We start from the raw sequence: 55,138 nt of genomic DNA, 5'->3' as shown, positions 1-55,138 counted from the left end.
CTGCGCGACCAGGGCGAATACACGCCCAGCCCGGGCATCTTCAACAAGTGGGTGAGCGATCCCTTCAAGCGTTACATCACCCAGCCCCTGCGCGAGTACGTCATCAACCCGTTGCGCGATGGCCTGGGGCTGGAGGTCGATCCGGTGCGCGACACCGTGCTCGATACGCTGACCGACGAGGCCATCGAAAACCTGAAGATCGAGACCCTGCCCGGCTCCAACGTCATCTCCATCGTCTACAGTTTCGGCGACCCGGCCCAGGGCACCCGGTTCGTGGCGCAACTGCTGCAGAACTACCTCAGCAGCCGCCAGGACCTGCAATCGATCGAGCTGCCACAGACGTTCTATGAGCAGAAGAAAGCCCAATACCAGACCCGTCTCGACGGCCTGGAAGGCAACCGGCTGGGGCTGCTTGAAAACATCGGCTCGTCCGATCCCAAGGAAGAAGTCACCTTCCGCCTGAACGCCATCAATACCGAAGAGCAGGCCCTGAACCTGTACCAGGATCGCCTGCTGCAAAGCCAACGCTGGCTCGATTACCTCAAGACCAGTCTCGCGGCGGCGAACAGCTCGCGGTTCAACGACTACACCTTCCCGTTCACCTTCACCACCACCGTGGACAACATTGCCTTCGAAGACCGGGAAATCAGACAGCTGGGCGAGCAACTGACCAGCCAGGTCAGCCGCTACATGAATGACCTGGCGATCTTCCAGCCCGGCAGCGAACCGATGCTGCTGGCCCGGGAACAGATCGTCCGCACGCGCCAGCAGTTCCTGAAGGTGGTGAACAACCGGATCCAGGAACGCACCACCGACCTGGCCGTCGTCAGCTCGGTGATCAACCAGAAGATCGAACGCATCGCCGCCTTCAAGCAGCGTATCCATCAATTGCAGGAAACCCAGAGCAAGCTGCGGCAGATGGACACCGAGATCAACGCCCTGCATGCGGCGTTCTCCACCTATGCCCAGCGGTTCGCCGAAGCCAGCACCGCGCGTTCGCTGGACAACGACCTGTCCAACGCCCGGGTCCTGAGCCCGCCGTTCGAACCAACCGCCCCGGCCTTTCCCAAGCCGATGCTGATCATTGCCTTCGGCATGTTCAGCGGCCTGCTGCTGGCGATTGCCCTGGTCTATGTGCGTGAGTTCTTCGACCATCGCTTCAAGCATCCAGCGCAAATCACCCAGCAACTGGATGTGCCGGTGCTGTTGGTGATCAACGAGCAGTCCCCCGACAAGGTCAACCCGCACCGCAACTGGAGCCTGCCCAGCCTTGTCCATTGGGTGCGAAATTGAACGCGCCGTTCGGCCCGCCCCGCCACAGCAGCCCCCTGTCGATCATTCATCTGCTCGACAGCGGCGGCTTCTATGGGGCCGAGCGGATGCTGCTCGATCATTGCCTGGCGACACCCGGGCAGCACCAGGTGCTGTTCCTGGCGGCGCCACCGACCTTGATCACGCGTTTTCGCCAGGCCGGGGTCGATTGCCGTCATTGCGTCAGTTGGGCCGAGTTGTTGCAGCACCTGCGCCAGCGCCGGGACGACCGGCCGCTGATCAACACCCACAACTTCAAGGGGCTGTTGTTCGGCTGGTCCGCCGCCACGTTGCTGGGCCTGCCGCTGGTGATTACCCAGCATGGCTTCACCCCAAGGAGCCCCAAGCAGCGTTTCTATACCTGGCTGAGCCTGCAACTGTGCCGCACCGCCTCGGTCAAGCGGGTCGTCTGCGTGGCCGAGAGCATTGCCACGCTGCATCGCCGGGCCAGCGTGCGGGCGGAAAAACTCGACGTCATCCCCAATGGCCTGCCAGCGGCCAGCACGCCACTGGCCCACCGCTCTGACAAGCAACGCTGGCGGGTCGGCTACGTCGGCCGCTTGAGCAGCGAGAAAGGTCCTGACCTGTTCCTCGACGCCATGATCCCGCTGTGCCAGAAGCATGCATCGCTGCACGCGGTGATGCTCGGCGACGGCCCGGAACGCCAGGCACTGCTCAAGCGCATCACCGACGCCGGACTGCCCACGCGCATCGAATTGCCGGGCTACCAGACCGACATGAACGCCTGGTGGAGTCGCCTCGACGCCTTGGTGATCAGCTCGCGCACCGAAGGCACTCCGATGATTCTGCTCGAAGCCATGCAAGCTGGCGTGCCGGTGGTGGCGTTCGGCGTCGGCGGCATTCCCGACGTGTTGCAGGACCGTCATAACGGCCTGCTCGCGGCACCGGCCAACAGCGCGGAACTGGCGGCGCAGATCGAAACGCTGTTCAGCGAACCGCCCCTGGCGCGGATCCTGGCCGATAACGCACGCCGCACCCAACGGGACCGCTACGACCTGCGCACGCTGGCCGAACGCTGGTCGCAGCTTTACATCCGCACGGCACGGGAGGCTCGCTCATGATTGTCCCACTCTCGATCGTCAGCCTGCTGGGCCTTGTATGCCTGGCGCTGCTGGCCAGCCCTTATCCGTTCCTGGCACCGGGCGCTGTGCTCGGCCTGGTCGGCGTCGCCGTGCTGTACCGCAAGCCCGGTTGGGGTTTGCTGGGCATTGCCGCACTGGTGCCGTTCGAAGGCCTGTTCAAGGACAACGCCTTTTCCGGCAGCAAATTCCTTGGCCTGGCGTTGATCATGATCCTGATGTTGCAACTGGCGGTGCACCAGATTCCCGGGACACGCCTGCGCAGCAATATCTGGCGGCCGCTGATCGGTTTCATGGTGCTCTATGGCCTGAGCCTGATGTTGTCGGAAAACATGGGCCTGTCCATGACCCATTTTCGCGAACTGGGGGTGGGGTTGATTCTGTTTGTAATCACCCTGCTGATCGGTCGTGAATTGAACCTGGACCTGTTCTGTCGCCTGGTGACCTTGAGCGTCACCACCACCTGCGTATTGGCGATGTTCTCGGCCAAGTACCAGGACCAGGGCCGCGCGTCCGGCCTGCTGGAAGACCCGAACACTTTCGCCCTGCTGATTGCCTTTACCGTGCCGCTGGCGTTGCTGCTGGTGGTGCGCGGCCCGAGCTTGCTGCACCGGTTGTTCTGGGGCGGCTGTTTCATCCTGCTGCTGGGCGGCATGACCAAGACCGAATCGCGCTCGGGGCTGGTGGTGTTGATGCTCAGCCTGATGATCGGGCTGTATCACTACCGCGCGCAGCTGCCGCGCATCCGCCCACGGCACCTGGGCTTCGCCATGCTCGGGCTGGCGCTCATCATCCCCCTGGCGATCGCCGTGATGCCGGCCGGCTATGTCGCGCGCATCCAGTCGTTGAGCATCCTCAGCGCCGGCGCCAGCGCCCACCAGGATGAATCCCTCGGCCGCCGCGCCTCGTACATCGTCGTCGGCAGCCAGATGATCCGCGAAAACCCGATACTCGGCTCAGGCCCCGGGACCTTTCCGCTGCACTACGCACCCACCGGCTATGCCAAGGCGTTCTCGGCCAACCGCAAGCTGGGGGACCTGTATCGCCGGGCCCATAACACCTACCTGGAAATCTTCAGCGAAATCGGCGTCCCGGGCGGGCTGATGTTCGTCGGCATGATCGGCCTTGGCCTGTACAACCTGCTGCACGCCCGTCGGCTCTGGCTGCAACGCCGGGACTGGGCGCAAGCGGACCTGCTGACGCACCTGGGCATGAGTTTCCTCTCGCTGGCGTTGTTCCTGATGTTCCTCAGTGCGCCGAACCACAAGTTGCTGTGGATCATGCTCGCCCTCACCAGTGTGTTGCGCTACGACGCCGAGCAGGCCGCGCCGCAGGAGGCTCGTCCATGAGCTGCGTCAGTATTGTGATCCCGATGTACAACGAGGCCCGACACATCGGCCGTACGCTGCACGCAGCGCAGGAAGCCGCCCGCCAGGCAGGCCTGGCATGTGAGTTGATCGTGGTGGACAACGGCTCCGACGACCATGGCCCGCGCATTGCCAACGAGTTGGGGGCACGGGTGTTGATCGTGCCAGGCGTGCACATCGGCGCCCTGCGCAACCGCGGTGCTGCCGTCGCCCAGGGTGACTGGCTGGCGTTCATCGATGCCGACATCGAGATGCCGGCCGACTGGCTCAAGCTGTTGCTGGAACTCGAAGGCCACCAGGGCGACGTACTCGGCCTGGACCTCGACACGCCCCGGCAGGCGCCGTGGTTCGCCGAAGCCTGGCAGCGCCGCAGCCAACGTCCGGGGTCACGCCTCCTGCATCGGGTGCAGTGGCTGCCCAGTGCCAACCTGTTGATGCGTCGCAGCTGGTTCGAACGGGTCGCAGGCTTCGACGAAACCCTGCGCACCGGCGAAGACAAGGACTTCTCCTTGCGCCTGCGCCAGGCCGACGCGCAATTGCTGCTGGTCAACGAAAGCGTCGCCCTGCACTGGGGCTACGAAGGCAGTTGGCGCGAGTGGATGAGCAAGGAACTGTGGCGCCAGGGCAGCCATCTGCAATTGCTCCGCAGCCATGGCCCGAGCCTGCGCCTGCTGCGCTTCCCGGCGCTGTCCATTGGCGCCTGGGGCTTGGACCTGCTGGCGGTGCTCGCGTTGCTCCAGGGGCAATTGCACCTGGCGCTGACGTTGTTGCTGGTCACCACCCTGCCACCCTTGTTCCTGAGCCTGCGCCAGAGCCGGCGTGATCCGCGCCTGACCTTGCAATTGTGGGCCTTGCATGGGGTGCGCCTGCACCTGACCGGCGCCGCACTGCTGCTCAATCTGTGTCATTGGAATGCCAGGAGACCTGCCCGTGGCTGAGTTCATTTACTGGTCGTGCCTGTTGCTGCCGGTGTACGCCTACCTCGGTTATCCCTTGATGTTGAGCCTGCTGGCGCCGCTGTTTCCGATGCGGCGCTACGGCAAGGCGTTTCCGATGGACGTGAGCATCGTCATTGCCGCCCACAACGAGGCGCGGCACATCGAGGAAAAGTTGCGCACCTTGCTGGCCCAGGATTATCGGGCCCATTCATTGCGAATCATCCTCGCCAGCGACGGCTCCACCGACGACACGGTGGCCTGCGCACGCAAGGTGATCGACCCGCGCATCACCGTGCTCGACCTGCCGCGCCAGGGCAAGGCCGCCGCCCTCAATACCGGTGTCGCCCACAGCAGCGGCGAAATCCTGGTGTTCACCGACGCCGATAACCAATGGGCCAGCGACACCCTCAGCCATCTGTTGGCACCCTTGGGCGATCCGGAAGTCGGTGCCTGTGCCGGGCACATGGAAATCCCGGTGCCGGGCAAGGGCCTGAGCCTGGGCGACAGCCTGTATCGCCATTACGAAGGCTGGTTGCGTCGGGTGGAGAGTCGCACCGGTTGCATGGTCTCGGCCGACGGTGCGCTGTTGGCCCTGCGCCGGGTGCTGTTCCAACCGATACCGGCCCAGGTCAACGATGACTTTTTCCTCAGCACCTGCGCGCCAGCCGCCGGCAAGTCCATCGTCTATGCCCCCATGGCCCGGGTGACCGACCAGGGTGTGGACGAAGCCGACAAGCAGTTTCGCCGTCGCCAGCGGGTCACCGTCGGCGGGTTGCAGAGCCTGGCTCAGCGCCGGGAACTGCTCAACCCGCTGCGCCATGGGCTCTACGCCATTGGGTTGATCAGCCACAAGTTGATCCGCCGCCTGGCGCCGGTGTTGCTGCTGCCGCTCTTGCTGAGCAATGCCTGGCTGTGGAACGACCATCCGTTCTATCGCCTGAGCCTGGTGGCGCAATTGCTCGGTTACACCATGGCGCTGATCGGTTTGATGGACGCGCGCCACCGCCTGCCCCGGCCCTTTCGCCTGGCCGCATTCGTGCTGGTGACGCTGGCGGGCATGAGCATCGGGCTCTGGCAGTTCCTGCGGGGCCAGCGCTATAGCCAGTGGAACCCCGAGCAGAATCGCTAAGGAGTACGGCCGATGTCGATCAAACAAGTCTTCAAGCGCACCGGCGGCTGGCTGTACCTGAACACGTCCCTGGGTCGCCATCCATTGCGTGGCGCCGGCGTGATCCTGATGCTCCATCGCGTGCTGAACAACGACCGTGCCGCCGAACTGCCCCATCGCAACGAGCTGTGCGTGGGGCCCGAAGCGTTTGAACATCTGCTGATCTGGCTGCTACGGCATTTCGAGTGTGTGCCGCTGATGAGCTTGTTGCTGGCCGACCCTGAGAGCGTTCCGAACCGCCCGCGGGTCGCCCTGACCTTCGACGACGGTTGGCGCGACAACGCCATGAATGCCTTTCCGTTGCTGCGCCAATACCAGGTGCCAGCGAGTATTTTCCTCTCCACCGATTTCATCGGCAGTCGCCAGCACTTCTGGTGGGAAAGCATCGGTGAAACCCTCTGGGGCAGCCATGGCCAGGTGGCACGGCGCTCATTGATCGAGCACTTGCAGCACGTCGGCCGACCGTTGCCGGTGCTGCTCGATGACATCGACGACGAGCGCCGCAGCCTGGCGCTGCTGCATTACCTGCAGAGTCTCAAGAGTCTCGATGCACACACGTTGAGCGACCTCACCGACGCCTGCCCGCAGGGTTCCCAGCCCCAGGCCCTGGACTGGCCCCAGGTACGCATGCTCGAAGATTCCGGGCTGGTCCGCTTCGGCCCCCATGGCGCCAGCCACGCGATCCTGACCGGGCTGGATGACCAGCGCCTGCACGAAGAACTGACGCGCAGCTGGATCGCCCTGGAAAACGGCTGCGCCCATCCTTTGCCGGTGTATTGCTACCCCAACGGCGATCACGATGCCCGGGTACGCCAACAGGTGGCGGCCCACGGTTTTGCCTTCGCCCTCGGCACCGAGGCGGGGCTGTATCGCAACGACGGTGACCCGCTGAACCTGCCGCGTTTCGGCGTCAGCCAGAGCAACGCCCACCACCCTGAATTACTGGCCTGGCGCATTCGCCGAGGAACACGCCCATGAGCCGCGCTCATTACCTCAAGCACCTGGCACTGAGCATGGGCACGCGCCTGGCGATGATCGGCCTGCGCCTGCTGCGCAATGTGCTGCTGGCGCGGATTCTCGGACCCAGTGAACGCGGGCTGTTCGCCTTGCTCAGCACCCTGCCGGACCTGATCAGCGCCGCCACCAGCGGTGGCCTGAATTCCGCCGTGGGTTATCAGGCGGCGCAGCAGCGCTCGATGGGTCTGCTGCTCAGCCAGGTGCTGGTCTTCGGCTGCCTGTTGGCTGGCTTGTTAACCTTGCTGGTGGTGGCGCTGGTGCGCGAGTTCGGCGGCGAACTGGACATCGCCACGCAATTGGGATTGCTCGCCTGGTTGCTGTTGCTGGCCGTGCCGTTGACCGTGCTCAAGAGCGGTCTGCTGACGATGCACAATGCTTGCGGCGGAGTGGGCGCCTTCAATGCCTTGCGCCTGATGGAATCCCTGGCGCCCCTGCTGCTGTTCGTTGCACTGTTCTGGATGTGGAAAGACGCCGCCCTGGAAGCGGCGCTGATCAGTTGGCTGGCCGGCTTGAGCCTGGTGGTGCTGGCCGGTTGGGTGTGGTTGCGCCGCGATCATGTGGTCACCCTGCGCTGGGATCGCACCGGTCAGAACGAATTGTTGCGCTACGGTGCCCGCAGCCACCCGGACCTGCTGTTCCAGCAAGTGCTGCTGCGCTCGGACTTCCTGTTCATCGGTGCCCTGCTGGGCAGCACGGCCCTGGGTCACTACGCCATGGCCAGCGCCGCCGCCGAACTGCTGCTGATCGTGCCCGAAGCTGTCACCACGCCGCTGATGAAACGCCTGTTGCAACAGGACAGCGACATGCAGCGCCTGACGCCCCTGGCCCTGCGCCTGACCGCCACGGTGATGCTCGGCGCCTGCCTGAGTATGGCGCTGATCGGTCAATGGTTGATCGTTACCTTGTTTGGCGCCGCCTACCAGCCGGCTTATCCCGCCTTGCTGGCGCTACTGCCGGGGCTGTTCGGGCTGTGCTACGCGAGCATCCTGCGCCTGGATCTGCTGGGCAAGAACCGCCCCGGCACGGTTTCGCTGTTGATGGGCGTGGGCGCAGTGCTGAACCTGGCGCTGAACCTGATCCTGATTCCCCGCTACGGCATCGTCGGGGCCGCCGCCGCGTCTTCAATCGCCTACCTGGGCGTGACCGTGGCGCTGCTGGCCATGTACTGCCGCCTCAGCGGCGTGGCGCTGTGGCAGACACTGATCATCCTGCCCAGCGACTTGCTGCCGATGCGCCAGATGCTGTTGGGGAAATCGGCATGAGTGTGGTTGCCTGCCAAACCGCCATCGCGAGCAAGCTCGCTCCCACAGGGGTTGCTGATTGCCCTGTGGGAGCGGGCTTGCTCGCGATGGGGCCGATGCAGCGTTGGTGGAAAATGGCTGCTGGCCTGTGCCTCTGGAGCCTGGCCTTCTTGGCCCAGGGCGCGGCGATGCAATGGACCGGCATCCGCGACGGCAGCCTGTACCTGCAGACCGACCGCCCGGATTACGTGACCGTGCGCTGGGTCCCGGCCTGGCAGGCCAACGCCAATTCAGAACACCTGTACCTGCTCAACGGCCAGGGGCGCCTGGTGGGTGAGCGCTTGATCAAGGCGACCCAGGAACGTGGCGAGCAGCAGTGGCCCTTGCTGCCGGGAGCCGCCAGTTATCGACTGGAAATTCCCGGCTACAGTTTCCGCCGCTACACCGTCGAGCACGACGCCCGTACCCAAGCAATGTTCGCCCCGGCCAAGGTGCATTTCAGCGCTGAAGCCCATGACGGCGATGAGTTGTACTTCAAGGTCGCCCCCGGTGAACAAGCCGTGCTGGCAGGCAAGTTCCACGGCGGTGTGCGCAGCCTGCAAGCCCGGCGCGTCGCCGATGGCAAACAGGTGCAGCTGAACCTCAAGCCATACCCGGCCTATTGGCAGTTCGATCAGGTCGCCCTGCCCGTTGCCAACGTCGAGCAAACCTGGCGTTTGCAGTTGCAGGGCAACGGCAAGGCAGCGTTCTGGCTGGACGGCACGGCGAACCTGTTCGCCCAGACCGCTGAGCACCTGCAGCCGCTGCGCCAGGACCCGGGGCAGGCTCACCTGAAACTCTATGGCGACGTCCTGGGAACAACCCCGAAACTGGGCATTTCCCTGCCCTACGCCATGCCCCCGCCCTCTGCCTACCCGGTAATCGATACCCTCAAGCCCCAGGCCGCCACTTATTACAGTTTTGTCGACGTCACCGCTGCCAAGCCGGACCACGAAGATAGGTTCCGGCGCCTGTACCAGGACCGCTTCGGCATTACCCGGGACATCACCCTGCTGGCCGGTAGCGCACGCAAGGCCGACCTGCAGGCCGATCGCGTCAGCACCAGCGGTTTGCAGGCCTGGCTCAAGTCGACTCGCGCCATGGACGGCAAAGGCCTCCACTACCTCAGTTTCGCCGATGAGCCGAACCTCAACTACCCGGACTTCGCCAGCTTCCAGCAGGTGTTCAAGAGCATGGCCAGCCAGGTTCGCGCCGACCCCGCCAACACCCGCGCCGGGGTGCGCATTGCCATACCGGCCAGCTCCCGGTTCACCAATGGTCCCCTGGCGGAAAACGCCGCTGATCGACGCGGGATCGACTGGGCGCGACGCTTGCTGGCCGAGTCCAGTGACCAGATCGACGCCCTGGCCTGGCACGAATGGATGATCCGCGACCTGCTGGCGACCCGGGTCTATCGCAACAGCGTGCGCCGCGCCGCCGACCTGGTGGGCCTGGACAGTAACGGCCGGCCGCGCAAGGCCTTGTTGCTGGATCAGACCAACATGTCCAGCGGCTCGAGCCTGAGCCCCTACGACCAGGAAACCCATTACGCCGCCCTGTGGTGGACGTCCGTGGTGATCAATGCCTCGGCGGACGGTTGGCTGGACATGCTCAACTGGTTCCAGTCCGCCGACGAACCGGAGTACCCAAAAGGCATGGTGCGAGTGCTGGACAACCAGCGCTTGGAACTCAAGCCGGTGGGGCTGGCCCAGCAATTCATCCAACAGCATTGGCTCGAACAGGTGTTGCGCCTGGACAACGACGCCTTTGAAGTCGACGTGCTGGCCATGGCCACCGACGCAAGACGCGGCCTGCTGGGCGTGAACAAAAGCACCCGCCCGCAACAGGTCAGCCTGGACGGCGTGCCCTGCCCCCAGGCGAAAGCCGAGCTGGTGTATTTCGGCCCCGACAACCATAGCCTCAGCGCCCCGTTCAACTGCGAGGCCGGGCAGATCCGCTTTCTCCTGCCAGGAGAAAGCCTGTTTGCCCTGAGCTGGACCGCTCCCGTTTCCCCCCAACCCGCCACCCGTCAGGAGGCACCATGAACGTTCTGCAGAAATTGCGTGACCGCATTCAGAAAAAAGGCCTGCGCGCCGTCTTCAAACAGCTGCTCAGACGCTACGTGTTTCTCCACTCGAAACTGGTGTGGCTGGAACACGATGTGCGCACTCCACTGCCCCCGCATAACCTCAAGGCCTACCCGCCGATGCGCCTGGAGTTCATCACGGTCAGCAATGCCGACGCTTTTGCCCGGTATTTCGGCGACCGCGTCAAAACCATGCGCGAACTGGCCGCCGAAGGCTACACAGGCTTGATGTACCTGGATGATCAAGGCGACACCGTGGGGTTCGCCTGGGGCAGTACGCGAGACTATTTCGACCGCCATTTCTACCAATGCAACTTCCCGATCAAGCCTGGCGAGTACTTTCAGTTCGGTGGCGAGGCGATTCGTAAATACTGGGGCTCCAGTATATCGGCGGACATGCAGCTGGAGATGTGGAAAGTCATGGCGGACAAAGGTTGCAGCACGATGGTCGATGTCTGCGACTTGCAAAACATCCCGGCGATCAAGATGCACCTGCGCATGGGCTTCCAGGAGCGCGGCAAGATCACCCACATGTATCGACTGTTCGGTCGCTGGCGTTTTTTCCACGACACGCTTTACAACGGCTCGGCATTGGACGCCTTTCGTAAACCGGCCCAGCCGGTTGCTTCGACTGCGGCGGCCTGACCCCCATGGCGATCCGGTTCCAATGGTGTCGCTCCCTGGGCGCCGAGGACTTTCCCATGACAGCTTATGAACAGCTGCGAACCCAGGTGCCCGACGCTACGCCCTTCAACACCCTGGCTTGGCTGCAAGCGGCGGAATTCGCCCTGCTGCCGGACCAGCAGCTGCACGTGTTGCTGGGCTGGCAAGACCAGACACTGTGCCTGTGCCTGCCCTTGGTATCGGGGCGTGAGCGTATCGGCGGGCTGCGGTTCCGGGTGTTGCGTCACTTGGGTTATCCATTGGCCGACCGCATCGCCTTGATGGTGCGCCTGGACGCCGAAGGCATGGGGCAGGCGCTGACGCAGATCCGTCAGCACTTGCCCCACGCACTGCTGCAATTGAATGAAGTGATCGAGCCGGTCGGTGAGCAAAGCGTCCTCAGCGCCTGGATGGCGCTGAGTTCCACCGGAGAGCGCCGCCTGAGTTGCCGGGTGCCAGTGCATTTGATCAGCGACAATGACCATCAGGAAATCTCTGGCGACCCACGCTACAAGTTGCGCCGGGCCCGCAAGCGGATCGCTGCCTGCGGTGCCGAGATCCTCCGGGTGAAACCGGACGCCATCAGCATGGGCCAGCTGTTGCGGACCCTCGCCGATGTCGAGGCGGCCAGTTGGAAAGGCGAGGAAGGCGTCGGCATCTTCGCCGACCCCGGGCGCCGGCAATGGATGAACCTCGCCTTCACCGCCCTCGCCGCCCAAGGCCTGGTGCGGGTGGTGATGCTGGAGCTGAACGGCGAATGCATCAGCTATCGCCTCGGCCTGCTGGACCAGGGGCGGCTGTACGACTACAACCTGGCGTTCCTGCCGCAGCATGCCGACCTGGGCAGCGGCCGGGTGTTGCTCGAGGAGTGGATTCGCTGGGGGCTGGACGAAAACTGGCGCTGGATCGACGCATCACGGGTCAGCCTGGAGAACTCCAGCCATCAGTTACACGAACGCATGACCGGCCAACTGGAACACTGGCGCTGGAGTTTCTATTCATGGCAGCCCGGTGGTTTGCTTCTGGGATTTGCCTTGCGACTCTGGAAAAGCTTGAAGCCATGGTTTGGCAAACGCCGAAGCAAACCGACCGCGACGACGGCATCGTCCCCCCCTAAAAACCAGGAGAAGACAGATGCCGCGTCAAGTGATCGTCAACGCTGACGACTTCGGGCTCAGCCTCAGTGAGAACGCGCTGATCCTGCGGGCCTTCGAGACCGGCGTGATCAGTTCGGCCACGGCCATGGCCAACATGCCGGGTTTCGAGCAGGCGTGTGAAATGGCCCGGCAACCGCTGCTCAACGGCCACGTTGGCCTGCATTTCAACCTCAGCTACGGCCCGCCGCTGGGCCAGGCGATCACCTCGCGCCCGGTTTTTTGCGACGCCAATGGCCAGTTCGACCTGAACCTGTCGCGTTATTGCCTGCGCCTGGGTTCAAAGGATCTGGCGGCAGTGGAAGATGAACTGCAGGCGCAATGGCAACACTGCCTGGACCGCGGCCTGCGTCCCAGCCATCTCGACTCCCATCAACATGTGCACAACATCTGGCCCATCGGCGAACTGGTGGCCCGCTTCGCCGCCAGGCAAGGCGTGCCCATGCGCCTGGCGCGCAACCTGGGGGCGAACTTGACCCCGCCCAAGCGTATCTTCAAAACCCTGTTCAACCGGCGCATTCGCAGCCTGTGCGGTGCGACAGCGGACTACGTTTGCACCCCGGCCGACCTGGACTACGCCGCGCCACCGGCATATGGCTCGCTTGAGGTCATCGTGCATCCGATGCAACTGGACGAGGATTTTGGCGATGCCAGCCTGAGGCCAGGCGAGTCGTTGACCCAAGTACTGAACAAGCGCCTGGCGGGCGTGCCCAAGGTCGCGTACGGCCGGACCGCGCAGGTATTGACGCTGGTTGAGTATGGGGATGTGCACTGACAGGGACGCGGTGTATACCTGTGGCGAGGGCGTTTGCTACCTCGCCACGACCGTCCGAAATCCCTGCGCCGCTTTCGGAGAATCTGCTACAAGGCATCTTCAGTTTCGAGTAGCGAATTGCGTCGATGCCTTTACCTTTATTCTCTCGCCTTCGGCGGCGCTGGCTGGCCTTCCTTGTCATGAGCGCAATGGTGGTCGGGCTGCCGGTGGGCTGTGCAGTGCTGCAGCATAAGGAACGCGAGCTGGTCTTTCGCATCGAGCCGGGGACCGCGAGCTGGTTCAGTGGGCTTCCCAGCGGCGTGCAGGAATTCGATCTCAAGCCCAAGAGCTTCAAGGCCGGGGAAAATATCCACGGTTGGTGGTGGCCGGCCGAACGCAAGAATGCGCCGGCCATCCTGTACTTGCACGGTGTGCGTTGGAATTTGACCGGCCAGTTGTTTCGTATCCAGCAACTGAGGGCGCTGGGCTATTCGGTGCTGGCTATCGATTACCGTGGCTTTGGCAAAAGCCATGGGGATCTGCCGTCGGAAGCCAGCGTCTATGAAGATGCGCGCATCGCCTGGGAACGTCTCAAGGTACTGCAACCGGACCCGGCCCTGCGGCTGATCTACGGTCATTCTCTGGGCGGTGCCGTCGCGGTGGATCTCGCTGCGCAGTTGGGCCAGGAGGCCGCGAAGAATGGTGCTGCCCAGGTCCGAGGCCTGGTCATCGAATCCACGTTCACCTCCCTGGGCGATGTCGCCACCGCGATGGCGAATACGTCCCTGCCGGTGCGCTGGTTGTTGTCGCAGAAATTCGACTCCATCGACAAAATCGGCGAGATCAACATGCCGCTGCTGGTGGTGCATGGCTCTGCCGATCGCTACGTACCGCCGCGCTTCAGCGAGCAACTGTTCAACGCCGCCCGGGAGCCCAAGCGCCTGCTGCTGGTGCCGGGGGCCACGCATAACAACAGCATGAGCCTGGCGGGCAAAAACTACCGGCAAGCGCTGGACACGTTGATGAAAAACAAGCCATCGCCCATGGCCGAACGCCCCCAGGTAAGCTCGGCCAAGGCCGGCTAACGCACAGGTCCCCGGCTGACACCCAATACCTTCATTGACTGTCACACCGCTATCGCGAGCAAGCTTTGCTCCCACAGATCGCCCTCCACACAGTTCTTTGGTTGTTTACAGGATCAGTGCTCACTGCCGATCCCTGTGGGAGCCGAGCTTGCTCGCGATAGCGGTGGGTCTGCTTGCATCAATGCTGAATGTGCCACCGCCTTCGCGAGCAAGGGATTTGTGGTGTACGCGAGGTCTGTGAGCGACGCGGAAAAACTGTGCAAGCGCACGCAAAAAAAAACGGCACCTTTCGGTGCCGTTCGTTTTCACGCTTGGGGCTTTACTTGCGTGCTGCCTCCCACGATTTCAACAGCTCGGTGTAGCTCACGGTTTCACCTTTAGGCTTCTCGTTCGCCAGTTTCGGCTTCGGTGCACCCGGTTGGTCGAACCAGTATTGCGCGTCGCGCTCGGGGTTCATTTTCGGGGCGCAGGTGGCTTGGGCCTTGGAGCGTTCCAGGCGCGTCATGATCGCATCCTGGTCCTTGGCCAAGCCATCGAGGGCCTGCTGCGGGGTCTTCTCGCCGCTGGCGGCTTCGGCGATGTGGCTCCACCACAGCTGCGCCAGGCGCGGATAGTCCGGCACGTTGGTCCCGGTCGGGGTCCATTGCACGCGGGCCGGGCTGCGGTAGAACTCCACCAGGCCACCGAGTTTCGGCGCCAGGTCGGTCATCGCCTGGGAGTTGATGTCCGACTCACGAATCGGCGTCAGGCCAACGATGGTCTTCTTCAGCGACACGGTCTTGGACGTCACGAACTGCGCATAGAGCCAGGCCGCGAGTTTCTGTTTCTCAGGCGTGGACTTCATGAATGTCCAGGAACCCACGTCCTGATACCCCAGCTTCATGCCCTGCTCCCAATACGGACCACGTGGCGAAGGTGCCATGCGCCATTTCGGCGTGCCATCGGCGTTCACCACCGGCAGGCCCGGCTTGGTCATGTCGGCGGTAAACGCGGTGTACCAGAAAATCTGCTGGGCGATGTTGCCTTGGGACGGTACCGGGCCGGATTCGGAGAAGGTCATGCCCGCCGCTTCCGGCGGCGCGTACTTCTTCAACCAGTCCACGTACTTGGTGGTGGCGAACACCGCTGCAGGGCCGTTGGTATCGCCGCCACGGGTGACGCTGGAGCCGACCGGATGGCAGTCTTCGACGCGAATACCCCACTCGTCCACCGGCAGACCGTTGGGCAGGCCCTTGTCGCCGCCGCCAGCCATGGAGAACCAGGCATCGGTGAAGCGCCAGCCCAGGGAGGGGTCTTTCTTGCCGTAGTCCATGTGACCGTAGATACGCTTGCCGTCGATTTCCTTGACGTCTTCGGAGAAGAACTTGGCGATGTCTTCATAGGCCGACCAGTTCACTGGTACGCCCAGCTCGTAGCCGTATTTCTCCTTGAACTTGGCCTTCAGCTCCGGACGCTCGAACCAGTCGGCACGGAACCAGTACAAGTTGGCGAATTGCTGGTCGGGCAACTGATAGATCTTGCCGTCCGGCGCAGTGGTGAAGGAAATACCGATGAAGTCCTTGATGTCCAGGGTTGGCGAAGTGTAGGCCTTGCCTTCGTTGGCCATCAGGTCGGTGATCGATTCGGTCTTGCCGTAGCGAAAGTGCGTACCAATCAGGTCCGAATCGTTGACCCAGCCGTCATAGATGTTCTTGTCCGACTGCATCACCGTCTGCATCTTCTCCACCACGTCGCCTTCTTGCAGCAGGTCGTGGGTCAACTGGATCCCGGTGATTTCGGTAAAGGCCTTGGCCAGTACCTTGGACTCGTATTCGTGAGTGGTGAGGGTTTCCGACACCACGTTGATCTTCATGCCGCGAAACGGCTCGGATGCCTTGATGAACCATTTGAGTTCTTCAAGCTGCTGGTCTTGCGTCAAGGTCGACGGTTTGAATTCACTGCCGATCCATTTTTTAGCGGCGTCTTCATAGGCGTCGGCCCAGGCCGCAGCACTCAGCCCGCTGAGTGCCAGCATGGCTGCCAATGAAACGCTATGTCGCAGCTTATTGTTTTTATTGAACATAGAGACCTCCTGTTTGGGTTTAAGAGCCTGATCGGCGAACCTTCGCGACTAGCCCCACCGCATCACTGCCAACAGCCACACCCAAGACAACGCGAACGCTATCCAGATGCTCCAGTCGGTGGCGCCGATTACCAGCAGGTGCAGGTAGGCGCTACCGAGAAGACCGATAAACAACCGATCGCCACGGGTCGTGGTAATCGGCAGGAAACCACGCCGAGGGATGCTCGGCGAACGCAACTCCCAGGTGGTCATGCCTGCCAGAAACAAGGCGATAACCCCGAAAAACACCGCCGTGGGGACGGTCCAATTCATCCATTCCATCATCGACTCCTCAGACTCGGCCCAGGGCGAAGCCCTTGGCCACGTGGTTGCGAACGAACCAGATCACCAGCATGCCCGGCAGGATGGTCAACACCCCCGCCGCCGCCAGCACGCCCCAGTCGATACCGGACGCCGACACCGTACGGGTCATGACCGCCGCGATCGGCTTGGCATTCACCGAGGTCAACGTCCGGGCCAGCAACAGCTCGACCCAGGAAAACATGAAGCAGAAGAATGCCGTGACACCGATGCCGGAGCCGATCAACGGAATGAAGATCTTGGTGAAGAACTTGGGGAAACTGTAGCCGTCAATGTAGGCGGTCTCGTCAATTTCTTTCGGCACCCCGGACATGAACCCTTCGAGGATCCACACCGCCAGCGGCACGTTGAACAGGCAGTGGGCCAGGGCCACGGCGATATGGGTGTCGAACAACCCGATGGACGAATACAGCTGGAAGAACGGCAGCAGGAACACCGCCGGTGGGGCCATGCGGTTGGTCAGCAGCCAGAAGAACAGGTGCTTGTCCCCCAGGAACCGGTAACGGGAAAACGCATAGGCCGCCGGCAACGCGACGCACAGGGAAATCACCGTGTTCAGGCTCACGTAGTACAGCGAGTTGAGGTAACCGGTGTACCAGCTCGGGTCGGTGAAGATCACCTTGTAGTTGTGGAACGTGAAATCCTGCGGCCACAAAGTCAGGCTGCCAAGGATCTCGGTGTTGCTCTTGAACGACATGTTCAGCAGCCAGTAGATGGGCACCAGCAGGAACAGGATGTAGATCAGCAGGGGTATCAGCTTTCTCTTGCTCATCGTGCGGGCCTCAACGGTTGGCGTCGGAGTGCGTCATGGCGGTGTAGAACAGCCAGGACACCAACAGAATGATCAGGAAGTACACCAGGGAAAACGCCGCCGCCGGGCCCAGGTCGAATTGGCCGATAGCCATCTGCGTCAGGGTCTGGCTGAGGAACGTGGTGGCGTTGCCCGGCCCGCCGCCAGTGAGTACGAACGGCTCGGTGTAGATCATGAAACTGTCCATGAAGCGCAGCATCACGGCGATCAGCAGCACGCTCTTCATCTTCGGCAACTGGATGTGCCGGAACACCGCCCAGCTGGAAGCCCGGTCGATCCGCGCGGCCTGGTAGTACACGTCCGGAATCGCCCGCAGCCCCGAGTAGCACAACAGCGCTACCAACGAAGTCCAGTGCCAGACGTCCATCACCAACACGGTGACCCAGGCGTCCATGGTGTTGGCCGCATAGTTGTAGTTGATGCCCAGGCCATTGAGGGTGGAGCCCAGCAAGCCGATGTCGGCGCGGCCGAAAATCTGCCAGATGGTGCCGACCACGTTCCAGGGAATCAGCAGCGGGATCGCCAGGATGATCAACACCAGGGACGACCATTTGCCCTTGGTCGGCATGGTCAGGGCGATGGCGATGCCCAGGGGGATTTCGATCAGCAGCACGCACGCCGAGTAGATGAACTGGCGCAGCAGCGAGTCGTGCAGCCGTGGATCGAGCAGCACCTGCTTGTACCAGTCGGCGCCGACGAAGTAGCGGCTGGACTGGTCGAAGATGTCCTGCACCGAATAGTTGACCACGGTCATCATCGGGATCACGGCACTGAAGGCCACCAGCAGGAACACCGGCAATACCAGCCACCAGGCCTTGTTGTTCTGCACCTTGTTCATGGCTGCACCTCACTCAACGGTTCCAGCAGGTATTCATCGGCATAGACCATCAGCCATTGGCCCGGAAAACTGATGTACGCGGTGCCTTCGGGCACTGGCTTGTCTTCGGCCAGGCGCACTTTCAGCGGTACGCCATCGAGGTTGAGGGTCAGGATCTTGTAGGTGCCCAGGTCTTCGACGTGGACCACGTCAGCGCGCATCGCATCGTCGTAAGGGCCGTCCCAGACATGCACGAACTCGGGACGGATACCGACCTTCAGGCTTTTGCCCTGGGCTTCGGCGACCCGACGTTGCAAGGTTTCGGACAGAGGCAAGTGAGTCGAGCCGAAGCCGACGCCACCGGGCTGCGCCGTGACCTCGATCAGGTTCATCCCCGGGCTGCCAATGAAGTAGCCGACAAAGGTGTGGCTGGGGCGCTCGAACAAATCCCGAGGCGTGCCGAATTGCACGATCTGGCCGCCGTACATCACGGCGATCTTGTCGGCGAACGTCGAGGCTTCCAACTGGTCGTGGGTGACGTAGACCATGGTGATGTTGAACTGCTCGTGGATCTGCTTGAGCTTGCGCCGCAGTTTCCATTTCAGGTGCGGGTCGATCACCGTCAGCGGCTCGTCGAACAGGATCGCCGACACATCGTCGCGCACCAGCCCGCGGCCCATGGAGACTTTCTGTTTTTCGTCGGCGGTGAGGTTGCGGGCCTTTTTGTCCAACAGGTTCTGCAGGTCCAGGACCTCGGCGATTTCCTGCACCTTGGTGTGGATCCTCGCCTCGGCCATGCCCTGGTTGCGCAGCGGGAATGCCAGGTTGTCGAACACGGTCATGGTGTCGTACACCACCGGGAACTGGAACACCTGGGCAATGTTGCGGCGCTCCGGGGTCAGCTCGTTGACGACCTTGCTGTCGAACATCACCTGCCCTTCGGAAGGGCTCAGCAGTCCGGAAATGATGTTGAGCAACGTGGACTTGCCGCAGCCCGAAGGCCCGAGCAGTGCATAGGCGCCGCCCTGCTCCCAGATGTGGTTCATCTCGCGGATCGCATAATCCTCGGGGCCCGCCGGCGTGCTGGTGTAGCTGTGGGCGAGGTTCTGCAAACGAATTTCGGCCATCAGGCAACCCTCGCGATACGCTGCCCTGGGGCTTGGACCAGCTTTCCCTGGGCGTCGAAGACAAACAGTTTATGGGTCGGAATGTAGATGCGAATCGGCGCATCCACGTCGTACTCATGCACCCCTGGCAAGTGCAACACCAGCAGGAAATGCTCGTTGCGCACGTGCAGGAAGGTCTCCGAGCCACTGATCTCGGCCACCTCGACGGTCACGGCCAGTTCGAGGTCGTCGTCGTTGCTCGGCACCAGGGAAATGTGGCTGGGGCGCACGCCAAAACGGAACTCACCCTCGCCCACCGGGCGCAGGTCGACGTTCAGCGGGAAGTGCACGAAATTGGCGAAGCTCACCTCGTTGCCGGCGATGCGTCCCGGCATGAGATTGATCGGTGGTTCGGAGAACAATTCGGCGGCCAGCACGGTTTGCGGCTGGTGATACACAGAGGACGATTTGCCGCTCTGGATCACCCGGCCCTCATGCAGGATCGTGGTGGTGCCACCCAGGGCCAACGCCTCGTTGGGCTCGGTGGTGGCGTAAACGGCAATGGTGTGGCGGGCCTGGAACAATTCGCGCATTTCCTGGCGAAGCTCTTCACGCAGCTTGTAGTCCAGGTTCACCAGCGGCTCGTCGAACAGGATCAGTTCGGCGTCCTTGACCAAGGCCCGGGCCATGGCCGTGCGCTGCTGCTGGCCGCCGGACAATTCCAGCGGGTGACGCTGCAGGAATTTCTCGATGCGCAGCATCCTGGCGGTTTCCAGCACCTTGCTCTGGATCACCTCGTTGGACACACCGGCCTGGCGCAGCGGCGAGGCGATGTTTTCGAAAACGGTCATGGTCGGGTAGTTGATGAACTGCTGATAGACCATCGACACGTTGCGCAGCCGCACCGGGCGCTTGGTGACGTCGACGCCGTTCATCAGGATGCGGCCGCTGTCGGGCTTGTCCAGCCCGGCCATCAGGCGCATGAGGCTGGTCTTGCCGGACAATGTACGGCCCAGCAAAACGTTGAAGGATCCGGGTTCGAAACTCAGATTGGCATCGTCGATCCAGGTCTGGCCTTCGACGGTGCGACAGATGTGCTCAAGCTTTAATGACATGGCTCGGCCTTTTTATTATTGGAGTCAAGCGACCCGAGTTAGAAAGCGAAAGCCGTGCCAGAAACCACAACCTATTGATCTGTTTAAAATTTCTATTTATCCGTAGGAAAAATACGTTCGTTGATGAACACAAGTGAACAATCAGGAATGAACAACTGAACAACGAGCGGGTTGACAATGAACAATTTTGAACAACACTGAACCAGTGGGAGCGAGCCAATTTAAGTAGTGTTTGGATCTGCCCCAGCACAAGGAGTCTGTGCGAGACTTGCCACAACAATAAAAACAGCTCCTGCGAGAGTGCCCCATGGCCGCACCTGCTCCAGCCTTGTCTCACGAGGCAATCATCCAGGCCTCCTGGTCCCGTTGCCGTGCCTTCGGCCTGAACCATCAAAGCGTGCCGGCCTTCGACCAGTTGCCCGCCCAAGGCATCGCCCAGTTGCTGGAGAGCCAGCATTCACTGGTGCAGACCACCCACCAGGAAGTCCTGCCGTACTACGAAAACATCCTGAGCAACTCCAACTGCCTGATCATGCTGGCCGACAACCAGGGCCAAGTGCTGACCTCCTGGGGCACCCAGCGCTTCATCGAACCGAAACTGGCCCATGGCTTCAGCGCCGGGGCGAGCTGGATGGAGCGCTGCACCGGCACCAACGCCATCGGCACCGCGCTGGCCTGCGAACAGGCGGTGCACATCGAGCACGATGAACACTTCCTCAAGGCCAATCGCTTCATGACCGGCTCCGCCGCGCCGATCTTCGATGCCGAGCGCAAGGTCATCGCCGTGCTGGACGTCTCCAGTGACAGCTACCTGCCGCCCTCCCATACCCTGGGCATGGTCAAGATGATGAGCCAGACCGTGGAGAACCGGCTGATCCTCAACCTGTTTCGCGGTGAACACTTTCAACTGACCTTCAACACCGGCCTGAACAACCTCGACAGCCAATGGGCCGGGCTGCTGATCTTCGATGAGAGCGGCCAGGTCCTGTCCGCCAACCGTCGGGCCGACAACCTGCTGGGCCTGAGCCTGTCGCGGGTCAGCATCGAAAGCCTGTTCAAGGTCTCGCTGCTGGAACTGCTGAACCAGCCCGACGGCCTGCCGTTTGCCTTGCAAGCGTCCGGCAGCAATCGTTTCCAGTGCTTGCTCAGGCGCCCGAGCCAGGTGTCTATCAAGGCGCGGGTCTTTACCGAGCCCGCGCCCATGCCGACCTCGGCTCCTGCCTCCCATGTCATCAGCCTCAACACCCTGCACTTCGGTGACAGCCGCGTGGAGAAAGCCGTGCGCCAGGCCGAGCGCTTGCTGGAGAAGGACATTCCGCTGCTGATCCACGGCGAGACCGGCGTTGGCAAGGAGGTCTTCGTCAAAGCCCTGCACCAGGCCAGTTCGCGCTGCAAGCAGCCGTTCATTGCCGTCAACTGCGCAGCGATCCCCGCCGAGTTGGTGGAGTCGGAATTGTTCGGTTATGAAAAAGGCGCCTTCACCGGCGCCAATCAGAAAGGCAGCATCGGCCTGATCCGCAAGGCCGACCGGGGCACGCTGTTCCTCGACGAGATCGGCGACATGCCCCTGCCGACCCAGGCCCGGCTGCTGCGAGTCTTGCAGGAACGTTGCGTACAGCCGGTGGGCAGCGCGGAGCTGTTCCCGGTGGACATCCGCATCATCTCCGCCACCAACCGCTCGCTGCGTGAACAGGTGCAGTTGGGGCGGTTTCGCGAAGACTTGTACTACCGCATCGGCGGCCTGACCCTGGAACTGCCACCGCTGCGCGAACGCAGCGATAAACAGGCCCTGTTCAAACGCCTGTGGGAACACCACCGCGAACCGACCCAATGGGCCGGCCTGAGCCGCGAGGTACTGGACCTGTTCGAGCGCCATCCATGGCCGGGCAACCTGCGACAGGTCAGCAGCGTGCTGCAAGTGGCCCTGGCAATGGCCGAGGAGCAGCCGATCCGCCCGGAACACCTGCCCGACGACTTCTTTGTCGACCTTGAAATGGAACCGGTGGAAACGCCTGAGCCGCTGACGGTGGACCTGAACGATGCAGAGGACCTGAACCGTCAGTTGCAGGCAGTGGGCGGGAATATTTCACACCTGGCGCGACGGCTGGGGGTCAGCCGCAATACCTTGTACAAACGCTTGCGGCAACTGGAAAGCTGATACGAAACCTGTGGGAGTGGGCTGGCTCTTGTTGATTGAGTACATATCCGTTTTCGCGGTAACGGCCACTTAGGGTTTCGCCCTGACGGCGAGTCACTTTCGAAAAGCCCGGAAGCCGGCCCAGTCGAAAGTAACCAAAGCGCTACATGCCCCACCACTCGGTGCCTCGCTTAGGCTCGGCATGCCTGAACGAAGGCATTGCTCCGTGGGCCCGCCGCGATCAACGTCCGACGCGAGGCGGCCTGACAGCCGGCCTGACTCTCCCGGTCGTACACCCATCAGACCTGTGGGAGCAAAGCTTGCTCGCGAGGCGGCCTGACAGCCGACCTGGCTCTCCCGGTCATACTCGCTCCCACAGGTGTTTTTGCTTAACTGATTGGCATTACTCCGACTTAGTCGAACGCACCATTGAGCACTTCATAGATGATGCCAGTGGCGATCGCCACCAGGATCAGGTCCGTGCCGACCTGTTGCCACTCATAGCCGTCATAGTGCGGCAACCGCCCCAGCAGTCGCCCATCGAGCTTTTTGGCGATACCGGGTGGCAACGGCTTGCCTCGTGCAAGATTTTTCTGGATGCCTGGCGGCAACGCCGGGCCGGGGCTCCAGTAATCGCGATAACCGCCAATCACACCGAGGATGCCGCTGCGGTCGAGGCTCGGGCCGTTATGCCAATCGCCGCCGCCACCACCTTGGTTGCCTTTGCCGCCCTGGTTACCCTTGTTACCGGGATTTCCTTGGCCGCCCTTGTTGCCCTGCCCGCCTTTGCCTCCCTGTCCGTGGCCAGGACCTTGATCGAATTGAGCGTTTCCCTTGCCGTTGCCCGGGTCCGCGACAACAATGCCAGGGCCAGCCGCCAGGGCGAAACAGGTCACTGCAGCAACCAACGAGCGCGATTTGAACATGGCAGTTCTCTCAAAAAAGGGATGACCCCTGTAAAGATATAGAGACTAACGGTGATATTAGTTCCATATCACGCTGAGCGCCGTTTGCCTGGACCGGATAACACCTGAACACAGCAATCAAGGAGTTTCATGCGCAAGGATTACCTGGCTTTTTTCGTCTCGATGTTCCTCTCCCGGTTGGCCGACCAGATTTTGCTGTTCATCGTCCCGCTGATTGTTTTCCAGACCACCAACAGCGTCGCCTGGGCAGGCCTGGCGTTCTTCGTCGAGTCCTTGCCACGCTATCTGGCGTTCCCCATCTGCGGCGCGCTGTGCGACAAGTTTTCGCCGATTCGCATCCTGCACATCAGCCAGGTCTATCGCGCCGTCGCCTGCGGGGTGACGGTCGTGCTCTATGGTGTCTTCGGCGGTATCTATTGGATCGTCGCGCTCTCGACCCTGTGCGGCGTGCTGACCACGCAGGGCATCATGGCCCGCGAAGTGGTGATGCCGTACATCTTCAAGCACTACACCTACACCAAGACCCTGTCCTACTCGCAAATCGCCGACCAGACCGGCTTGGTACTGGGCCCGCTGATCGCTGCGCTGCTGCTTGAGGTGTGGGCGTGGCACTGGGTGGTGCTGGCGATTGCCGGGCTGTTCCTGCTGGCGGACCTGGCGATGCTGTACTGGCAGCGCATCAGTTCGGTCACCCTGGAAACCTTCGAGCAACATCACGATCTCTGGCTGAACCCACTGCGCATTGCCTTAGGCCACATTCGCAACCTGGCGGAACTGAAAAAGATCATCAGCCTGGCAGTGGGCGTCAACCTGATCATCGGCGTCACCCTCGCCACCTCGGCGGCCATGGTCATCGGCCATTACGGCGCCGACAAGGATGACTACGCAGGTTTACAGGCAGCCGGTGCCGTCACCACCATCCTCATCCTGTTTCTCCTGGCTCGGGTCACCTTGCCCTTGAAACTACTGGGTGCCCTCTCCTACACGCTGATTGCCGTCGGCGCCTTCATCACCGCCCTCAGTCCGAACACAGGGGGCTACGTCGTCGGTTTCTTGCTGATTGTCGGTTTCGACAAAATGTTCAACGTCTACTTCCGCACCCTCCGCCAGCAAGTCATTCCGCCCCAGGACTTCGGCAAGACCGTCGGCGTCATCACACTGCTCAACAACCTGTCGCAACCGCTCGCGGGCCTGCTGGTCGCGGTGCTGGCCGCGCCGGTTGGAACGCAGCAGGTGATTCTGCTGTTGGCGGTTGCCACCAGTCTGATCGGAGCCGCAGTGGTTGTGCTGCACAGGCATTCGACATACCGATCAAGCGTCTACAACGCCGAGACCGACTGACCCTATCGGGGGGGGGCCGGATTGTATTATCAGTGACTTATTGTTGAGGCATGGTTGCAACGTTGCCGACGTCAATGCACGTCTGTCCGCCATTCGTCACCTGTCGAGTATCGGGGCCAACAGGCGGCCACGTCTGGCTCAGGGTTTGCACTGGCCTGTCTCAGCAGCCAAGAACGACGTAATTCTGACGCGGCGGCAAATTAATCAATGCTTGGTCAGCAAACGGAGATGTACTGTGTCAACTCTCAACGAAATCGCAGCGAATCACGCGAGAATGGCAAAGTTAAAGGAAGAAGAGTCGATGCGGCTGAGTGCGCTTCAGGGTCAGGTGGTGGGGAGTTTTGAAATTCCACCCATCGAGGCGCCACAGGAGATGTCGCTGCACTTCATGACGGGCGTACAGGATCACTCGTTTGGGGAAGCGGCGGCGCTGAGTTTTTGACCTGGGTATTGATGGGGTTTCGTCGCTCGCTTGTTCGCGGGCGACTCGACCTTTCAGAACTGCCTGGCTAAAGCAGCTGCAAGTATGCCGGCCGCAATTGCCGGCAGCGGTTTTTTCAGTGTCAGCATGACGATTGCCGTGGTCAGCAAAGCCAGGCGCGCGCCGTTGTCACCTTTAACCGCCAGCGGAGCCAACACCGCCACCAACACCGAACCGGACATGGCCGTGATGAACTGCTGCACCCGATAGTTGATCGGCACGAACGACATCACGAAAACACCGCCCCACCGAGTCGCCAATGTCACTGCGGCCATTATCAATATGACAACCAGGGTGCCGTAACCCGCCGTTTCAATGCTCATTGTTTTTTCTCCATCCACAGCGCGCCCAGAATGCCCCCCGCCAAAGCGCCGACCACGACATGACTGTTCGCCGGCAAGTACCAGTAAGCCAACAGCGATGAGCAGGCCGCCACGGTCCAGATGATGAACATGCGCAGGTTTTTCTTCCCGCCGACGACCATCGCCAACAAGAAACAGCCCATCACCATATCGAGCCCGAAACTGACCGGGTTCTCAATGGCGCTGCCAAAATGAAGCCCCAGCCAACTGCCCAGGATCCACGCGACCCAGAGTGCAATGCCGCCGCCGAATAAAAGCCCGAGCCCCGGCTTGCCACGACTGAACGCCTGCATCGCCATGGCCCAGTTGGCGTCCGAAACAACCAGCATGACACCGTAGCGCTTGGCAACGGGCAGCTCCCGCAGCCACGGGTAAAGCGTCGCGCCCATCAATAAGTGCCGGGCGTTGATGGCGAAGACGGTGATCATCAGCGGAACGACCGGCACTTGCTGGCCCCATAGGTCCAGCGCGGCAAATTGAGAAGCGCCGGCAAAAACCAGCGTGCTCATGAGCACCGCTGACGTATCACTCAAGCCCGTTTGCGCAGCCGCCAGGCCGAAAGCAACGCCGAACACGACGACGAAAAGAGAGATGGGGATCAGCTGTTTGAAACCGTCGTAGATGTGATTCAACGTCAGCGCGTGCAGGTGGGGTTCAACATTCGACAAAACAGGGCCTCTTCTGAATATCTGCGGGCAAAAACCGAGAGTATGGGGCTGAATCTGCTTGCCGAACACTTTTTGGCGGGGCAATGGGCAACTCAACCCGCCGAGATCAGGTCATAGGACAGCTTGCTGATCAGGATCACCAGCAGCACCAGGAACAGCGCGCGGACAAAGGGCACTCCCTTGCGAACCGCCAGCCAGGTGCCGGTCAGCGCGCCAAAGATATTGAACAGCGCCATCGGCAGCGCTACCAAGTAGAGCACGTTGCCGCTCGGGATAAAGAACAGCAGCGCCGCGACATTGGTGGCGATATTCACCAGCTTGGCCGACGCCGAGGCGTGCAGGAAGTCGAAGGCGAAGCAGCGAATGAACAGGAAGATCAGGAAGCTGCCGGTGCCCGGTCCGAACAAACCGTCGTAGAAACCGATGGCGCCACCGATCAGTACCGCCAGCAGCTTCTCCTTGGTGCCGATGCGCATGGGCTTGTGCAGGCTGCCGAAGTCCTTTTTCCAGAAGGTGTAGATCGCCATCAATATGATTAGCACCAACACCGCCGGGCGCATCAGTGCCTGCGGCACGATCGATACCGTCGCCGCGCCAGCGAAGGCCATGACAAAGGCCGCGCCAGCGGCAGGAACCACCAGGCTCCAGTCGATCACCACCTTGCGCAAGAACGAGCGCGCAGCAAAGGCCGTGCCGCAGGCCGCCGCGACCTTGTTGGTGCCGAGCAGCGCTGCGGGCTGGGCGCTGGGCAGCACATTGAACAGTGCCGGGATCTGGATCAGGCCGCCGCCGCCGACGGCCGCATCGATCAGGCCGGCGGCGAAGGCGAAGACACATAGCAGGACGATATCGAACATTGAATCAGGCTCTGGCAATAAAGGGGTGGGTGGTCGAGAGGGGGGCTTTTGGCACCCGCCATTCGTGGGTCGCTTCACCCGCAAGAGCGGTTGCTTTTCTGAGTGTTTCATCCAGCGTCGACATATCCATCGCTCCTGTTTAGCTACGTCCTTGTGCTGAGAGCGGGAAGGCTAACGGAAAGGGCTTTTTTGTGTTGCAATGTCATATTGTGAAAAGTGCAATGAGGTAGCCGGTGGCGCTGGATATGTTGGCTGATCTTGAAGCCTTTGCGACGGTGGCCCGCAAGCGCAGCTTTGTCGTCGCAGCCCGCAGCCTGGGGCGCTCCCCCAGCTCGCTGACCCGCGCCATTCAAGGGCTGGAAGAACGCAGCGGGGTCAAGCTGTTCAATCGCTCGGCCAATGCCGTGACGCTGACCGAGGCTGGCGAGCGGCTACTGCCCCACGCCTACAGAATGCTCGATCTGCAACGTGAGGCGGACGAGGACCTGGCCGGGCTCAGCGGCCTGGCCACCGGCTGGATCCGCTTTTCCGCACCGCAATCCTTCGCCCACACGGTGATCCCCGGGTTGATCGCCCAGTACAGCCAGCGTTATCCCGATGTCAGCGTGGATGTGATCTTCACCGATGCGGCGGTCGATCCGGTCAAGGGCAAGCTGGACTTTTCGATTCGCGGCGCCTTTCCACAATCCAGCGACCTGATCGGCTACCCGCTGTGGAGCTATTCGCGCTACCTCTACGCCAGCCCTGGCTACCTGGAACGATGCGGGCTGCCGGCTTCCATCGAGGCGCTGGAACAGCACGCATTGATCCTGCACACGGCACCGCGGATTCTCAAGGAATGGAATTTTCGTGGGCCGGGCCAGGCCGGCAGCTTTCGCGTGCACCCCAAGTTTCGCTTCAGTTCCGGCGCGGCGGTGTTCCAGGCTGCGCTGGCCGGTGCCGGGATTGCCCGCCTGGCCGACTGGCTGGCGGAGCCGGAAGTGGCGGCGGGACGCCTGGCGCGGGTGTTCCCCGAGTACAAGCTGACCTCCAGCACAGGTGAAGACCCGCGCATGCATGCGGTCTATCCAGCCGGCAACCTGCCGTTGCGGGTCAAGAACCTGCTGGACATGATCCGTGTCTACGGAGACAGCGTCAGCCGCTCCTGAAAGTCGGCCGGCGCCCCCGTTGAAAAAAATAGAGTGAAGCACGTCACAGACCAGGCGACCGCTCAAGTGGCCAGTGCGGAATGTTCCACACCAATGACCATAAAACGGCAAAATAAACACCTCAGGCGATTCACTCGCGCCCTTTGTCAAAGATCAAAGCAATCAATGCGCTAGAAACAGAGCACAGGATTTCTTGGAAGAAAGAAAAATTACTAATGGAAAGCAGGAGCCTTGCAAAATGAGCACAACTGAACAAGTACAAAGCACGGGTAAATACAGCGCCAAGTGGCAGGAACGCTTTGACTTCTTTGAAACCTATGGTGCACCCAACGACCCGCGCTACAAGGAAGCCGTCAAGACGCTGCCAGGCGTCAAGAAGAAAATCCTCATCAACGCCAACGTGATTGCGTTTTTCTTCGGCCCTATCTACCTGTTCGTCCTCGGCCTCTGGAAGAAAAACCTCGCCCTGCTGGGTATTTTCCTGGCGATCAATATCGCATTGAGCGTGATTTTCGCAATCATCGGCATGGAGTTTCCTCGGCCGTTGAGTACAGGCCTGAGCATTGCCCTGTCGATGATGTACGCACTCATGGCCAACTACGCCTACTACCTCAAGGAAGTGAAAGGCGAGCAAGGCTGGAACCCGTTCAAAGGCATGCGTCTCTGATTGCAGGCTTGGGTCATCAAGAGCCCGCACCTCATCATGAGTGTGCGGGCTTGTTGTTTCTGAGGGTTAAAAATTCTTGGGGAGCAGCATCAGCCGATGCTCAACTGCCTCTATGAGCTGAATGTTGTTTTTTTACACCATCTTTAGCCTTTCGCTCGAAATAGGCATGAACAAACCACAGTGCCAGGGCAAACCCGGCAAAGCCAAAAATGAAGAACAACACCTCTATTGCAGTACCTTCATGAGAAAACATTGTGTTCACCTCATCCTTAAGTGGGTTGATCGAAAATCGCCACGCTTGAAATTTCTCGTAACAATCCAAACATTTTCAGGGTAGTCGCCAACACCCTGTGTGGCAACCCTCAGCCCGGCATAAACCCCCGGTCTAGACGAGTCGCCGACCAATGACACCTGCACCGCCAAGGCCCGAGTTCGAATGGAAGCCCGGCTTGTCGATCAGGAGGAATTGGACGAAGAGCACAGGGGACTCTCCCCCGCCCTACTCTTTGAAAGATTGCTAAACCGTCAACCAGCCGAACAAGATCTCGTCGTGACCCACGGCGACGCGTGCATGCCCAATATCATCGTCGATGACGGTCGTTTTACGGGTTTCATTGACTGCGGTCGGCTGGGCGTCGCGGATCGATATCAGGACCTGGCGCTGGCAACTCGGGACATTGCCGAGGAGTTGGGAGAACAATGGATCGCGCCGTTTCTGCGGCGATACGCAGTGCTCGAAGCCGATCAGGATCGAATTTATTTTTATCGGCTTCTGGATGAGTTCTTCTAGCACCGGCACCCGGTTATGACTGACGATCAGCAACAACCAGGCGCAATGTCACATCGATCACAAAGGGCGGGCGGCGGCACTACTGCCATCAGAAACAATGACCCGAACGTCAGTCACAGCCCGATAGCGCCAGACCTTTATCAAGGCGCTGTCCCCAGGCGTCATGCGGCCGATGATGGCCGTGACCTCGGCAGGACTGTTCACAGCCGCGCCAGCGATCTCCAAAATGACATCCCCCGCCAAGAGCCCCATTTTCTCTATATCAGCGCCTGCCTCAGGTCCAAACACCAGCACCCCTTTCTCGGACGGTAAACCGAAGCTCTTCGCAACAGCAGGCGTGACCGAGCCGATGTGGGCCCCGAGATGCCCAGCCGCAACAGGCATGGGAGCCGCAATACTTTTGGCAGGTATCGGCTACTGCGTTAATCCGCATTGAGAAAGGCCTTTCCTTCCTCCGCCGTTAAGGGCGTGGGGTGCGGAAGGAACTGCGCGAAGACCAACGGTGCGTTTTTCAGGCAAATCCAACCTTTCTCCCCAGCGTCTCCGGCGATGAGATATCTCGTATTGATCTTCACCACTAGCCATCCTCCACGTCTCGCCCATTTTGTGGCGTTGGCAGGAACGGAGGTGAACTCTGGTAGCTTCTCCTGCGGTATACCTGGCTGAGACCCACCCACCTGACTGATCATTTGTTGTAGGGTTGGCGCTCCACAATTCACATTCGCCGGTTCCCCTCCGGCCCTGAGCGATGAGTATAGGAAGACATCGGGCTTTCCCGAAGTGCAACTGACTCAACGGGCGTTGGATACAGAACCCTGATCGGCCTGCGCCGAAAGCGGAACATCAAACACTCGATCAAACAGCCATTGAAAAACCAGCGAGTAAAAAAAGAAGAACACAAACAGTCCCAGATTGGTCATCAGCGCCAGCCATAGACTGATACCTAGCCACGCAGCAATCACCGGGGTAAGAATCAACGTCAAGCCGCCTTCAAATCCCAGGGAGTGAAGCAGCCGTCGCTGCCAGTTGCGATGGCGACTGGGTTGGCGACGTTCCCACCACTCGAACAGGCCGTTGAAAAGCATGTTCCAAGCCAGCGCGACGGCAGAAATCACCAGCGACAGCAGAGTTGAATAGCCCATCCCTTGTTCGTAGGTCAGCGCGAGCGCCGGGGCCACGAACAGCACGCCGCCGGCTTCGTAGAGGATGGCCTGAAGGATTTTACGGGGCGTGCCTTGCATCGCTGGGCTCCTGGAGCGAGGTGGGAGACCACAGCCTGGCAAGTTGAGCACCCGCGCACAATTGAGCTAAATTGAGCCACGCTCAACCTGAGTAACCTACCCGCCCATGTTCGCCAAACTGCCCCTCACCGCCTTGCGCGGCTTCGAGTCCGCTGCACGGCTGGGCAGCTTCAAGGCAGCGGCCCAGGAATTGAACGTCAGCCCGGCGGCGATCTCCCATCAGGTCAAAAGCCTTGAAGCCTTCCTTGGCGTGCGCCTGTTCGAACGATCCAGCCAAAGCGTGTGCCTGAGCGCCGACGGCGAGCGCCTTCAGCCTTTCATGCACCGTGCCCTGCTTGATATCCAACATGGCCTGCAGGTGCTGTCACCGCCTTGTGCTGCACAGTCGCTGGTAGTGAGCACGACGCCGGCATTCGCCAGCCTGTGGCTGATACCGCGGCTCGGGGATTTTCATCGGTTGTACCCGGAGATCGACGTCAGGCTGCATACCAGCAACGACGTGGTCGACCTGCAGCGTGACGCCAGCATCGACCTGGCGATCCGCGCCCTCTTCACGCCTGACCCACAGCTGTTCGAACAGCCTTTGCTGGACGAGTACTTTGGCGTCTATTGCCGCCCCGGCTGGCAACCGCCCGCAGCGGGCTCGCCCGTCGAACTGATCGACGTGCCGTGGCTGAGCAGTGCAAAGGTGGCAATCGACTGGCCTGCGTGGTGCGCCAAGGCCGGCACCCTGGGCTGGCTGGAGAACCCGCGTTTCCGGCATTATGACGAGGAGCAGCATGCCCTGCAGGCGGCGATCGCCGGGCACGGGCTGGTACTTGCCAGCAATGTGCTGGTTACTGAGGCTGTTGCGCGTGGGGAGCTGGTTGAATATCGCCCTGAAGTTCGCTTGGCGGGTGCGCGGTATACGGTGGTGTGTGTGCCGGGGCGGGAGCGGCAAATGGAGGTACGGGCTTTTAGTGAATGGTTGTTGGAGCCTGACAAATAAACTGGTGAGAAATGTGGTTAATATTCGCGAAGCAACTAAAGCCGACCTGGATGTTCTACGTGAAATCGGCTGTGAGACCTACCAAGAGCACTTTTCGGACATCTGGTCTGTCTCAGGCATTCAGGACTTCCTTAATCAAGATTTTTCTCCTACCTCGCTCGGCAAATCACTCGAATCCCCCGCTTGCCATTTGTGGCTTATAGCCTCAGACGAAAGCGGTAGAGTCGTAGGCTTTTCCAAAGTTAACTGGTCAACGCCTGCGCCTTTAACTGGCGAATTGGGCGCGGAGCTACAAAAAATCTACTTTCTCAAGTCCGAAGCAGGACGAGGATATGGGAAACAACTCCTGCACTTCATTTGCCGCCGAGCGATAGAGCGCGGAGAACGCTTGCTGTGGCTTGACGTACTCAAGACCAACTCAAATGCGCGGCGATTCTATGAAGGTTTCGGTTTCCAAGAAATCGGTGAAATCCCTTTCAAAACTGACCGGATTGAAATTGGAATGGTAGTAATGGCATGCGAACTTTCCCGATAGGTATATTCGATGACCTCCCTGTCGGTTGGTTGTCATAACGACAACGCGGAAAAGCCAGATGGCTTACTAGCACGTACGGTGATCCGACCTTGAGCGCGCGATCCTCGACCGGCTGTGCATAAAGCTCACCGGATCGTGCTGAAGGACGAATCGAAAAGCTGGGGACCCCGACTCTAGGCTCACCTGTAATCGACCCGCCTCATACACGTGATCTGCCTCCGTTTTTTTGAATCTGTAGCCATCCGAGCATAACTGCCCCACCGTGACGCCTTCAGCGCGGAAGAACAGAGGAAATCGCCCCACCCTTTCCCTCTGCCCCCCTTAGGGAAGAGGCAAATTCGCAGCAAAATCCGTAGGGATATTGAGAAAGGAATGCCAAGCATCTACAGCATCATGATGCCGCTGGGCAGCATCCTCCCAAAAAGGACCGGATACCTCTTTCGCAGAAACCAGCATCATCATTTTTATCGTCGCAGCGTCCAGCTCTTTGAGAAGCTCATGGGATGTGGCCCTGAATTCTTCGAACGACGTCATTCCATTTACCTCGAGCGGTGTTCACCGCAATTGAGAAATACATATTTCTCTATGAGTGGAGTCCCCCGGGTGACAGCAATTCCAAAAGGTCGGACCGCCGGTAAATTCATTTCGAAGCCAGCCTTTAGCGGCAATGGCGCTCGCAGCACACGGTTGAGCCCTCATAAGCCATAGTGACGAGAAGTGGAGATCTTTCATTTGCTCTGGCGTGGAAAGCAGAAACCGCAAGAACGATCAAATGCTGTCCCCATCCATTTGATAACGTCGCTTCAGCATTCATGGAGATTCGTCATGCTGAGTATCGAAAGGGCCCTGTGGTACATCGAACTGGAGCTGGGATCCCAACTCGATCTGGGACGTGTCGCACGCCATTGCAACATGTCTCCTTTTGCCTTGGCCCGTTTGTTTGCGTTGTCGACGGGCTGGTCGGTGATGCGTTACATCCGCGCACGCCGTTTGAGCCAAGCGGCATTGACCTTGCGTCAAGGTGCGCCGGATATCCTGCAAGTAGCGCTGGATGCTGGCTACGGTTCCCATGAAGCTTTTACGCGCGCCTTCTGCGATCTGTTTGGGTTCACTCCAAAGCAGGTGCGTGGGCACGAGGATGAACATCTCTCGCTCGTGGAGCCTTTACGTATGAAAGAAAGGAAGCTCGTAACACTCTCTGAACCTTGCTTTGAAACTAGAGCAGAGTTTTTCATCGCAGGTCTTGGGGATCGTTTTACCTTCGATAAGAACGAAGGCATCGTCGGCTTGTGGCAAGCGTTCTCCCCCTATCTGGGACAGGTACCCAATCAGGTAAACAACGGGGGCTATGGCCTGTGCTGTAATCCTGAACCGGATGGCAGTTTTGAGTACATTGCCGGCACCGAGGTGTCCTGCGTCGAAGGTCTTCCTCCGGCTTTTCGGTATTTCAGGGTGCCGCAGCAAAACTATGTCGTGTTTCGGCACCAAGGCCATATCTCTACGATCCATCAGACTTTCTTCACCATTTTCAATCACTGGCTGCCTGAATCCGAATATGAGCTTGCCGACGCGCCTGAGTTCGAACAGTACAGCCCTGATTTCGCACCCTCCCAAGGGAAGGGGTACGTGGACGTGTGGATACCGCTTGCGAGACGCCAAGCATCCCATGCCATGAACTCATAAATCAGACCACTCGGCTTGGAGCCTGCCCCATGAGTTTTAATTGGCACAGTGATCAACTCACAAGAGATACGCCAGTTTGCAAGCATTACCGAAACACACAAAACGTCCGCAGATTCATGGTCGAGCACTGCGGTGCGAAGTTTAAATTTGATAGAGGCTTTATGGGCTGGATACGTGATGGTGTCCCTAAGACGCTTGGAGAGGTCGTTGACGAGTGGCTGCAGCGCAATCGCGATCCCCACTGAATGTCTCACGGGCATCAGGCTCAACACTCTGGGTGTTCAAATGGGCGCCTATGAGAGGAAACCAGGGACAGACCACGATTATAAAACTCGTACTGGACGCAATCTTTCACATCCCTTTCACAGCCGAGCGCCTATGGTCATCTCAGCTCCTAGTGAAACCCTTTAGCCCGGCCTCCCCAGTCGGGCTTTTCTTTGCGCGCCAAAGGTACGCCGACGCCGTGAAACCAGGGACAAGACCACGATTTTGGCCCCCTTGTAATCGGCCCGTTTCATATCGTGGGTGTGACCCATTTCCCTTCATGCTTCAATGAAGAACCCTGCGACTCTCCCCAATCCTGATCCTGTCGAGCGCCCTGTTTAAAGCATCCAAGGCATCGAGCAGGGCTTTCGCCTCAGCCTCCCGACCATCGCCCCAGAGGCGTTCCGCCATTTTGTTCAGTGCCTGGATGGAGCGCTCAATGTCAGCAGCCGTCGCTGCTTTGCTTTCCTGAAGTTTCTTTGGCATTGATCAACCCTCCCTGGGGGCGTTGCTTCATCAGCTTCGACGCAGATACATCACGGCAGAACGCTATGCAGGTGCTCCCTACCCATCCCCCGCCGATGCCCCCAATCAGCGCTTCGCGGACTCACACTGGACGCGCAGGTCATGATTGTCGATATTCCCGCAACTACTGCTGCCGGTGGTGGCATTGCAGTAGGCGCGCTGGTCATGGTCATCAATGTTGCCGCAGGAACTGCTACCCGTCTCCGCGTTGCATCGCGCACGCAAGTCATGATTATCGATGTTGCCGCAACTGCTGCCGCCCTGCTTGGCATTGCAATAGGCACGCTGGTCATGATCATCAATGTTGCCGCAGGAACTGCCTCCCAGCTCTGCGTTACACGCCGCACGCAAATCGTGATTATCAATGTTCCCGCAACTGCTGCCGCTTTCCCTGGCATTGCAATAAGCGCGCTGGTCATGATCATCGATGTTGCCACAACCGGCAAAGGCGTAACCGCTGAACATCAATACCATCGCAAGAATCACTTTCATTTCATACGTTCCTGGGCCTGCCAGGAAACAGCCTGGCACTGGTTGATCCTGTTTTATTGAGCGTCGCGACACGCTATCAAATTGACATCATTTTAAGGAAAAGTTCCGGAGCCGGATTGAGTGAAGCTGGAGGGATGCAGCCGGGCGTGAGGTGGGAAACAGGGGGACAGACCACGATTTTGAGTTCATCTGTAATCAGCCCGTCTCATAATCGTGGCCTGCCCCGCGTCCCCTCAATCCTTTAACTCTCACCTCATCTACTCGCACCATAGAAGTGATTCAGCACTATTAGCTCAAACACAGCCACCAATGCGCAGAACGCGATGAAGCCGGGGCTGAAGACCCGCTTGGGCTTGGATGGGCCGTCGCCCAGCCAGGTCGCGTCGGAGTAAAAGGAAAACACTACGAGAAATACCAACAACGCATAGGTCCACGCCTTGCTCCAGACTCCCTGTGTTTTCCATTGAGTCATCCGCGCTCTTCCGCAACCCACTTTATTCGTCGACTCATGACGCCGGTTATCCAGGATCGCATTACTTGGTTTTTGCGCTCTTGATGTCACTGATGATTTTCTGAGAAATAGCCTGGACCTGCTCTTTGGTCATAGCCGACATGACACCTTCCCAAGCCGACGAGGACGTGTCATAGGTGCGAGTTCCAATCAGGTGACCCGATTTCAAGTCCGAGTAGTCGGCACTGGAATTGACCCACGCATTTCCCACCATGACCCCGGCTCCGTAGCGCGCGCCTGGAGTCAGGTAACGGAAATTGGTTACGTTGATCTTGATACCGACACCGTCCTTGCCCTCGAGGCTTGATGCCTGAGCCTCTTTAAGGCTGTAGCCGGCGCGAGTTGCTTCGACTTGCAGGGCGTCATTCCACTCTTGCTTCAAGCGAGGCCAGTCCTCGTTTTGTTGAACCTTGCTGTTGCCTTGAAAGTTTACGATCAGGTTCTGCTTGGCTGACTCCTGAATGACGAGCGTTTCAGTCCCGCCGCTTTTTACAGAGGCAGCGCATCCGCTCAACATCAAAACAGCTACCGCGCAGGACAGCGCAATCGAAAGCTTGGATGTGTTCATTGAATTTCCATATCCACAAAATCGGTTGAGAGAGGAGTTAAATATCCCGCCGAGCCAGATGGGCCCACATGCTGGACGCGCAGAATTTAGCACCATTACTTCGCTGCTACGAGCCAAGGGCGGGCCAGGTGCGTGCATTAATCTAGCGGCCTCAGAATCGTGGTTTGTCACTTCTTAGCGGCGCGAAACCAGCCCTTACGCAGGCGCCTATGGGCAGGTAACAGCCTTTCGAGCCTGCTTCTTGGTCCACAGCAGACGACCATTGATTCGTCCCTCAGACCATGACTCGGTAACCAGAGCGCAATTGCCGCTCAGGTTCTCAACAAACGACCTTGGATAACCTTCAGGCTCATCTCCACCCAGACGCATCCAATTTGGATCTGGCGAGGTCACTGATTGATAAGGCATGCAGGCTGCCAGTGTGACCAGCGAGAGAGTCAAAACTACCTTTTTCATTTAAGTCCCAATTAATTGACGAGTGTCTGGGCAAAACGCGGAGTGTAGATTGACTGGATGTTTTCCCAGCGCGAGCTACGACGGGGACTTGCTGCAAGTGCCGCTATGGAACCCACCTCGATCGACGAAAACCAGAAAGCTGGGGACAGGCCGCGATTTGAGTTCAAGTCTAATCGGACCGCTTCATAATCCTGGTCTGCCCGCATTTTTCTTGCATCCGCAGCCCACAAGACCATTGTCGCGATTGATGATGAGGAGATGGAGACAGACTCCGATTTGAACTCATGATCACTTTCCAACCCACTGTAACGCCACCCTAATGCTCGCCCCCTTCGGGCTCGGCTCGTGAAGAAGGCACGGAAACGACGGCAAGGGTTTAAATTGGACCAGGCCATATCCAAGCGTGCCTGCACCATCTCATTCTTCGCCTGAACGATCTGCCCTGCCAAACTTAGCGCCCTCCTTTTGAACTCCCTGTGAAGCGCCTGCTCCTCGGTCTCGTTTCCCAGTGGCTTAACCTTCATCTCGGAAAATGTGAAAAGCGTTTTGTCGCTGAGCACACAAAACGTGCCGCGACATTTTTGTATTTCACCCAGAAAGACAAAATCGACCGAAATGAACGCACGTTCGTCCATGTCTATGTAGTACAGCGGCTCACCCAGAAGGTTTCGAACTTTTCCGTCCTGGTGAATCCGGCCAAAGGGCGCCCCATCGCTGCCCCGGCCTTTGAAGACCAGGTAGCGGCCGTTCGTGTAGTTGTACGGCATTAACGGTCCTCATTCCGAATAGACATCGGAACACATGGTTTGGCCATTCGCTGTCCCCATCCATGACCCTTTCACGCAACGCTATCAGGTCAGGATTACCGATGCTCAATTTCTCCTGGCGACTGCTCGCCGAACTGCTGGCGCGCCCGGCAATTGCCACCCGGGTCATCGAGCGTGCCCAGCGCCCGCCCCATGAGGGGACTACGCGGGCGCTGGGGACAGACCACGATCCTTTTCAACCACACGAATCATCGGCATTTTTCCAGCTTGAGATGGGGGGGATGGCATGGTCAAATAACTGATAGCCTTTTGACATGGATATTTCAGTTGAAGCAGTACCGCGGACCCATCCTCTTTTTTTCAGCAATGATCTCACTCTTTGTGCTGCTTCAACTCTGGCATGCACGGTCTGCTTCGGAAGACAAAAAGGAAGAGCGAGAACGCCAGCTTAAAGGGATCGCGCTCATCATGAATGCCCAGTCCCCGAAGATGATCGTTGACGCTCGCCTTGATTCGGTAACCTATAACGACGAAATCATGCGTATTTCCTACACGCTTACAAAAACCTCGAAAGATGAAGTCGATTCCGACGTATTTACGAAGGACAAAAAGGCCCTTGCGGCCTCTGTATCCTGCGATGAAAAAGGCCTAGGACCGTTCGTGAAGTCGGGGCTCTTGATCAAATACACAATCAATGACTCAAGCAGTGCTCCGATCGCTGACTTTCAAATAAGCAAGTCCGATTGCCTTTGAAGGTCAGCCCTGAATAGTAACCGGCCGGCTAACACGCCTTACTGACCCCACCGCCAAAGGCGATGGTGTCCACCTCATCTAAGTGGACACCAGTTCTAGCCTTTCAAGAGGGTCTTTCATGCAGCCACAACGCCGTTCCTATTCCAAGTCGTTCAAGGCTCAAGTCATTCAGGAGTGCGCCCAGCCCGGAGCCTCGATTGCCAGCATCGCGCTGAACCACAGCCTCAACGCGAACCTCGTCCACAAGTGGATTCGGCTGCAACCGCAGAAAAGCACGGCGCTACAACCCGCTTTGTCTCACTGCCCATGCCACTCGCCAGCGCGGAGTCGCAAGCGGCATCATCGAACATCAGCGTTGAGATCCAGCATCCGCGCGGCACCGTAAAAATTAGTAGGCCAGCGGACAGCGCGGCTGTCTGTGCGACCTTTCTTCGAGACCTATTGCGATGATCCGCATCAACGCCATCTGGCTCGCCACCGACCCTATGGACATGCGCGCCGGGACTGACACCGCGCTGGCGCGGGTGGTGGCCGTGTTCGGTGCGGCGCAGCCGCACTGTGCTTATTTGTTTGCTAACCGCCGCGCCAATCGCCTGAAAGTGTTGGTGCACGATGGCCTAGGTATCTGGCTGGCGGCTCGCCGATTGCATCAAGGCAAGTTCTTCTGGCCAGGTTCTCGTCATGGCCTTCAGCTAGAGTTGAGCGATGAACAGCTTCGGGCTTTGGTGCTGGGTTTGCCTTGGCAAAGAGTCGGGCAAAACAGCGCGATTACCATGATGTAACACCTGCTCTGGTCAGCGTCGTCAGGCAATTGTCCGATGAGCCTATCGTCGGTAATGTTCTGTTCTGGCAAAATCGGCCGCATGACTTCGCTACCCAATCTCGACCAACTAAGCCCTGAAAAACTGCGCACTATCGCGGTGCAGTTGATGCAGCGCGTCGAGAGTCTCGATCAAAAAGTCGAGTGCATGGACAAGCAGATCCACCACTACAAAACGGTCAACGACAAGCTGACCCATGAGATCGCACAGCTCAAGCGTTTCAAGTTTGCCAAGCGCAGCGAGCAACTAAACCTGTATCAAGCCAGTCTGCTCGATGAGCATATCGACGTCGACATCGTGGTCATCGAAGCTGCGCTTGAGGCGCTGCAACTCGCTCCAACCCCTGCCGTGGCCCGGCAGAAACCAAAACGCACCGCCTTGCCGTCCGAGTTTCCGCGCACGAAGATCCATCACGAACCCGATAACACGCAGTGCAGCTGTGGCTGCGCTCTCAAGCGTATCGGTGAGGACGTCAGTGAGAAACTCGACTACACGCCCGGCGTGTTCACTGTCGAACAGCACATCCGTGGCAAGTGGGTTTGTGATCAATGCGAAACGCTGATCCAGGCACCGGTTCCGGCGCAAATCATCGACAAAGGCATCCCCACGGCAGGTCTGCTGGCTCAAGTGATGATCGCCAAATACGGTGATCATTTGCCGCTGTACCGTCAGGAAAAGATCTTTGGTAGGGCCGGCCTCGCCATCCCGCGCTCGACCTTGGCGCAGTGGGTCGGTCTCTGCGGTGTGCAACTGCAACCGCTGGTTGATGCGCTGCGCGAAGTGGTACTTGCCCACAACGTGGTGCACGCCGATGAAACGCCGGTACAGGTGCTCATGCCTAGCGAGAAGAAAACCCATCGAGCATACGTCTGGGCCTACGCGACCACCGCGTCTGCCGATGTCCGCGCGATGGTGTACGACTTCAGTCCAAGCCGCTCGGGCGACCACTCTCGTGCCTTCCTGCAAGACTGGAAAGGCAAACTGGTGTGCGACGATTTTGGTGGCTACAAGGCCAGTTTTGCACTGGGCGTCACCGAAATTGGCTGCATGGCCCATGCCCGGCGCAAGTTCTTCGACCTGCATGCCACCAACAAAAGCACGCTCGCCGAGCAAGCCCTGGGCTATATCCAGTTGCTGTACGAAATCGAAAGTGAAATCCGCGACCTGGAGCCAGATGCACGGCGACGAATACGACAAGAAAAAGCTGTCCCCGTGATTGACATGCTGCACGCCTGGATGATCGCCCAGCGTGAGCTTGTGCACGATGGCGTGGCCATCGCCAGGGCTCTGGATTACAGTCTGAAACGCTGGACGGCGTTGTCACGTTATCTGGATGACGGTGCGGTGCCTATTGATAACAACCATATAGAGCAGCAAATCCGGCCATGGGCTCTTGGGCGCAAGAACTGGCTCTTTGCGGGGTCGTTACGCAGCGGTCAACGCGCGGCTGCGCTGATGAGCCTGATCCAATCGGCCAAGCTTAACGGGCATGATCCGTATGCTTATCTCAAAGATGTACTAACGCGGCTGCCGACGCAGCGCGCCAGTGGGATCGCCGAGCTGTTGCCGCATAACTGGTTGCCGTTACGCAACCTGTACCTACCGCCTGCAACACAGCACCTTGGCCGCCCAGACAAAGATCAAGTCACGGGAACGAAAGCGTAAGGACGGAGATGGTATCGAGGACGATGAGCCGTTTTGATCCGCACCATAAGTGCCCTGCTGCATGCCTGCATGCGGTCGGGCCCGATGCGTCTTCAACCGGAACACTGCTGCTAAGCTTATCCATAATTGCTGGGGCAAAAGTCAGCAATCCGTCCTGGGTCAATTTTCCATCGGCAGGGTGGGTCAGTTTTCAATCAGCGCCAACACACAGTGCTTTGTTACTCAAAACCGCCCAGTCTGAAAGTCGACAAACGCCTCTTGAATCTCTTCCTCTGTATTCATCACGAACGGGCCTCCAAGAGCGATAGGTTCGCGCAATGGACTGCCTGAGAAGAACAGCAACCGGGCATCCGTATTCTCGGCGCTGAGCGTGACCTCTGACTGCCCACTTTTCTCAGAGCGGGTCAGCCATGCCAGTTGGCTGGCCGGGACGAGCCTCCCAGCCTCCCCAATTTTCGGTATGCCTGCCAAGACGTACATGAAAGCGTTGTCTGTGGCTGGGAGCATCTGCCGAAATGACGCTCCGCGCTCAATTCGCACATCCAGCATTATGATTGGAACATGATTGAGAGTGGACGAGCTTACGCTCCCGGACTGACCCGAGAAGACTCGAACCTCGACCCCCGGCTCTCGCCTGACGGGCATCGTGCTGCCAGCTAGATCCTGATAACGCGGCTCGGACATCTTCAGTGCCGCTGGCAAGTTCACCCATAGTTGCAACGTATGGGCAATCGTTCCTGGAAGCGCATTTTCTTCGTGGTAAACCCCTCGACCCGCTGTCATCCATTGAGCGCCGTCTACTTTGATCATGCCCCCATTCCCAGCGCTGTCACGATGCTCGACAACCCCATCAATCACAAAGGTCACTGTCTCCATGCCTCGGTGTGGATGACGAGGAAATGCTCCACGGGGCATCCAGTCCTCGGCCATCACTACGAAGGGATCGGAAAAGGTTGGATCACCATCTATCAGTCGGCGAGCCCGATGCCCGGCCATACGTCCAGCTGAGGTGTCAGGGTTAGCAACACGAGCTACCTCACGAACGAACATCGGCTCGTCAGTCTTCATGCTCATCGCCTTATTTGAGTGGATGCTCGATCAAGTTGTGAAGCACCAGTGGGCCAGGAATGTGAAGAAGGCGACCACCTTCATCGATTCGCCCGACAAGGATTGGCGAGAACCCGAGTTGCTCTGCTAAGGCTTTGACGGTCGAGGCAGCTTTTTCGTCGTTGCTGGAGACGAATACGACACGCCGTCCGCCATCCTGAGAGGGATCTCGGGCCAGTACGCCAGCCGGAAGTTGGTTGAAAGCTTTGACGACCGACGCGCCTGGCAGCGCTTGGGCAACAATGTCAGAAGAGAGCCGTCCCGCAAGTGTTTCCGGTGGTACACCATAGGCGTTGGTCTGATCGATGATGATCTTGCCAGCCCAGTCGGATCGACTACGAGCGAGAGCCTCCACTGCGATAAATGGAAGTGCCAGGAATAGAACGTCGGCAGAGAGCACCTCTTCCAAAGAGGTGGCTGTGACCATTTCTCCCAACTCTGCTGTGAGGGGGAGAATCGTTTCTGGCCCTCTAGTGTTCGCAATAGATACTGGAATCGCGACCCGGGCAAATTGGCGAGCAATGGCGGTTCCGACGTTACCGGAACCAATAATGGCGTATTTCATTTTCGAACTCCTGAAGAAAAAATGAAAATTGATTTGATCAAGCGCCAATCGTGGCGATTTCTTGAAGAGCCCTATTTATCGCCTCATCCTTGGCCTCTGGACTTACAGCCAAGCCTTCCGCGCGCACGACTCGTGTATCCGTGACGCCCAGAAATCCCAATAGCCCGATCAAGTAGCTCTCTTGATGTTCTAAAGCTGCCGCAGGACTACCTGGCGAATACACACCACCACGTGATGAAGCGACGTAAGCCTGCTTTCCTTTCAAGAGGCCTTCTGGGCCAGTGGCGGTGTATTGGAACGATTTGCCTGATATCGCGACCCGGTCAATCCAGGACTTGAGCGTGCTCGGGATCGTCAGGTTGTACATAGGCGCGCCTATTACCACGATCTGCGAATCGAGGAGTTCTTGCAGATAGCTATTTCCCTTGAAAAGGTCGTTCACCAACATTGGGTCTTTGGCCACAGTGCCTTGCCAGGCTGATAGATGCTCCAAGGAAAGATGTAGTGCAGGGTCTTGGCCGAGATCTCGGTAAATCACCTTGCTGTCCGGGTGGAGCGCAGCGAGGCGCGCGACGATCTGCGAAGACAGGGTACGGCTGACAGACGCGTCGCCTAGGATGCTGGCGTCAAGATGGAGGATTTGCATTTCAGTCACCAAGCTTACGGTTTAATGGGCATGTGAAAGATGAGCTGTTCTTGAGGATCTGAAAAGACGGTATATTGAGATGCTATGTATCGCTAATTCGGATGGATGGGGGCGGGATGCTCGACGGTGTATCGCTTGATCAGCTAAGAACATTTGTCGCTGCCGTAGACGAAGGCAGTTTTTCTGCGGCCGCGAGGAAACTCAACAGGGTGCAATCGGCAGTGAGCGGCTGGGTGAGCGGCTTGGAGGATCAGATTGGGGTAACGCTTTTTGATCGTTCAGGTCGTTTCCCCAAATTGACACCCCAAGGTGCTCTGCTGCTGACAGATGCGCGCAGCATCATTTCGGCCGTCGACACTCTGAAGGCGCGAGCCAAGCTCATGACGTCAGGGCTGGAACCTGAATTATCCGTAGTAGTTGACGTGTTCTTTCCGACGTCTGCCATTACTGCCGTAGTCAAAGAGTTTGCCGAGCGATTCCCGCATACCCGCCTAAAGATTTTCGTCGAAGGCCTCGGTGCGGGCTATCAACCGATACTCGATGGTCGGTGCAGCCTTGGTATCCTGGCATCACTGCCAGTTTCATTCCCCACCCTGTCAATCGAGAGAATTGGCGAATTCTCTTTAGTGGTGGTGGCATCAGTTGATCATCCGCTATCCAGGCTGAGTGGGAAGATTCCTCGGCGGGAATTGGCCAAGCACGTTCAACTGGTGCTGACTGATCGATCAGAACTGCTGGCGGGGAAGGACTTTGGCGTGCTGTCGCCTTCGACCTGGCGTCTGGCTGATCTATCGACGAAGTACGCGTTCCTCAAGGATGGTGTTGGATGGGGCAGCATGCCTTGGCACATGGTCGAACAGGACTTAGTTGCTGGCGCTCTGGCTACGCTCGATGTGGAAGGTTCGCCGAAGGAGGGAGTTAAAATAGATATCTGCGCAGTTCACGCGACAGACTCACTGCCGGGGCCAGCTGGACAATGGCTGATTGATCGACTCAGTTGCTCCCCAATCTATTGACCACGATGCTCGAAATTTCTGGGCCGTGGTCGCGGAGATCTTCGTGTTGACTGAAGACTGCCGATGGAACAGGGGGTAGTGTTGCGGGGGGAGTTTGTATCAGGAGAGGCGCCGGTCAGTTTCACAAGGTGTGTTTGGTGTTCGCTTACCCTGAATAAGCTCGCCTCTCGCGCGTAGGGGACTGGGGACAGACCACGGTTTAGAGTTCACTTGTAATCGGACCGTCTCATAATCGTAGTCCGTCCCCAGTTCTCCTTTTGCGAAACGGGCGGCTTATAAGTCGCCCGTCTTCATTATTCCGCCGCCTGCGCCCGCAATCGTCTTCCAATCACATCCATGACATCACAACCATCACGTAACGATGTGGTCAGCAATTTACAAAAATCCGTCAGCACCACCGTGTCTGAGCTGATGTCCGAGCGAAACGCGATATTTTCCAAGACTTGGGTCACCGTGCGGATGCGGTAATCGGCGGTTTCGAAAAGGACGTCCAGAGGCGCTTCGGTGTCGATGAGCAGGGTCGCGGGGATGCAGTCGATGCCGGTGATGGGCATGTATCGGGTCATGAGCAGTACCTTCATTCAATTGATTTAGGAGCAGGAGCTTCTGCGCTTCATTCAATCGAGTCGCCAAACCCGAATCGCCATCTGTGCGACACAAAGACAATAAGTTGCATACCCAAATGCTGCAATGCGCTCGTTTCCGAGGTTTGTGTAGGAATTTGCGTCAATGCCTCTCGCGGCGCTCGTTTGAGCCCTTATAGCAGCGCTGCCGCGAGTTCTAAAGATATCTTCTGGCGTGACGCTTCGTGTTTAGCTCTTGAAAAGCTCATTGCACCGGGTACACCACCCTTCAGCTGCGCTCCGGCTCATTGGAAAACGGAGGAGAGGATGACTTGTATCGGCAACCGTCAAAACCAGTGAGAATCCTATGAATCTACGCCGAATCTCGTCGGCTGGAACGCTCATGCCTGCCCCATCGACTATTTGAATAACGCCGCCCGACACCATGCTGTCAATCTGTTGCCACTCGCACTGCCAGCCTGTTACCCACGTGAAGTCTCGAATTTGATAGTCGCCGGTGGTGCTTTGGCATTGAGCGAGTTTCTTGTTGGAGAGGTCAAAGACAAAAAATAGGGGACTTGGATAGCCGAGCAGCTGCGTAGCGTCAAGGCTCAGACCTTCTTTTAGGTTGATGGATGCTACAAGTGCTTTTGCTCGTCTCTTGCGCCGTATCAAGTGCCATATGGCGAGGCAAAAAATAGAAACAGAAGCCAGGAAGAGCTGACGTCCTTCGACTGAAAGCTTATCGGGCCAAAACTCTATCATGCCCCACAAGAGTCCTATCGTCGTAAGCCCCGATAACCAAGCGGCGGGGATCACTATACTGTTAGCGAGGCTAGCTCCGAGCGTCCTCAAACAGCTTGTCATACTGCATCCAATATCATTTATAGAAGAACTCGTAGGTTATCACTCACAGAGCGCTGACTTATAGGACTTGGCCCGCAATGCGCGGGTACGTGCCTTGAACTGGGCTTCGTTTGTTTTTTTACGCTAGGAACCTCACCGCTGGCCGGCTAACCTATTCAGTCTTCCAGAGCCATCATCGACGTATGCAAATACGCCCATAAACGCGGCTGGCTAGAGGGCAAGCTGTTGCTGTTGGTTGAGTACTTTCCGCCGACATGGCGAGCGATTAACAAGCGCCTGTTTTCATACTCGACGTAATTACGGGGAACCGGGGAAACACCACGACTCTGAGTTCACCTGTAATCGGCCCGTCTCACAATCGTGGCCTGTCCCTGTTATTTCCCCGTCTTATCAAGCTGAACACGGCAGTTCACATAGGCGTCAGAGCCGGGTGTGGCCCCGTAGGACCGACACTGAGCGTCGTCCTTGGCAGCTTGCAGTTCTTTCGCAACTGCAAGATTCTTCAGGCTTTCCTGCCGGACGGTATAACCCTTGGTGCCGGGCAGGCAGTCGTCCCACGCAATGAGTCCTGTTGCACAGTCCAAGGGGTGATTGGCACACCCAGTTAGTGCGAACAGTGAGGCCACTATGACCAATGCCTTCATGATTATCGTCTCTGTGTGATCTGCCTAAGGTATCTGGCAACATTGCAGAAAGCCATCACGCACACCGGCATCGTTGCAGAGCGCGGGGGCCGAGATTCATCGCCTTGGAAGAGATCGCACGTACCAACCCAAAACGTGCTTGAGCAAACGCGGCTAGGCGCGTTCACGTCGCTATAGTCGACTCTATTGCCGACCGTACTTCCAGGAGCCTTTTCCCAGTGTCTGACATGTCGCCCAACTTCGCTTACACAAAACGCTTCAACGCCGTCCTCGCCTACATTAATGAGAATCTCGAAGGTGATCTGTCGGTGAATACGTTGAGCCATGTGGCGAACTTTTCGGCATTTCACTTTCATCGACAATTCACCGCGTTCGTAGGCGTGCCTGTTTCACGTTATGTGCAACTGATGCGATTACGACGCGCGGCGCACCGCCTAGCCGCCGCTGATCACTCGGTACTGGAGGCCGCACTCGGTGCCGGCTTCGAAAGTCCGGAGGCATTTTGCAGGGCGTTCAGGCGGGCGTTCGGTATGACGCCGAGTGCGTTCAGGAAGGAGCCGAACTGGCAGGTCTGGAATGCGGTGTTCGCAATCCCTCATTTTTCCAGGACTATCATCATGCAAATACGAATCGTGCAATTCCCTGAAGTCAGGGTCGCAGCATTTGAACACTGCGGGCCCGCCGGGCTCGTCAATGAGAGCGTGCGCAAGTTCATCGAGTGGCGTAAGCAGAGCGGACAGTCGCCGGTGGCGTCGAGTCGCAGCTTTGGCATTCCCTATGGCAACCCCGATACGACACCTGCGCAGGAATTCCGCTTCGCAATCTGCGGCGAAATTCACGAGGCCGTGGCGCCGAATGAGTTCGGCGTGCGCGAAATCGTCATTCCCGGCGGTCGCTGTGTCGTGGTGCGACATGAGGGGTCACCGGATCACATCGGCGAAACGATCTATCCGATTTACCGCGATTGGCTTCCTGCCAGTGGAGAGGAACTTCGTGACCAGCCGCTGTTCTTCCATTACCTGAGCATCTATCCCGAGACACCGCAGGATCGCTGGCAAACTGATGTGTATATTCCGCTGCAATAGCGGAGCAAGCAGCTTTCGACCCTGAACTGACGTCGGATGGAAAAGTGGAAAAGTGGAAAAGTGGAAAAGGGGACGAATTTATTTTCTAGCCGGCAGCTAGTTGACCCAAGCGAATCCATTCGATGGAAGCTCTCAGGGCAGCGAAGCAAAAAAAATCTGTCCCCTTTTCCCTCGTTTTCCCCTACACAGACCAGACGCAGATTCCTTGGACTGCGACCGTTATTTGGTGTCTTTCGGTGCGTAGCTTGGACAGAGGTACTTCATTGCTGAAGAGTCCCCAGCCGCGTGTATTTGGATCGCCATGATTTCATCCTGAAGGGACGGGTCAGCATCGACTTTAGCAATTTCTTTCTTTAGTTCTGAAGTTACCCCACGATCTGGCACGCTCAGCAAATTCTGCAGCGAGTAGTTCATCTCGGGCTTCTGCTCCGCACACATGCGGCCGATCGCAACGGCAGTGACAGCAATAAAGTGATCGTCATTGGTCGGAAAAGAAATTTGTCCAACGCTACTGAGCGCAACGAAAACCAGCAGGAAACCACTCTTTTGAATCAAACGCATATGTGAATTTCCCCTAAAAAGATAACCGCTTTATAGCAGCCGAAACACGAGAGGAAAAACGAGAAAAGGGACAGATTTATTTTCTAGCCGGCTGCTCGTTGAACCGAGCGAATCCATTCGATGGAAGCTCGCAACGCAGCGAAGCAAAAGATAAATCTGTCCCCGTTTTCCTCGTCCCCGTTTTTCTGTTGGCCTCGATGACACCAAGCTTGTCGCTGACCATTCCCGTTAGGTACAGAGCGCAGGCCACAGCCGTGAGGAGGAAAATCGTCCAGGAGCGCCAGTTGGTCAGGTCGCCTTATGCCACCAACTCGCAACCACGGCCCCAATGAGGCCCGCTATCACCCAATCGATCTTCTCGAGCAGGCGATTCAGTTACTCCCCGTTCTCTTCCTGCCTGGTTCTGCGATCTGTCGGCTTCAGAATGTATTCGCACAAAACCTGAAGTCGCCGTCTTTATTCGCCACAACGAGAAAGCCCCGATCAAAATCGGGGCTTTCTCGTTTCTGCCAGACGCAAAACCCGCTCGACGGCGGGCTGTGCTTATCAGTTCTTGCAGACCACCTGCGGAGCCGCAGCATGCGTCAGCTTTTGGGGAATCACAATCGAAGTGCCAGGCAAAGTGGTAAGTTCGAGAACCGCCAACATGCAAATCAGCGCTGGCTCGCCATCTTTGCTTGGTCTGCCATGCACCCCTACCACCGCTTCGTAGTCTTTCCCTGGTTCCAGCTTGTAAACGAGCGCCTGGCCACCACAGGTCAGGTAAGAGCTGCCGTTGCCCGCAATGGTCGCGCCCCGGGTTGCAATTTGGAATGGCAGATCCGTCCTGACGCGATACTCGGTCACGACCTCTTTGTAAGCCCCTTCCCCCATCCGAATTGCAGGGATGTACTGGATAAGACTGGGCCAAACTCTTTTCGGTATGCCAATGCTCGCCGACTTCAGGGGATACTGCGGATAGTTGATGCTCGCCGTACCGTCCTGCCCGAAACGTCCGGCTTCAGCCATCTTATGCCGGGTAGCAGGAGCACAACTGCCAACGACGCTATCTCCGTACACATCAGAGTTCGTGATAACGCGAACACGCGCCACTCCCTCTGATTGAGCAGGCTCTTCGTATGGAACTGAAGGTATTCCAGAGCAACCAGCGAGTGCTAAAGCAAGAAAAGTTACGGAAGTGACAACCCGCATGACCATGTCCTTATGTGCGCCAACAAAAAAGGGCCCACCTTTCGGTGAGCCCTTCTAGACCGCCCAGCAGAGCGGATTTTGTTTGGTAGGCGCGATTGGACTCGAACCAACGACCCCCACCATGTCAAGGTGGTGCTCTAACCAACTGAGCTACGTGCCTGCTGTGAGGCGGCATTCTACGGAATTCCGGAGGGGTGTCAACACCTTTTTTTCACCTAACCCTATGAATATGCAAAATATTTAATTTCGCCAAGGCAACGAAGATTTTGCGGTGGCTGGCGGCCGATTTTTATCTCGGGTAGGATCGCTGCATTCGTAAAAAATATAAAACAGAGGTTGCAGAATGGCGAACACATCCTATCCAGCGTCCTATTACGCCGCGTCGGCCAACCCGGTTCCTCCGCGCCCTGCCCTGCAGGATGACGTCGAGACGGATGTTTGCGTGATCGGCGCTGGTTACACCGGCCTGTCCTCTGCACTGTTTTTGCTGGAGAACGGTTTCAAGGTCACCGTGCTTGAGGCCGCGAAGGTCGGTTTTGGGGCTTCGGGTCGCAATGGCGGGCAGATCGTTAACAGTTATAGCCGCGACATTGATGTGATCGAACGCAGCGTTGGCCCTCAACAGGCGCAGTTGCTAGGCAACATGGCGTTCGAGGGTGGACGGATCATTCGCGAGCGAGTGGCGAAGTATCAGATTCAGTGTGATTTGAAGGACGGTGGTGTATTCGCCGCCCTTACCGCTAAACAGATGGGCCACCTGGAGTCGCAGAAGCGTTTATGGGAGCGATTCGGGCATACCCAGCTGGAGCTGCTGGATCAGCGGCGTATTCGCGAGGTGGTGGCTTGCGATGAGTATGTGGGCGGCATGCTCGATATGAGCGGCGGGCATATTCATCCGCTCAACCTGGCCTTGGGCGAAGCGGCGGCTGTGGAGTCGCTGGGCGGGGTGATTTATGAGCAATCGCCAGCAGTGCGCATCGAGCGGGGTCCCAGCCCGGTTGTGCATACGCCACAGGGCAAGGTCAGGGCCAAGTTCATTATCGTGGCGGGCAATGCTTACCTGGGCAATCTGGTGCCAGAGCTGGCGGCCAAATCCATGCCTTGTGGTACGCAGGTGATTGCCACCGCGCCGTTGGGCGATGAACTGGCTCATAGCCTGCTGCCTCAGGATTATTGCGTCGAAGACTGCAACTATCTGCTCGATTACTACCGACTGACGGGCGACAAACGTCTGATCTTCGGGGGCGGCGTGGTGTATGGCGCTAGGGATCCGGCGAACATTGAGGCGATCATTCGGCCGAAGATGCTCAAGGCCTTCCCGCAGCTCAAGGATGTGAAGATCGATTACGCCTGGACCGGAAATTTCCTGCTGACGTTGTCGCGTCTTCCGCAGGTCGGGCGGCTGGGGGATAACATTTATTATTCCCAGGGCTGCAGTGGCCATGGCGTGACGTATACACATCTGGCGGGTAAGGTCCTAGCTGAGGCGCTGCGAGGTCAGGCTGAGCGTTTTGATGCGTTTGCGGACCTGCCCCACTACCCCTTCCCCGGCGGTCAGTTGTTGCGTACGCCATTTGCGGCGATGGGGGCTTGGTATTACGGGTTGCGGGATAAATTGGGGTTCTGAGAACGACAACACATCACCAAAGGGCTGCTTCACGCAGCCCAGCGGGGCGGTGCGACGTTTCGCTAAATCCCCTCGCCACAAGCAAGCTCCCTCGCCACTGGCTTGTTCCAATCTTTCAAATCGCAAAAACAAAAAACCCCGGTCTTTCGACCAGGGTCTTTGCTATCGACTAGAAGTAGCTTTGCAGCTTGCTTCTTAGCTTCAAGGCGTTCAGTGGGCCTCGAAGCAGATATGGCGCAGCGGACGGGACTCGAACCCGCGACCCCCGGCGTGACAGGCCGGTATTCTAACCGACTGAACTACCGCTGCGTATCGCTATGGACTTGCGTCCAGTTAACTCGTCTGATCCAAACCCTTGGGCTTGAATCTCGAACCAGGCGAAGCCTGCTTCGGAAAATATGGCGCAGCGGACGGGACTCGAACCCGCGACCCCCGGCGTGACAGGCCGGTATTCTAACCGACTGAACTACCGCTGCGCGTCGGTGGAGGCTTTTGACAGCTTCCGTCTTGCTTTCGCAAAACTCTCGTAAAACATGGTGGGTGATGACGGGATCGAACCGCCGACATTCTGCTTGTAAGGCAGACGCTCTCCCAGCTGAGCTAATCACCCTTTGCTTCGTTGAGGCCGCGAAATTTACGCAGGTACCGAAGCTAAGTCAATAGCAGGGTTGAAGTTTTTTCAAAACAGTTTCAAACGGCACCCGCAACCGCACTTACGTATAAATCATTTTCTTGGTCATGCCGCCGTCCACCACGAACTCCTGCCCCGTGACAAAACCGGCATTGCGCGACAACAGCCACGCCACCATCGCCGCCACATCCTCTACCGTGCCTACCCTGCCCGCTGGATGCTGGGCGTGATCGGCGTCGGTCAGCGGCTGTGCACGACGCTGGGAGGGATCGCGCGCGTCGATCCAGCCAGGACTGACGGCGTTGACCCGGATCTCCGGCCCGAGGCTGATTGCCAGGGCATGAGTCAGGGCCAGCAAGCCGCCCTTGCTCGCCGCATAGGCTTCGGTGTCGGGTTCCGATTGCGCAGCGCGGGTCGAGGCCAGGTTGACGATGGCGCCGTTGTGAGCGCGCAGATACGGCGCGCAGTGCTTGGCCAGCAGCATCGGCCCACCCAGATTCACCGCCAGGACCCGATTCCAATAGGCCAGGTCCAGGCTTTCCAGAGTGATGTTGTGCGGGTCGGCGATGGCCGCGTTGCACACCAGCGCGTCGAGCCGCCCGAACTGCCCGAGCACCTCGGCGATACCGGTGGCGACCTGCGCCTCGTCCGCCACGTCCATGGCGATAAACCAGGCATTGTCGCCCAGGGTCTTCGCCACCTTGGAACCGCGCTCGCGGTCCAGGTCGGTCAGCACCACCTGCCAGCCTTCACAGATCAACCAGGCAGCGATACCCAGGCCGATGCCCCGTGCGGCGCCCGTAACCAGTGCAACCCGGCCATGAGTGCCGCTCGGCGGCGTAGCCAGCTCGATCACAAGGCCGCCAACCCGCGGGCCAGGTCGACTTGCAGGTCAGCCACGTCTTCCAGGCCGACCGCAACGCGGATCAGGCTGTCACGAATACCCGCCGATTCACGCTCCTGGGGCGACAGGCGACCGTGGGACGTGGTGCTCGGGTGGGTGATGGTGGTCTTGGTGTCACCCAGGTTGGCGGTGATGGAAATCAACCGGGTCGCGTCGATGAAGCGCCAGGCGCCCTCCTTGCCCCCCTTGACCTCAAAGCTCACCACCGCGCCGAAACCACGTTGCTGACGCAAGGCCAGGTCATGTTGTGGATGGCTCTTGAGGCCGGCGTAATGCACTTTCTCGATGCCATCCTGCTGCTCCAGCCACTCAGCCAAGGCCTGGGCATTGGCGCAATGGGCTTTCATGCGCAGGCCGAGGGTTTCCAGGCCCTTGAGGAAAATCCAGGCGTTGAACGGGCTGAGGGTGGGGCCTGCGGTGCGCAAAAAGCCCACCACTTCCTTCATCTGCTCGCTACGACCGGCCACCACGCCACCCATGCAACGGCCCTGGCCGTCGATGAACTTGGTCGCCGAATGCACCACCACGTCCGCACCCAGCTTCAGCGGTTGTTGCAGCGCCGGGGTGCAGAAGCAGTTATCGACCACCAGCATGGCGCCCTTGGCGTGGGCGATTTCCGCCAGCGCGGCGATGTCCACCAACTCGGCCAGGGGGTTGGAAGGCGACTCGACGAACAGCAGCTTGGTATTGGCCTTGATTGCCGCATCCCAAGCGGACAGGTCCGCCAGGGGCACGTAATCGACTTCCACGCCAAAGCGCTTGAAGTACTTTTCGAACAGGCTGATGGTCGAGCCGAAGACGCTGCGCGACACCAGCACGTGGTCGCCAGCGCTGCACAGGCTCATCACCACGGCCATGATCGCGGCCATGCCGGTGGCAGTGGCCACGGCTTGCTCGGCGCCTTCCAGGGCGGCGATGCGCTCCTCGAAAGCCCGCACGGTCGGGTTGGTGTAGCGCGAGTAGACGTTGCCCGGCACTTCGCCAGCAAACCGTGCGGCTGCATCGGCAGCGGTGCGGAACACGTAGCTGGAGGTGAAAAACATCGGATCGCCATGTTCGGCTTCCGGTGTACGGTGCTGACCCGCGCGAACCGCCAGGGTATCGAACGCTACGCCCTCAAGGTCGCTGTCCAGCCGACCGGCATCCCAATCCTGACTCATGCTGTCACTCCTGAAATCGGTTTAAACGCAAACCGGCCCCTCAGGGCCGGTTGGTTAATCAATTGTTGTACAGATCGATGATCGCGCTGACCGCCTGAGTCTTGGCCTTGGACGCATCGTTACGTGCGTTCTCGATCTTGTTCAGGTAGGCCTCGTCGATGTCGCCGGTGACGTACTTGCCGTCGAATACCGCGCAATCGAAGTGCTCGATCTTGATCTTGCCGCCACCGACCGCTTCGATCAGGTCCGGCAGGTCCTGGTAGATCAACCAGTCGGCACCGATCAGGTCGGCCACGTCCTGGGTGGTACGGTTATGAGCGATCAGCTCATGGGCACTCGGCATGTCGATGCCGTAGACGTTAGGGTAGCGCACAGCCGGGGCCGCAGAGCAGAAATACACGTTCTTGGCACCGGCTTCACGGGCCATCTGGATGATCTGCTTGCACGTGGTGCCACGCACGATGGAGTCGTCCACCAGCATCACGTTCTTGCCGCGGAATTCCAGTTCGATGGCGTTGAGCTTCTGGCGTACGGACTTTTTCCGTGCAGCCTGGCCCGGCATGATGAAGGTCCGGCCGATGTAGCGGTTCTTCACGAAACCTTCGCGGAACTTGACGCCCAGGTGGTTCGCCAGCTCCAGGGCCGCAGTGCGGCTGGTGTCCGGGATCGGGATGACCACGTCGATGTCATGATCCGGACGCTCGCGCAGGATCTTGTCGGCCAGTTTTTCACCCATGCGCAGGCGGGCCTTGTAGACCGAGACGCCGTCGATGATCGAGTCCGGACGCGCAAGGTAGACGTGTTCGAAGATGCACGGGGTCAAGGACGGGTTGGTCGCGCACTGACGGGTGTGCAGCTTGCCGTCTTCAGTGATGTAGACCGCTTCGCCCGGGGCCAGGTCGCGAATCAGGGTGAAGCCCAGCACGTCCAGGGACACGCTTTCGGAGGCGATCATGTATTCGACGCCTTCGTCGGTGTGACGCTGGCCGAACACGATCGGGCGGATACCGTGGGGATCGCGGAAACCGACGATGCCGTAGCCGGTGATCATCGCCACCACCGCATAGCCGCCGACGCAACGGTTGTGCACGTCGGTCACGGCGGCGAACACGTCTTCTTCGGTAGGCTGCAGCTTGCCGCGCTGGGCCAGCTCGTGAGCGAACACATTGAGCATCACTTCCGAGTCGGAATTGGTGTTGACGTGGCGCAAGTCAGATTCGTAGATCTCCTTGGCCAGTTGTTCGACGTTGGTCAGGTTGCCGTTGTGCGCCAGGGTGATGCCGTACGGCGAGTTGACGTAGAACGGCTGGGCTTCAGCCGACGTCGAGCTGCCCGCGGTCGGGTAGCGCACGTGGCCGATACCCATGTGACCGACCAGGCGCTGCATGTGGCGCTGGTGGAACACATCACGCACCAGGCCGTTGTCCTTGCGCAGGAATAACCGGCCGTCATGGCTGGTCACGATACCGGCAGCGTCCTGGCCGCGGTGCTGGAGCACGGTTAGCGCGTCATACAGCGCCTGATTGACGTTCGACTTACCGACGATACCGACGATGCCACACATGCGACGCAACCCCTACTTAATGGATCTGAACTGAACAACACTTACTGCGGCGTTTTGGCCATCGGCAAGAGGTGTTCCTTGAACGGTATTTCAGCGGGTACGCTGATACCGCTGGCAAGCCACTGACTGCTCCAACCCAGGATCAGGTTTTTGGACCAGTCTGCGAC

58 protein-coding genes, 4 tRNA genes and 1 pseudogene (2 of these 63 only partly in view) are annotated in these 55,138 nt (G+C 59.0%); 30 read left to right on the top strand and 33 right to left on the bottom strand.

Annotated elements, in window-relative coordinates; genetic code table 11:
• The 12 genes from AB4O09_RS11120 to AB4O09_RS11065 all read left to right on the top strand — a co-directional run.
• Positions 1–1,293, top strand: partial view of a GumC family protein gene (locus tag AB4O09_RS11120; RefSeq protein ID WP_003203733.1) — the 3' portion only. 300 nt of this gene lie to the left of the window's left edge; only the last 1,293 of its 1,593 coding nucleotides appear in the window; its start codon lies beyond the left edge, outside the window; its stop codon occupies positions 1,291–1,293.
• Entirely contained in the window at positions 1,290–2,393 is a 1,104-nt protein-coding gene (locus tag AB4O09_RS11115) for a glycosyltransferase family 4 protein (RefSeq protein WP_460108186.1), read from the top strand. The genes AB4O09_RS11120 and AB4O09_RS11115 overlap by 4 nt, the downstream gene beginning before the upstream one ends.
• Entirely contained in the window at positions 2,390–3,760 is a 1,371-nt protein-coding gene (locus AB4O09_RS11110) for an O-antigen ligase family protein (protein WP_003203736.1), read from the top strand. The genes AB4O09_RS11115 and AB4O09_RS11110 overlap by 4 nt, the downstream gene beginning before the upstream one ends.
• Positions 3,757–4,716 (top strand): glycosyltransferase, encoded by a 960-nt coding sequence (locus tag AB4O09_RS11105; RefSeq protein WP_003203738.1) that lies wholly within the window; start codon positions 3,757–3,759, stop codon positions 4,714–4,716. The genes AB4O09_RS11110 and AB4O09_RS11105 overlap by 4 nt, the downstream gene beginning before the upstream one ends.
• Positions 4,709–5,845 (top strand): glycosyltransferase family 2 protein, encoded by a 1,137-nt coding sequence (locus AB4O09_RS11100; RefSeq protein WP_013693802.1) that lies wholly within the window; start codon positions 4,709–4,711, stop codon positions 5,843–5,845. The genes AB4O09_RS11105 and AB4O09_RS11100 overlap by 8 nt, the downstream gene beginning before the upstream one ends.
• 12 nt (positions 5,846–5,857) lie before the next feature.
• Positions 5,858–6,862, top strand: a complete 1,005-nt coding sequence (locus AB4O09_RS11095; protein WP_003203742.1) for a polysaccharide deacetylase family protein — start codon at positions 5,858–5,860, stop codon at positions 6,860–6,862.
• Positions 6,859–8,163, top strand: a complete 1,305-nt coding sequence (locus AB4O09_RS11090) for a lipopolysaccharide biosynthesis protein (RefSeq protein WP_003203744.1) — start codon at positions 6,859–6,861, stop codon at positions 8,161–8,163. Before AB4O09_RS11095 ends, AB4O09_RS11090 begins: the two co-directional genes overlap by 4 nt.
• Positions 8,164–8,276: 113 nt before the next feature.
• The gene (locus tag AB4O09_RS11085; protein WP_456006812.1) at positions 8,277–10,226 is read left to right on the top strand and encodes a hypothetical protein; all 1,950 of its coding nucleotides are present in this window, start codon (positions 8,277–8,279) and stop codon (positions 10,224–10,226) included.
• A complete protein-coding gene (locus AB4O09_RS11080; RefSeq protein ID WP_003203748.1) occupies positions 10,223–10,912 on the top strand; it encodes a GNAT family N-acetyltransferase in 690 nt (229 codons plus the stop codon). Before AB4O09_RS11085 ends, AB4O09_RS11080 begins: the two co-directional genes overlap by 4 nt.
• A gap of 5 nt (positions 10,913–10,917) precedes the next feature.
• Complete coding sequence (locus tag AB4O09_RS11075; RefSeq protein WP_003203750.1) at positions 10,918–12,093, top strand: GNAT family N-acetyltransferase; 1,176 nt, start codon at positions 10,918–10,920, stop codon at positions 12,091–12,093.
• Positions 12,065–12,859, top strand: coding sequence for a ChbG/HpnK family deacetylase (locus AB4O09_RS11070; protein WP_003203752.1), 795 nt, complete (start codon positions 12,065–12,067; stop codon positions 12,857–12,859). The genes AB4O09_RS11075 and AB4O09_RS11070 overlap by 29 nt, the downstream gene beginning before the upstream one ends.
• A 125-nt stretch (positions 12,860–12,984) precedes the next feature.
• Positions 12,985–13,923: an alpha/beta hydrolase gene (locus tag AB4O09_RS11065; protein WP_003203753.1), complete on the top strand. Its 939-nt coding sequence runs from the start codon at positions 12,985–12,987 to the stop codon at positions 13,921–13,923.
• Positions 13,924–14,242: 319 nt separating this feature from the next.
• Here the strand turns inward: AB4O09_RS11065 and AB4O09_RS11060 are convergent, their stop codons facing one another.
• From AB4O09_RS11060 to AB4O09_RS11035, 6 genes are read right to left on the bottom strand one after another with little or no spacing between them, the layout of a single operon-like run.
• Positions 14,243–15,985 (bottom strand): ABC transporter substrate-binding protein, encoded by a 1,743-nt coding sequence (locus AB4O09_RS11060; RefSeq protein WP_003203755.1) that lies wholly within the window; start codon positions 15,983–15,985, stop codon positions 14,243–14,245.
• Between the two features lie 48 nt (positions 15,986–16,033).
• Positions 16,034–16,306 carry a DUF2160 domain-containing protein gene (locus AB4O09_RS11055; protein WP_003203757.1) on the bottom strand — a complete coding sequence of 91 codons (273 nt, stop codon included), beginning with the start codon at positions 16,304–16,306 and terminating at the stop codon, positions 16,034–16,036.
• A gap of 10 nt (positions 16,307–16,316) precedes the next feature.
• On the bottom strand, positions 16,317–17,117 hold the full coding sequence (locus AB4O09_RS11050; protein ID WP_003203759.1) for a carbohydrate ABC transporter permease: 801 nt from the start codon (positions 17,115–17,117) through the stop codon (positions 16,317–16,319).
• A gap of 10 nt (positions 17,118–17,127) precedes the next feature.
• Positions 17,128–17,994 carry a carbohydrate ABC transporter permease gene (locus tag AB4O09_RS11045; RefSeq protein WP_003179834.1) on the bottom strand — a complete coding sequence of 289 codons (867 nt, stop codon included), beginning with the start codon at positions 17,992–17,994 and terminating at the stop codon, positions 17,128–17,130.
• Positions 17,991–19,100 (bottom strand): ABC transporter ATP-binding protein, encoded by a 1,110-nt coding sequence (locus AB4O09_RS11040; protein ID WP_003203761.1) that lies wholly within the window; start codon positions 19,098–19,100, stop codon positions 17,991–17,993. Before AB4O09_RS11040 ends, AB4O09_RS11045 begins: the two co-directional genes overlap by 4 nt.
• Positions 19,100–20,194, bottom strand: a complete 1,095-nt coding sequence (locus tag AB4O09_RS11035) for an ABC transporter ATP-binding protein (RefSeq protein WP_003203764.1) — start codon at positions 20,192–20,194, stop codon at positions 19,100–19,102. The genes AB4O09_RS11040 and AB4O09_RS11035 overlap by 1 nt, the downstream gene beginning before the upstream one ends.
• A gap of 307 nt (positions 20,195–20,501) precedes the next feature.
• Here AB4O09_RS11035 and AB4O09_RS11030 point away from each other — a divergent pair, with 307 nt between their 5' ends.
• Positions 20,502–22,352, top strand: a complete 1,851-nt coding sequence (locus AB4O09_RS11030; RefSeq protein ID WP_003203766.1) for a sigma-54-dependent Fis family transcriptional regulator — start codon at positions 20,502–20,504, stop codon at positions 22,350–22,352.
• 392 nt (positions 22,353–22,744) lie between these two features.
• Here the strand turns inward: AB4O09_RS11030 and AB4O09_RS11025 are convergent, their stop codons facing one another.
• The gene (locus AB4O09_RS11025) at positions 22,745–23,257 is read right to left on the bottom strand and encodes an anti-virulence regulator CigR family protein (RefSeq protein WP_003203767.1); all 513 of its coding nucleotides are present in this window, start codon (positions 23,255–23,257) and stop codon (positions 22,745–22,747) included.
• Positions 23,258–23,386: 129 nt separating this feature from the next.
• Between AB4O09_RS11025 and AB4O09_RS11020 the strand changes: the two genes are divergently transcribed.
• Together AB4O09_RS11020 and AB4O09_RS11015 are read left to right on the top strand one after the other, a co-directional pair.
• Positions 23,387–24,598 carry an MFS transporter gene (locus tag AB4O09_RS11020; RefSeq protein ID WP_003203768.1) on the top strand — a complete coding sequence of 404 codons (1,212 nt, stop codon included), beginning with the start codon at positions 23,387–23,389 and terminating at the stop codon, positions 24,596–24,598.
• A 235-nt stretch (positions 24,599–24,833) separates the two neighbouring features.
• A complete protein-coding gene (locus AB4O09_RS11015; RefSeq protein WP_027912993.1) occupies positions 24,834–25,040 on the top strand; it encodes a hypothetical protein in 207 nt (68 codons plus the stop codon).
• A 53-nt stretch (positions 25,041–25,093) separates the two neighbouring features.
• On the opposite strand, the gene AB4O09_RS11010 is transcribed toward AB4O09_RS11015, so the two are convergent.
• From AB4O09_RS11010 to AB4O09_RS11000, 3 genes are all read right to left on the bottom strand, one after another.
• Complete coding sequence (locus AB4O09_RS11010) at positions 25,094–25,402, bottom strand: AzlD family protein (RefSeq protein ID WP_003203770.1); 309 nt, start codon at positions 25,400–25,402, stop codon at positions 25,094–25,096.
• Positions 25,399–26,109, bottom strand: a complete 711-nt coding sequence (locus AB4O09_RS11005; protein ID WP_003203772.1) for an AzlC family ABC transporter permease — start codon at positions 26,107–26,109, stop codon at positions 25,399–25,401. The genes AB4O09_RS11010 and AB4O09_RS11005 overlap by 4 nt, the downstream gene beginning before the upstream one ends.
• Positions 26,110–26,201: 92 nt before the next feature.
• Positions 26,202–26,966 carry a sulfite exporter TauE/SafE family protein gene (locus AB4O09_RS11000; protein ID WP_003203774.1) on the bottom strand — a complete coding sequence of 255 codons (765 nt, stop codon included), beginning with the start codon at positions 26,964–26,966 and terminating at the stop codon, positions 26,202–26,204.
• 233 nt (positions 26,967–27,199) lie between these two features.
• On the opposite strand from AB4O09_RS11000, the gene AB4O09_RS10995 reads away from it, so the two are divergent.
• Together AB4O09_RS10995 and AB4O09_RS10990 are read left to right on the top strand one after the other, a co-directional pair.
• Positions 27,200–28,114 (top strand): LysR family transcriptional regulator, encoded by a 915-nt coding sequence (locus tag AB4O09_RS10995; protein ID WP_003203776.1) that lies wholly within the window; start codon positions 27,200–27,202, stop codon positions 28,112–28,114.
• 238 nt (positions 28,115–28,352) lie between these two features.
• Positions 28,353–28,781: a DUF2628 domain-containing protein gene (locus tag AB4O09_RS10990; RefSeq protein ID WP_013693809.1), complete on the top strand. Its 429-nt coding sequence runs from the start codon at positions 28,353–28,355 to the stop codon at positions 28,779–28,781.
• A gap of 100 nt (positions 28,782–28,881) precedes the next feature.
• On the opposite strand, the gene AB4O09_RS10985 is transcribed toward AB4O09_RS10990, so the two are convergent.
• Positions 28,882–29,034 (bottom strand): hypothetical protein, encoded by a 153-nt coding sequence (locus AB4O09_RS10985; protein WP_167331291.1) that lies wholly within the window; start codon positions 29,032–29,034, stop codon positions 28,882–28,884.
• A gap of 168 nt (positions 29,035–29,202) precedes the next feature.
• On the opposite strand from AB4O09_RS10985, the pseudogene AB4O09_RS10980 reads away from it, so the two are divergent.
• Positions 29,203–29,571, top strand: a pseudogene (locus AB4O09_RS10980) (aminoglycoside phosphotransferase APH(3')); the annotation flags it as partial.
• 57 nt (positions 29,572–29,628) lie between these two features.
• Here the strand turns inward: AB4O09_RS10980 and AB4O09_RS10975 are convergent.
• Together AB4O09_RS10975 and AB4O09_RS10970 are read right to left on the bottom strand one after the other, a co-directional pair.
• Entirely contained in the window at positions 29,629–29,955 is a 327-nt protein-coding gene (locus AB4O09_RS10975; protein ID WP_013693810.1) for a PDZ domain-containing protein, read from the bottom strand.
• A 407-nt stretch (positions 29,956–30,362) separates the two neighbouring features.
• Positions 30,363–30,812 (bottom strand): PACE efflux transporter, encoded by a 450-nt coding sequence (locus AB4O09_RS10970; protein ID WP_013693812.1) that lies wholly within the window; start codon positions 30,810–30,812, stop codon positions 30,363–30,365.
• Between the two features lie 106 nt (positions 30,813–30,918).
• On the opposite strand from AB4O09_RS10970, the gene AB4O09_RS10965 reads away from it, so the two are divergent.
• On the top strand, positions 30,919–31,800 hold the full coding sequence (locus AB4O09_RS10965; RefSeq protein ID WP_426385536.1) for a LysR substrate-binding domain-containing protein: 882 nt from the start codon (positions 30,919–30,921) through the stop codon (positions 31,798–31,800).
• Between the two features lie 13 nt (positions 31,801–31,813).
• A complete protein-coding gene (locus AB4O09_RS10960) occupies positions 31,814–32,335 on the top strand; it encodes a GNAT family N-acetyltransferase (RefSeq protein WP_080766485.1) in 522 nt (173 codons plus the stop codon).
• 321 nt (positions 32,336–32,656) lie between these two features.
• Here AB4O09_RS10960 and AB4O09_RS10955 read toward each other — a convergent pair whose 3' ends face one another.
• Positions 32,657–32,869: a hypothetical protein gene (locus tag AB4O09_RS10955; RefSeq protein ID WP_028236716.1), complete on the bottom strand. Its 213-nt coding sequence runs from the start codon at positions 32,867–32,869 to the stop codon at positions 32,657–32,659.
• Positions 32,870–33,160: 291 nt separating this feature from the next.
• Here AB4O09_RS10955 and AB4O09_RS10950 point away from each other — a divergent pair, with 291 nt between their 5' ends.
• Together AB4O09_RS10950 and AB4O09_RS10945 are read left to right on the top strand one after the other, a co-directional pair.
• Positions 33,161–34,018 carry an AraC family transcriptional regulator gene (locus AB4O09_RS10950; protein WP_027912986.1) on the top strand — a complete coding sequence of 286 codons (858 nt, stop codon included), beginning with the start codon at positions 33,161–33,163 and terminating at the stop codon, positions 34,016–34,018.
• A 29-nt stretch (positions 34,019–34,047) separates the two neighbouring features.
• Complete coding sequence (locus AB4O09_RS10945; RefSeq protein ID WP_444758596.1) at positions 34,048–34,263, top strand: DUF6434 domain-containing protein; 216 nt, start codon at positions 34,048–34,050, stop codon at positions 34,261–34,263.
• A gap of 304 nt (positions 34,264–34,567) precedes the next feature.
• Here the strand turns inward: AB4O09_RS10945 and AB4O09_RS10940 are convergent, their stop codons facing one another.
• The 4 genes from AB4O09_RS10940 to AB4O09_RS10925 all read right to left on the bottom strand — a co-directional run bounded on the left by AB4O09_RS10940 (position 34,568) and on the right by AB4O09_RS10925 (position 37,601).
• Positions 34,568–34,768, bottom strand: coding sequence for a hypothetical protein (locus tag AB4O09_RS10940; RefSeq protein WP_013693816.1), 201 nt, complete (start codon positions 34,766–34,768; stop codon positions 34,568–34,570).
• Between the two features lie 105 nt (positions 34,769–34,873).
• Entirely contained in the window at positions 34,874–35,299 is a 426-nt protein-coding gene (locus tag AB4O09_RS10935; protein WP_003203795.1) for a hypothetical protein, read from the bottom strand.
• 533 nt (positions 35,300–35,832) lie between these two features.
• Complete coding sequence (locus tag AB4O09_RS10930) at positions 35,833–36,378, bottom strand: DUF4410 domain-containing protein (protein WP_043042784.1); 546 nt, start codon at positions 36,376–36,378, stop codon at positions 35,833–35,835.
• 467 nt (positions 36,379–36,845) lie between these two features.
• A complete protein-coding gene (locus tag AB4O09_RS10925) occupies positions 36,846–37,601 on the bottom strand; it encodes a hypothetical protein (protein WP_003203802.1) in 756 nt (251 codons plus the stop codon).
• A 101-nt stretch (positions 37,602–37,702) separates the two neighbouring features.
• Here AB4O09_RS10925 and AB4O09_RS10920 point away from each other — a divergent pair, with 101 nt between their 5' ends.
• The 5 genes from AB4O09_RS10920 (at position 37,703) to tnpC (ending at position 40,840) form a co-directional block, all read left to right on the top strand.
• Positions 37,703–37,903, top strand: coding sequence for a hypothetical protein (locus AB4O09_RS10920; RefSeq protein ID WP_032833301.1), 201 nt, complete (start codon positions 37,703–37,705; stop codon positions 37,901–37,903).
• A 25-nt stretch (positions 37,904–37,928) separates the two neighbouring features.
• A complete protein-coding gene (locus AB4O09_RS10915; RefSeq protein ID WP_232002352.1) occupies positions 37,929–38,354 on the top strand; it encodes a hypothetical protein in 426 nt (141 codons plus the stop codon).
• Between the two features lie 118 nt (positions 38,355–38,472).
• Entirely contained in the window at positions 38,473–38,739 is a 267-nt protein-coding gene (locus AB4O09_RS10910; RefSeq protein WP_003203804.1) for a transposase, read from the top strand.
• 61 nt (positions 38,740–38,800) lie between these two features.
• Entirely contained in the window at positions 38,801–39,136 is a 336-nt protein-coding gene (gene tnpB / locus AB4O09_RS10905; RefSeq protein ID WP_003203806.1) for an IS66 family insertion sequence element accessory protein TnpB, read from the top strand.
• 81 nt (positions 39,137–39,217) lie between these two features.
• Positions 39,218–40,840, top strand: coding sequence for an IS66 family transposase (tnpC, locus tag AB4O09_RS10900; protein WP_003203808.1), 1,623 nt, complete (start codon positions 39,218–39,220; stop codon positions 40,838–40,840).
• Between the two features lie 222 nt (positions 40,841–41,062).
• Here tnpC and AB4O09_RS10895 read toward each other — a convergent pair whose 3' ends face one another.
• The 3 genes from AB4O09_RS10895 to AB4O09_RS10885 are packed head-to-tail and all read right to left on the bottom strand — an operon-like array spanning position 41,063 to position 43,158.
• Positions 41,063–41,908 (bottom strand): pirin family protein, encoded by an 846-nt coding sequence (locus AB4O09_RS10895; RefSeq protein ID WP_028236712.1) that lies wholly within the window; start codon positions 41,906–41,908, stop codon positions 41,063–41,065.
• A gap of 10 nt (positions 41,909–41,918) precedes the next feature.
• Positions 41,919–42,512: an NADPH-dependent F420 reductase gene (locus tag AB4O09_RS10890; RefSeq protein WP_027912984.1), complete on the bottom strand. Its 594-nt coding sequence runs from the start codon at positions 42,510–42,512 to the stop codon at positions 41,919–41,921.
• 37 nt (positions 42,513–42,549) lie between these two features.
• Positions 42,550–43,158 (bottom strand): FMN-dependent NADH-azoreductase, encoded by a 609-nt coding sequence (locus AB4O09_RS10885; RefSeq protein WP_003203815.1) that lies wholly within the window; start codon positions 43,156–43,158, stop codon positions 42,550–42,552.
• 116 nt (positions 43,159–43,274) lie between these two features.
• Here AB4O09_RS10885 and AB4O09_RS10880 point away from each other — a divergent pair, with 116 nt between their 5' ends.
• A complete protein-coding gene (locus AB4O09_RS10880) occupies positions 43,275–44,174 on the top strand; it encodes a LysR family transcriptional regulator (RefSeq protein ID WP_003203818.1) in 900 nt (299 codons plus the stop codon).
• A 293-nt stretch (positions 44,175–44,467) separates the two neighbouring features.
• Here AB4O09_RS10880 and AB4O09_RS10875 read toward each other — a convergent pair whose 3' ends face one another.
• Together AB4O09_RS10875 and AB4O09_RS10870 are read right to left on the bottom strand one after the other, a co-directional pair.
• Positions 44,468–44,740 (bottom strand): hypothetical protein, encoded by a 273-nt coding sequence (locus tag AB4O09_RS10875; protein WP_003203821.1) that lies wholly within the window; start codon positions 44,738–44,740, stop codon positions 44,468–44,470.
• A gap of 246 nt (positions 44,741–44,986) precedes the next feature.
• Positions 44,987–45,502, bottom strand: coding sequence for a hypothetical protein (locus AB4O09_RS10870; RefSeq protein WP_230494370.1), 516 nt, complete (start codon positions 45,500–45,502; stop codon positions 44,987–44,989).
• 973 nt (positions 45,503–46,475) lie between these two features.
• On the opposite strand from AB4O09_RS10870, the gene AB4O09_RS10865 reads away from it, so the two are divergent.
• Positions 46,476–47,333: an AraC family transcriptional regulator gene (locus tag AB4O09_RS10865; RefSeq protein WP_375538597.1), complete on the top strand. Its 858-nt coding sequence runs from the start codon at positions 46,476–46,478 to the stop codon at positions 47,331–47,333.
• Between the two features lie 219 nt (positions 47,334–47,552).
• Here AB4O09_RS10865 and AB4O09_RS10860 read toward each other — a convergent pair whose 3' ends face one another.
• From AB4O09_RS10860 to AB4O09_RS10850, 3 genes are all read right to left on the bottom strand, one after another.
• On the bottom strand, positions 47,553–47,894 hold the full coding sequence (locus AB4O09_RS10860; protein ID WP_123351038.1) for a hypothetical protein: 342 nt from the start codon (positions 47,892–47,894) through the stop codon (positions 47,553–47,555).
• A gap of 546 nt (positions 47,895–48,440) precedes the next feature.
• Positions 48,441–49,085, bottom strand: coding sequence for a hypothetical protein (locus AB4O09_RS10855; protein WP_460108182.1), 645 nt, complete (start codon positions 49,083–49,085; stop codon positions 48,441–48,443).
• Positions 49,086–49,168: 83 nt separating this feature from the next.
• A tRNA-Val gene (locus tag AB4O09_RS10850) sits at positions 49,169–49,245 on the bottom strand.
• A 183-nt stretch (positions 49,246–49,428) separates the two neighbouring features.
• On the opposite strand from AB4O09_RS10850, the gene AB4O09_RS10845 reads away from it, so the two are divergent.
• Complete coding sequence (locus AB4O09_RS10845; protein ID WP_027912980.1) at positions 49,429–50,712, top strand: NAD(P)/FAD-dependent oxidoreductase; 1,284 nt, start codon at positions 49,429–49,431, stop codon at positions 50,710–50,712.
• A gap of 232 nt (positions 50,713–50,944) precedes the next feature.
• Here the strand turns inward: AB4O09_RS10845 and AB4O09_RS10840 are convergent.
• The 7 genes from AB4O09_RS10840 to AB4O09_RS10810 all read right to left on the bottom strand — a co-directional run.
• A tRNA-Asp gene (locus tag AB4O09_RS10840) sits at positions 50,945–51,021 on the bottom strand.
• A gap of 90 nt (positions 51,022–51,111) precedes the next feature.
• Positions 51,112–51,188, bottom strand: a tRNA-Asp gene (locus AB4O09_RS10835).
• Between the two features lie 58 nt (positions 51,189–51,246).
• A tRNA-Val gene (locus AB4O09_RS10830) sits at positions 51,247–51,322 on the bottom strand.
• 103 nt (positions 51,323–51,425) lie between these two features.
• Positions 51,426–52,199 (bottom strand): SDR family oxidoreductase, encoded by a 774-nt coding sequence (locus AB4O09_RS10825; protein WP_003203835.1) that lies wholly within the window; start codon positions 52,197–52,199, stop codon positions 51,426–51,428.
• A complete protein-coding gene (locus AB4O09_RS10820) occupies positions 52,196–53,407 on the bottom strand; it encodes an O-succinylhomoserine sulfhydrylase (RefSeq protein WP_003203837.1) in 1,212 nt (403 codons plus the stop codon). The genes AB4O09_RS10825 and AB4O09_RS10820 overlap by 4 nt, the downstream gene beginning before the upstream one ends.
• Positions 53,408–53,465: 58 nt before the next feature.
• Positions 53,466–54,971, bottom strand: a complete 1,506-nt coding sequence (purF, locus tag AB4O09_RS10815; RefSeq protein WP_003203840.1) for an amidophosphoribosyltransferase — start codon at positions 54,969–54,971, stop codon at positions 53,466–53,468.
• 41 nt (positions 54,972–55,012) lie between these two features.
• Positions 55,013–55,138 carry the end of a CvpA family protein gene (locus AB4O09_RS10810; RefSeq protein WP_003179770.1) on the bottom strand. Its footprint extends 435 nt past the window's final position, so only the last 126 of its 561 coding nucleotides appear in the window; its start codon lies off the right edge, out of view; its stop codon occupies positions 55,013–55,015.

Source organism: Pseudomonas sp. H1_F01, from assembly GCF_054681425.1.
Note: the sequence above shows the minus strand (reverse complement) of the source record. Positions and strands in the feature narration are given on the sequence as shown.

Bases quoted from the DNA above. Each gene is read 5' to 3' on its own strand.
- AB4O09_RS11065 (WP_003203753.1), top strand. From the start codon at position 12,985: ATGCCTTTACCTTTATTCTCTCGCCTTCGGCGGCGCTGGCTGGCCTTC.
- AB4O09_RS10910 (WP_003203804.1), top strand. From the start codon at position 38,473: ATGCAGCCACAACGCCGTTCCTATTCCAAGTCGTTCAAGGCTCAAGTC.
- AB4O09_RS11095 (WP_003203742.1), top strand. From the start codon at position 5,858: ATGTCGATCAAACAAGTCTTCAAGCGCACCGGCGGCTGGCTGTACCTG.
- AB4O09_RS11035 (WP_003203764.1), bottom strand. From the start codon at position 20,194: ATGTCATTAAAGCTTGAGCACATCTGTCGCACCGTCGAAGGCCAGACC.
- AB4O09_RS10870 (WP_230494370.1), bottom strand. From the start codon at position 45,502: ATGATAGAGTTTTGGCCCGATAAGCTTTCAGTCGAAGGACGTCAGCTC.
- AB4O09_RS10885 (WP_003203815.1), bottom strand. From the start codon at position 43,158: ATGCAAATCCTCCATCTTGACGCCAGCATCCTAGGCGACGCGTCTGTC.
- AB4O09_RS10990 (WP_013693809.1), top strand. From the start codon at position 28,353: ATGAGCACAACTGAACAAGTACAAAGCACGGGTAAATACAGCGCCAAG.
- AB4O09_RS10925 (WP_003203802.1), bottom strand. From the start codon at position 37,601: ATGCCGTACAACTACACGAACGGCCGCTACCTGGTCTTCAAAGGCCGG.
- AB4O09_RS11030 (WP_003203766.1), top strand. From the start codon at position 20,502: ATGGCCGCACCTGCTCCAGCCTTGTCTCACGAGGCAATCATCCAGGCC.
- AB4O09_RS11010 (WP_003203770.1), bottom strand. From the start codon at position 25,402: ATGAGCATTGAAACGGCGGGTTACGGCACCCTGGTTGTCATATTGATA.
- tnpC (WP_003203808.1), top strand. From the start codon at position 39,218: ATGACTTCGCTACCCAATCTCGACCAACTAAGCCCTGAAAAACTGCGC.
- AB4O09_RS10935 (WP_003203795.1), bottom strand. From the start codon at position 35,299: ATGAAAGTGATTCTTGCGATGGTATTGATGTTCAGCGGTTACGCCTTT.
- AB4O09_RS10890 (WP_027912984.1), bottom strand. From the start codon at position 42,512: ATGAAATACGCCATTATTGGTTCCGGTAACGTCGGAACCGCCATTGCT.
- AB4O09_RS11085 (WP_456006812.1), top strand. From the start codon at position 8,277: ATGGCTGCTGGCCTGTGCCTCTGGAGCCTGGCCTTCTTGGCCCAGGGC.
- AB4O09_RS11075 (WP_003203750.1), top strand. From the start codon at position 10,918: ATGGCGATCCGGTTCCAATGGTGTCGCTCCCTGGGCGCCGAGGACTTT.
- AB4O09_RS10920 (WP_032833301.1), top strand. From the start codon at position 37,703: ATGCTCAATTTCTCCTGGCGACTGCTCGCCGAACTGCTGGCGCGCCCG.
- AB4O09_RS10940 (WP_013693816.1), bottom strand. From the start codon at position 34,768: ATGCCAAAGAAACTTCAGGAAAGCAAAGCAGCGACGGCTGCTGACATT.
- AB4O09_RS11050 (WP_003203759.1), bottom strand. From the start codon at position 17,117: ATGAGCAAGAGAAAGCTGATACCCCTGCTGATCTACATCCTGTTCCTG.
- AB4O09_RS10820 (WP_003203837.1), bottom strand. From the start codon at position 53,407: ATGAGTCAGGATTGGGATGCCGGTCGGCTGGACAGCGACCTTGAGGGC.
- AB4O09_RS11110 (WP_003203736.1), top strand. From the start codon at position 2,390: ATGATTGTCCCACTCTCGATCGTCAGCCTGCTGGGCCTTGTATGCCTG.
- AB4O09_RS11055 (WP_003203757.1), bottom strand. From the start codon at position 16,306: ATGGAATGGATGAATTGGACCGTCCCCACGGCGGTGTTTTTCGGGGTT.
- AB4O09_RS11020 (WP_003203768.1), top strand. From the start codon at position 23,387: ATGCGCAAGGATTACCTGGCTTTTTTCGTCTCGATGTTCCTCTCCCGG.
- AB4O09_RS11000 (WP_003203774.1), bottom strand. From the start codon at position 26,966: ATGTTCGATATCGTCCTGCTATGTGTCTTCGCCTTCGCCGCCGGCCTG.
- AB4O09_RS10865 (WP_375538597.1), top strand. From the start codon at position 46,476: ATGTCGCCCAACTTCGCTTACACAAAACGCTTCAACGCCGTCCTCGCC.
- AB4O09_RS10845 (WP_027912980.1), top strand. From the start codon at position 49,429: ATGGCGAACACATCCTATCCAGCGTCCTATTACGCCGCGTCGGCCAAC.
- AB4O09_RS11080 (WP_003203748.1), top strand. From the start codon at position 10,223: ATGAACGTTCTGCAGAAATTGCGTGACCGCATTCAGAAAAAAGGCCTG.
- AB4O09_RS10970 (WP_013693812.1), bottom strand. From the start codon at position 30,812: ATGCAAGGCACGCCCCGTAAAATCCTTCAGGCCATCCTCTACGAAGCC.
- AB4O09_RS11060 (WP_003203755.1), bottom strand. From the start codon at position 15,985: ATGTTCAATAAAAACAATAAGCTGCGACATAGCGTTTCATTGGCAGCC.
- tnpB (WP_003203806.1), top strand. From the start codon at position 38,801: ATGATCCGCATCAACGCCATCTGGCTCGCCACCGACCCTATGGACATG.
- AB4O09_RS10950 (WP_027912986.1), top strand. From the start codon at position 33,161: ATGCTGAGTATCGAAAGGGCCCTGTGGTACATCGAACTGGAGCTGGGA.
- AB4O09_RS11070 (WP_003203752.1), top strand. From the start codon at position 12,065: ATGCCGCGTCAAGTGATCGTCAACGCTGACGACTTCGGGCTCAGCCTC.
- AB4O09_RS10975 (WP_013693810.1), bottom strand. From the start codon at position 29,955: ATGCCTGTTGCGGCTGGGCATCTCGGGGCCCACATCGGCTCGGTCACG.
- AB4O09_RS10955 (WP_028236716.1), bottom strand. From the start codon at position 32,869: ATGACGTCGTTCGAAGAATTCAGGGCCACATCCCATGAGCTTCTCAAA.
- AB4O09_RS10855 (WP_460108182.1), bottom strand. From the start codon at position 49,085: ATGCGGGTTGTCACTTCCGTAACTTTTCTTGCTTTAGCACTCGCTGGT.
- AB4O09_RS11025 (WP_003203767.1), bottom strand. From the start codon at position 23,257: ATGTTCAAATCGCGCTCGTTGGTTGCTGCAGTGACCTGTTTCGCCCTG.
- AB4O09_RS10945 (WP_444758596.1), top strand. From the start codon at position 34,048: ATGAGTTTTAATTGGCACAGTGATCAACTCACAAGAGATACGCCAGTT.
- AB4O09_RS11045 (WP_003179834.1), bottom strand. From the start codon at position 17,994: ATGAACAAGGTGCAGAACAACAAGGCCTGGTGGCTGGTATTGCCGGTG.
- AB4O09_RS10985 (WP_167331291.1), bottom strand. From the start codon at position 29,034: ATGTTTTCTCATGAAGGTACTGCAATAGAGGTGTTGTTCTTCATTTTT.
- AB4O09_RS10930 (WP_043042784.1), bottom strand. From the start codon at position 36,378: ATGAACACATCCAAGCTTTCGATTGCGCTGTCCTGCGCGGTAGCTGTT.
- AB4O09_RS10860 (WP_123351038.1), bottom strand. From the start codon at position 47,894: ATGCGTTTGATTCAAAAGAGTGGTTTCCTGCTGGTTTTCGTTGCGCTC.
- AB4O09_RS11090 (WP_003203744.1), top strand. From the start codon at position 6,859: ATGAGCCGCGCTCATTACCTCAAGCACCTGGCACTGAGCATGGGCACG.
- AB4O09_RS10895 (WP_028236712.1), bottom strand. From the start codon at position 41,908: ATGAAGACTGACGAGCCGATGTTCGTTCGTGAGGTAGCTCGTGTTGCT.
- purF (WP_003203840.1), bottom strand. From the start codon at position 54,971: ATGTGTGGCATCGTCGGTATCGTCGGTAAGTCGAACGTCAATCAGGCG.
- AB4O09_RS11105 (WP_003203738.1), top strand. From the start codon at position 3,757: ATGAGCTGCGTCAGTATTGTGATCCCGATGTACAACGAGGCCCGACAC.
- AB4O09_RS10875 (WP_003203821.1), bottom strand. From the start codon at position 44,740: ATGACCCGATACATGCCCATCACCGGCATCGACTGCATCCCCGCGACC.
- AB4O09_RS10965 (WP_426385536.1), top strand. From the start codon at position 30,919: ATGTTCGCCAAACTGCCCCTCACCGCCTTGCGCGGCTTCGAGTCCGCT.
- AB4O09_RS11040 (WP_003203761.1), bottom strand. From the start codon at position 19,100: ATGGCCGAAATTCGTTTGCAGAACCTCGCCCACAGCTACACCAGCACG.
- AB4O09_RS10880 (WP_003203818.1), top strand. From the start codon at position 43,275: ATGCTCGACGGTGTATCGCTTGATCAGCTAAGAACATTTGTCGCTGCC.